The organism is Acinetobacter sp. AS5, from assembly GCF_048957595.1.
GTDB lineage: Bacteria > Pseudomonadota > Gammaproteobacteria > Pseudomonadales > Moraxellaceae > Acinetobacter.
In genome coordinates this window covers 1-48,506 of the sequence record NZ_JARDAL010000033.1, presented here as the reverse complement: position 1 = coordinate 48,506, position 48,506 = coordinate 1, and the positions used below count along the sequence as shown (strand labels likewise).

The 48,506-nt window shown below is 41.8% G+C and carries 44 protein-coding genes, 3 tRNA genes and 2 pseudogenes; 22 read left to right on the top strand and 27 right to left on the bottom strand.

Translation table 11 applies throughout. The annotated features are described in order from the left end of the window. Positions 1-382 precede the first annotated feature (382 nt). Positions 383-1,009: a CatB-related O-acetyltransferase gene (locus PV763_RS11500; protein ID WP_420937866.1), complete on the bottom strand. Its 627-nt coding sequence runs from the start codon at positions 1,007-1,009 to the stop codon at positions 383-385. A gap of 101 nt (positions 1,010-1,110) precedes the next feature. Then, positions 1,111-1,515: a RidA family protein gene (locus PV763_RS11495; RefSeq protein WP_004280579.1), complete on the bottom strand. Its 405-nt coding sequence runs from the start codon at positions 1,513-1,515 to the stop codon at positions 1,111-1,113. 136 nt (positions 1,516-1,651) lie between these two features. Here PV763_RS11495 and PV763_RS11490 point away from each other — a divergent pair, with 136 nt between their 5' ends. Further along, positions 1,652-2,245 (top strand): TetR/AcrR family transcriptional regulator, encoded by a 594-nt coding sequence (locus tag PV763_RS11490; protein WP_420937865.1) that lies wholly within the window; start codon positions 1,652-1,654, stop codon positions 2,243-2,245. A 75-nt stretch (positions 2,246-2,320) separates the two neighbouring features. On the opposite strand, the gene greA is transcribed toward PV763_RS11490, so the two are convergent. The 3 genes from greA to carA form a co-directional block, all read right to left on the bottom strand. Continuing rightward, positions 2,321-2,797, bottom strand: a complete 477-nt coding sequence (greA, locus tag PV763_RS11485; protein ID WP_005103954.1) for a transcription elongation factor GreA — start codon at positions 2,795-2,797, stop codon at positions 2,321-2,323. Positions 2,798-2,888: 91 nt separating this feature from the next. Next, positions 2,889-6,119, bottom strand: a complete 3,231-nt coding sequence (gene carB, locus PV763_RS11480) for a carbamoyl-phosphate synthase large subunit (RefSeq protein ID WP_184412366.1) — start codon at positions 6,117-6,119, stop codon at positions 2,889-2,891. A gap of 13 nt (positions 6,120-6,132) precedes the next feature. Further along, on the bottom strand, positions 6,133-7,272 hold the full coding sequence (carA, locus tag PV763_RS11475; RefSeq protein WP_004280574.1) for a glutamine-hydrolyzing carbamoyl-phosphate synthase small subunit: 1,140 nt from the start codon (positions 7,270-7,272) through the stop codon (positions 6,133-6,135). Between the two features lie 308 nt (positions 7,273-7,580). On the opposite strand from carA, the gene PV763_RS11470 reads away from it, so the two are divergent. Beyond that, a complete protein-coding gene (locus tag PV763_RS11470) occupies positions 7,581-8,069 on the top strand; it encodes a hypothetical protein (RefSeq protein WP_129716258.1) in 489 nt (162 codons plus the stop codon). A gap of 104 nt (positions 8,070-8,173) precedes the next feature. Further along, on the top strand, positions 8,174-8,395 hold the full coding sequence (locus PV763_RS11465) for a hypothetical protein (RefSeq protein WP_004280572.1): 222 nt from the start codon (positions 8,174-8,176) through the stop codon (positions 8,393-8,395). A 148-nt stretch (positions 8,396-8,543) separates the two neighbouring features. Here the strand turns inward: PV763_RS11465 and PV763_RS11460 are convergent, their stop codons facing one another. Both PV763_RS11460 and yhbY read right to left on the bottom strand, forming a co-directional pair. Then, entirely contained in the window at positions 8,544-9,083 is a 540-nt protein-coding gene (locus PV763_RS11460) for a DOMON-like domain-containing protein (RefSeq protein WP_004280571.1), read from the bottom strand. Positions 9,084-9,094: 11 nt separating this feature from the next. Beyond that, positions 9,095-9,418: a ribosome assembly RNA-binding protein YhbY gene (gene yhbY / locus PV763_RS11455; protein ID WP_004645757.1), complete on the bottom strand. Its 324-nt coding sequence runs from the start codon at positions 9,416-9,418 to the stop codon at positions 9,095-9,097. Between the two features lie 195 nt (positions 9,419-9,613). Here yhbY and rlmE point away from each other — a divergent pair, with 195 nt between their 5' ends. The 5 genes from rlmE (at position 9,614) to PV763_RS11430 (ending at position 14,367) form a co-directional block, all read left to right on the top strand. Beyond that, positions 9,614-10,264: a 23S rRNA (uridine(2552)-2'-O)-methyltransferase RlmE gene (gene rlmE, locus PV763_RS11450; protein WP_004645756.1), complete on the top strand. Its 651-nt coding sequence runs from the start codon at positions 9,614-9,616 to the stop codon at positions 10,262-10,264. Positions 10,265-10,396: 132 nt separating this feature from the next. Next, positions 10,397-12,292: an ATP-dependent zinc metalloprotease FtsH gene (ftsH, locus tag PV763_RS11445; RefSeq protein ID WP_420937864.1), complete on the top strand. Its 1,896-nt coding sequence runs from the start codon at positions 10,397-10,399 to the stop codon at positions 12,290-12,292. Between the two features lie 107 nt (positions 12,293-12,399). Then, on the top strand, positions 12,400-13,014 hold the full coding sequence (locus PV763_RS11440; protein WP_420937863.1) for a GNAT family N-acetyltransferase: 615 nt from the start codon (positions 12,400-12,402) through the stop codon (positions 13,012-13,014). Between the two features lie 78 nt (positions 13,015-13,092). After that, complete coding sequence (folP, locus tag PV763_RS11435) at positions 13,093-13,944, top strand: dihydropteroate synthase (protein WP_420937862.1); 852 nt, start codon at positions 13,093-13,095, stop codon at positions 13,942-13,944. Between the two features lie 108 nt (positions 13,945-14,052). Continuing rightward, a complete protein-coding gene (locus PV763_RS11430) occupies positions 14,053-14,367 on the top strand; it encodes a DUF5713 family protein (protein ID WP_004280560.1) in 315 nt (104 codons plus the stop codon). Between the two features lie 30 nt (positions 14,368-14,397). On the opposite strand, the gene PV763_RS11425 is transcribed toward PV763_RS11430, so the two are convergent. From PV763_RS11425 to PV763_RS11410, 4 genes and pseudogenes are all read right to left on the bottom strand, one after another. Next, positions 14,398-15,084, bottom strand: coding sequence for a hypothetical protein (locus PV763_RS11425; RefSeq protein WP_420937861.1), 687 nt, complete (start codon positions 15,082-15,084; stop codon positions 14,398-14,400). 93 nt (positions 15,085-15,177) lie between these two features. Then, positions 15,178-15,263: transfer RNA gene (locus PV763_RS11420), tRNA-Leu, on the bottom strand. Positions 15,264-15,309: 46 nt separating this feature from the next. Beyond that, positions 15,310-15,462, bottom strand: coding sequence for a hypothetical protein (locus tag PV763_RS11415; protein ID WP_420937867.1), 153 nt, complete (start codon positions 15,460-15,462; stop codon positions 15,310-15,312). Then, positions 15,431-16,157 (bottom strand): annotated as a pseudogene (locus tag PV763_RS11410) (hypothetical protein). The gene PV763_RS11415 and the pseudogene PV763_RS11410 overlap by 32 nt, the downstream one beginning before the upstream one ends. Before the next feature lie 174 nt (positions 16,158-16,331). On the opposite strand from PV763_RS11410, the gene PV763_RS11405 reads away from it, so the two are divergent. Continuing rightward, complete coding sequence (locus PV763_RS11405; RefSeq protein ID WP_005097708.1) at positions 16,332-16,838, top strand: hypothetical protein; 507 nt, start codon at positions 16,332-16,334, stop codon at positions 16,836-16,838. Positions 16,839-16,890: 52 nt separating this feature from the next. Here PV763_RS11405 and PV763_RS11400 read toward each other — a convergent pair whose 3' ends face one another. From PV763_RS11400 to PV763_RS11390, 3 genes are all read right to left on the bottom strand, one after another. Continuing rightward, entirely contained in the window at positions 16,891-17,172 is a 282-nt protein-coding gene (locus tag PV763_RS11400) for a hypothetical protein (protein WP_005097706.1), read from the bottom strand. Between the two features lie 46 nt (positions 17,173-17,218). Further along, positions 17,219-18,541 (bottom strand): hemolysin family protein, encoded by a 1,323-nt coding sequence (locus tag PV763_RS11395; RefSeq protein ID WP_005097704.1) that lies wholly within the window; start codon positions 18,539-18,541, stop codon positions 17,219-17,221. A gap of 127 nt (positions 18,542-18,668) precedes the next feature. Next, positions 18,669-19,658, bottom strand: a complete 990-nt coding sequence (locus PV763_RS11390; protein ID WP_005097703.1) for a LysR family transcriptional regulator — start codon at positions 19,656-19,658, stop codon at positions 18,669-18,671. A 662-nt stretch (positions 19,659-20,320) separates the two neighbouring features. Between PV763_RS11390 and PV763_RS11385 the strand changes: the two genes are divergently transcribed. The 4 genes from PV763_RS11385 to PV763_RS11370 all read left to right on the top strand — a co-directional run bounded on the left by PV763_RS11385 (position 20,321) and on the right by PV763_RS11370 (position 27,466). Then, entirely contained in the window at positions 20,321-21,922 is a 1,602-nt protein-coding gene (locus PV763_RS11385) for an isocitrate lyase (protein WP_004280550.1), read from the top strand. A 258-nt stretch (positions 21,923-22,180) separates the two neighbouring features. Continuing rightward, complete coding sequence (locus PV763_RS11380; protein WP_420937860.1) at positions 22,181-25,279, top strand: multidrug efflux RND transporter permease subunit; 3,099 nt, start codon at positions 22,181-22,183, stop codon at positions 25,277-25,279. Between the two features lie 190 nt (positions 25,280-25,469). After that, positions 25,470-26,810 carry a magnesium transporter gene (mgtE, locus tag PV763_RS11375; protein WP_129716739.1) on the top strand — a complete coding sequence of 447 codons (1,341 nt, stop codon included), beginning with the start codon at positions 25,470-25,472 and terminating at the stop codon, positions 26,808-26,810. Positions 26,811-26,884: 74 nt separating this feature from the next. Continuing rightward, positions 26,885-27,466 carry a DUF4112 domain-containing protein gene (locus tag PV763_RS11370; protein ID WP_129716737.1) on the top strand — a complete coding sequence of 194 codons (582 nt, stop codon included), beginning with the start codon at positions 26,885-26,887 and terminating at the stop codon, positions 27,464-27,466. Positions 27,467-27,547: 81 nt separating this feature from the next. Here PV763_RS11370 and htpX read toward each other — a convergent pair whose 3' ends face one another. Then, on the bottom strand, positions 27,548-28,453 hold the full coding sequence (gene htpX, locus PV763_RS11365; RefSeq protein WP_004280540.1) for a protease HtpX: 906 nt from the start codon (positions 28,451-28,453) through the stop codon (positions 27,548-27,550). Between the two features lie 176 nt (positions 28,454-28,629). Then, positions 28,630-29,502 (bottom strand): lytic transglycosylase domain-containing protein, encoded by an 873-nt coding sequence (locus tag PV763_RS11360; protein ID WP_180037120.1) that lies wholly within the window; start codon positions 29,500-29,502, stop codon positions 28,630-28,632. Between the two features lie 499 nt (positions 29,503-30,001). On the opposite strand from PV763_RS11360, the gene ttcA reads away from it, so the two are divergent. Both ttcA and PV763_RS11350 read left to right on the top strand, forming a co-directional pair. Then, positions 30,002-30,928: a tRNA 2-thiocytidine(32) synthetase TtcA gene (gene ttcA, locus PV763_RS11355; RefSeq protein WP_004280538.1), complete on the top strand. Its 927-nt coding sequence runs from the start codon at positions 30,002-30,004 to the stop codon at positions 30,926-30,928. Between the two features lie 206 nt (positions 30,929-31,134). Then, positions 31,135-31,521 (top strand): SCP2 sterol-binding domain-containing protein, encoded by a 387-nt coding sequence (locus tag PV763_RS11350; protein WP_004280536.1) that lies wholly within the window; start codon positions 31,135-31,137, stop codon positions 31,519-31,521. 93 nt (positions 31,522-31,614) lie between these two features. Here PV763_RS11350 and PV763_RS11345 read toward each other — a convergent pair whose 3' ends face one another. Continuing rightward, the gene (locus PV763_RS11345; protein WP_004280534.1) at positions 31,615-32,730 is read right to left on the bottom strand and encodes a transglycosylase SLT domain-containing protein; all 1,116 of its coding nucleotides are present in this window, start codon (positions 32,728-32,730) and stop codon (positions 31,615-31,617) included. Between the two features lie 362 nt (positions 32,731-33,092). On the opposite strand from PV763_RS11345, the gene greB reads away from it, so the two are divergent. The 4 genes from greB (at position 33,093) to PV763_RS11325 (ending at position 35,345) form a co-directional block, all read left to right on the top strand. Continuing rightward, the gene (greB, locus tag PV763_RS11340) at positions 33,093-33,587 is read left to right on the top strand and encodes a transcription elongation factor GreB (RefSeq protein WP_224215616.1); all 495 of its coding nucleotides are present in this window, start codon (positions 33,093-33,095) and stop codon (positions 33,585-33,587) included. 88 nt (positions 33,588-33,675) lie between these two features. Continuing rightward, a tRNA-Ser gene (locus PV763_RS11335) sits at positions 33,676-33,765 on the top strand. 178 nt (positions 33,766-33,943) lie between these two features. Then, a complete protein-coding gene (locus PV763_RS11330; RefSeq protein WP_151813681.1) occupies positions 33,944-34,405 on the top strand; it encodes a hypothetical protein in 462 nt (153 codons plus the stop codon). A gap of 19 nt (positions 34,406-34,424) precedes the next feature. Next, positions 34,425-35,345 carry a hypothetical protein gene (locus PV763_RS11325; protein WP_255031916.1) on the top strand — a complete coding sequence of 307 codons (921 nt, stop codon included), beginning with the start codon at positions 34,425-34,427 and terminating at the stop codon, positions 35,343-35,345. Here the strand turns inward: PV763_RS11325 and PV763_RS11320 are convergent. The 7 genes from PV763_RS11320 to PV763_RS11290 form a co-directional block, all read right to left on the bottom strand. Next, entirely contained in the window at positions 35,342-35,518 is a 177-nt protein-coding gene (locus PV763_RS11320) for a hypothetical protein (protein ID WP_004987258.1), read from the bottom strand. The genes PV763_RS11325 and PV763_RS11320 overlap by 4 nt on opposite strands. Next, the gene (locus PV763_RS11315; protein WP_086264178.1) at positions 35,511-35,831 is read right to left on the bottom strand and encodes a hypothetical protein; all 321 of its coding nucleotides are present in this window, start codon (positions 35,829-35,831) and stop codon (positions 35,511-35,513) included. The genes PV763_RS11320 and PV763_RS11315 overlap by 8 nt, the downstream gene beginning before the upstream one ends. Further along, complete coding sequence (locus PV763_RS11310) at positions 35,831-36,208, bottom strand: DUF5681 domain-containing protein (protein WP_420937859.1); 378 nt, start codon at positions 36,206-36,208, stop codon at positions 35,831-35,833. The genes PV763_RS11315 and PV763_RS11310 overlap by 1 nt, the downstream gene beginning before the upstream one ends. An 89-nt stretch (positions 36,209-36,297) precedes the next feature. Further along, positions 36,298-37,014, bottom strand: a complete 717-nt coding sequence (locus PV763_RS11305) for a hypothetical protein (RefSeq protein ID WP_420937858.1) — start codon at positions 37,012-37,014, stop codon at positions 36,298-36,300. Between the two features lie 627 nt (positions 37,015-37,641). Next, a complete protein-coding gene (locus PV763_RS11300; RefSeq protein ID WP_420937857.1) occupies positions 37,642-39,636 on the bottom strand; it encodes an AAA family ATPase in 1,995 nt (664 codons plus the stop codon). 138 nt (positions 39,637-39,774) lie between these two features. Continuing rightward, positions 39,775-40,017 carry a helix-turn-helix transcriptional regulator gene (locus tag PV763_RS11295; RefSeq protein ID WP_178319577.1) on the bottom strand — a complete coding sequence of 81 codons (243 nt, stop codon included), beginning with the start codon at positions 40,015-40,017 and terminating at the stop codon, positions 39,775-39,777. 200 nt (positions 40,018-40,217) lie between these two features. Beyond that, positions 40,218-41,426: a tyrosine-type recombinase/integrase gene (locus PV763_RS11290; RefSeq protein WP_420937856.1), complete on the bottom strand. Its 1,209-nt coding sequence runs from the start codon at positions 41,424-41,426 to the stop codon at positions 40,218-40,220. A gap of 598 nt (positions 41,427-42,024) precedes the next feature. On the opposite strand from PV763_RS11290, the gene PV763_RS11285 reads away from it, so the two are divergent. The 3 genes from PV763_RS11285 (at position 42,025) to epmA (ending at position 44,334) form a co-directional block, all read left to right on the top strand. Continuing rightward, positions 42,025-42,114: transfer RNA gene (locus PV763_RS11285), tRNA-Ser, on the top strand. Between the two features lie 181 nt (positions 42,115-42,295). Beyond that, positions 42,296-43,363 carry a 4-phosphoerythronate dehydrogenase gene (locus PV763_RS11280; protein ID WP_420937855.1) on the top strand — a complete coding sequence of 356 codons (1,068 nt, stop codon included), beginning with the start codon at positions 42,296-42,298 and terminating at the stop codon, positions 43,361-43,363. Beyond that, a complete protein-coding gene (gene epmA, locus PV763_RS11275) occupies positions 43,360-44,334 on the top strand; it encodes an EF-P lysine aminoacylase EpmA (RefSeq protein ID WP_420937854.1) in 975 nt (324 codons plus the stop codon). Before PV763_RS11280 ends, epmA begins: the two co-directional genes overlap by 4 nt. Positions 44,335-44,417: 83 nt before the next feature. On the opposite strand, the gene PV763_RS11270 is transcribed toward epmA, so the two are convergent. The 3 genes and pseudogenes from PV763_RS11270 to PV763_RS11260 all read right to left on the bottom strand — a co-directional run. Further along, complete coding sequence (locus PV763_RS11270; RefSeq protein ID WP_420937853.1) at positions 44,418-45,653, bottom strand: multifunctional CCA addition/repair protein; 1,236 nt, start codon at positions 45,651-45,653, stop codon at positions 44,418-44,420. A gap of 94 nt (positions 45,654-45,747) precedes the next feature. Further along, entirely contained in the window at positions 45,748-48,027 is a 2,280-nt protein-coding gene (locus PV763_RS11265; RefSeq protein ID WP_004280528.1) for an NADP-dependent malic enzyme, read from the bottom strand. 140 nt (positions 48,028-48,167) lie between these two features. Continuing rightward, a pseudogene (locus PV763_RS11260) lies at positions 48,168-48,428 on the bottom strand (EAL domain-containing protein); the annotation flags it as partial. Positions 48,429-48,506: the final 78 nt, after the last annotated feature.

Here is a 48,506-nt window from a genome sequence, read left to right as displayed (position 1 = left end):
AGAAGCACTGCTTCGCAAGGCTAAATGAGTTTTACTATGATCAGCTACCCCAACAAAACAAGGTGGCTTAACTAGAGCGGAATATCACTTATAAATACGCTTTTAGTTGTTCAAACAAGTGGGACCACCTCTTAAGTTTTTAATACATATATCTAATTTTGGTGTGCCATTTATTTGAGAAAGTCGTAGATCTGTGTACATCCATCTAGATGGAAAACCTTGCCCATATACATCTTGATAATCGAACATACCAAAAAAATCGATAATTTTTGGCCCTGATCGGTATTCGGTGATTTCATTGATTAAGTCACGAAGTTTTTCAAGTGTCTTAGTTGATAGATGCATATTTATTCAAAATAATGGTTTGAATTAAATATAATGTTTAGATCAAACTTTGTACATAATTAAGCAGTGATTTCACATCATCCGTTTGCAATTGCTCACGCATTTTTAAAAACTGCTTTTCATCTATATCGTAAATTTTAAGTGAAAGCAGTTTTTCGATATCTTCTTGCGGGAAACGGTATTTAATGATTTTTGCAGGTACGCCGCCCACAACTGCATAAGGTGGCACATCTTCAGTCACAACAGCACCTGTTGCGACCACAGCACCTTCACCAAGCTTTACACCGGGCATAATCATGGCACGAGAACCAATCCAGCAACCATCACCAATAATCGTGTCACCCGCAAGTTCAAAACCCCGTGTATCGAACGGAAATGCTGAAATCCAGTCGGTACGGTGTAATTGGTTGCTGCCCATCATAATCACGCATTCTGCGCCAAAACAGACGAAATTGCCGATATAGAGCTGATCAATCGGCTTCTCAGGCGTTGCAGGCTTATCATGTAAATAACGCACCACACAACGCTCAAAACCCTGATCCCAATAAGCTGAGTAGTATGAGTAATTCCCTTTAATGTGAATATTCGGATTTTTCACCGTTTTCGAAATAAACTCGAACTCACACCAATGCTTTACAGGAGAATTAATTAACTTTTCAGACATAAGGGAGATACAAAAAATAGTGAATAAGAAATTATACCTAATCGGGGTTTAAACTTGCTGAATAATATCTAAAAGACATTCGCGCACGCATAAAACAATGATTAAGCTGTGGTCGATGCTGGAGGAATACGAGCAATCACCTTAATTTCAAAATCAAAACCTGCTAACCACGTGACACCTACAGCTGTCCAATTAGGATAAGGCTTTTGTGTAAACACCTGATTTTTAACTTTCATGATGCTTTCGAACTGCTGTTCTGGATCAGTGTGAAAGGTGGTGACATCAACAATATCATCGAAAGTACAACCAGCCGCTGCCAAAGTTGCAGCTAAGTTTTTAAAAGCCTGTTCTACCTGTTTCTCGAAATCTGGTTCAGGAGAGCCATCTTCACGGCTACCGACCTGACCCGATACAAAGAGTAAATCTTCCGATTTGATCGCAGCAGAATAACCATGCTGTTCATACAGGGCATGGCGGTCTTGGGGAAATATCGCAGTTCTAGTCATGTCTATTCTCATTCAATATCTAATTTATCAGTGAGTGAAAGCAATTTAACTTTCACATACGCCTCGTATGTAAACATAATTGACATACGGTCCGTATGTCAATTAAAATTTTTATGATGATGAGGTAAAGTAATTCATGTCTGTTCGTGAACAAAAGATGGCGGAAACCCGCAAGAAACTGATAGAAGTGGCACGCCGTGCGTTTGCGGAATATGGTTATGCTGGCACTTCAATGGATAAGCTCACGGCAGAAGCAGGGCTGACTCGTGGTGCGCTGTATCATCATTTTGGTGATAAAAAAGGCTTATTTGCTGCAGTGGTCGACCAGATCGATTCGGAAATGGCTTCATCTGCGCAGCAACATCTGGAGCAGCCTGATGATCTGTGGGAAGGATTGATGCTGGAAGGGCGGAACTATATTCAAAATGCCCTGAATCCAGAATTCCAGCGCATTGTGTTACGTGATGGGCCGGCTGTGCTAGGTGATCCTGCACATTGGCCAAGCCAAAACAGATGTTTGCAGTCCACGCGTGAATGTGTTGAACAATTATTGGTAGCAGACCGAATTAAAACAGTTGATCCGGAAGCTGCTGCGGTATTTTTAAATGGTGCAGCGATGAATGCAGCACTCTGGGTGGCTTCTAGCGAACATCCTGAGCAGGTACTCCCTGAGGCCTTATATGCATTTAATTTATTTGCATCAGGGTTTTTAAAAGAAGCACAGAGCTAATTCGTTTGTAGGAAGAGAATTAAAGGTAAAAAACCCCTCAATCGAGGGGTTCATGCAAGCTTAAATATCTAAAATTTAGATATATTCAACTTTCACAATTTCGTATTCAACTTCACCGTTTGGTGTATTGATTTTCACATCGTCGCCTTCGTTTTTACCTAAAAGACCACGTGCGATCGGCGAGTTTACAGAGATCTTGTTAATCTTAAAGTCTGCTTCGTCATCGCCTACAATTTTATAGGTTTTCTGTTCTTCAGTATCCAGATTTTCAATCGTGACCGTTACACCAAAAACCACACGACCATTCTGTTCAAGTTCTTTTACGTCGATCACCTGAGCTGCACCCAGTTTGCCTTCGATGTCCTGAATACGACCTTCACAGAAGCCTTGCTGTTCACGTGCTGCATGGTATTCTGCATTTTCTTTTAAGTCGCCGTGTTCACGCGCTTCTGCAATTGAAGCTGTAATACGTGGGCGATCCACTGTTTTCAGTTGGTGTAATTCTTTCTCTAAGGCAATTTTGCCTTCAGGTGTCATAGGATAACGTTGCATGTTGTCCCTCAAAAGTCAGTTGAAAGATATAAAATCTATAAATAAAAAAAAGCCCGCCACCAAGAAGGTGGCGGGACTTCTTGGAAGTGAATTAACCTTTAGTTAGGTCTTGCAAACGATATACATCCATCGGCAATTTAATTGCTAAAGCTTGGCATACTGCATCCGCACCATTCAATGTAGTTGTGTTATACACTTTACCTTGAAGTGCTGAACGACGGATCGAGAATGAGTCTTCTTGTGCCTTTTTGCCTTCAGTCGTGTTAATCACAAGGTGGATTTCGCCGTTTTTAATACGGTCCACAATGTTAGGACGACCTTCAGTTACTTTATTGACACGTTCACATTCAAGACCAGCATCGCTAATCACTTTAAATGTACCATCAGTTGCAAGAATCTTGAAGCCTAGGTCAATCAATTGTTTTGCGATACCAGCCGCACGTGGTTTATCAGAATCACGTACAGAGATAAATGCGTGTTTCACTTCACCTTCAGTTGGAAGACCTGGTAAACGCTCATTTGCACCTAAAACAGCTTTATAGAACGCTTCACCAAATGTTTTACCAACGCCCATCACTTCGCCAGTCGATTTCATCTCAGGGCCAAGGATCGGGTCAACACCAGGGAATTTGTTGAACGGGAACACTGCTTCTTTGACAGAGAAGTGCTCAGGAATAATCTCAGTTGTGAAGCCTTGCGACTCAAGAGATTGACCAGCCATGCAACGTGCAGCAACTTTCGCTAAAGATTCGCCGATACACTTAGAAACGAATGGCACAGTACGAGACGCACGTGGGTTCACTTCCAAGATGTAAACATCTTCACCTTTGACAGCAAACTGAACGTTCATCAAACCGATTACGCCAAGCTCTTTTGCCATAGCCACGGTTTGACGACGCATTTCGTCCTGAATCTCTTTAGATAGAGAGTAAGGAGGAATCGAACATGCCGAGTCACCTGAGTGAATACCCGCTTGTTCAATGTGCTGCATGATGCCGCCAATCACAACGTCTTTACCGTCAGATACGCAGTCCACGTCAACTTCGATCGCATCATCTAAGAAACGGTCAAGAAGAACAGGCGCTTCGTTAGATGCTTGAACCGCATCACGTAAGTAGCGTTTGAGTTCTTCGTCGTTGTACACGATTTCCATCGCACGACCACCAAGGACGTAAGAAGGACGTACTACAAGCGGGTAGCCGACTTTAGATGCTTCAGCCATACCTTCTTCAGCAGATTTTACAATGCTGTTGTTCGGTTGACGAAGTTGCAGACGTTGAATCATTTGCTGGAAACGTTCACGGTCTTCTGCACGGTCAATCGCGTCAGGTGATGTACCGATAATTGGTGCACCAGCTTCTTCTAAAGCGCGCGCCAATTTAAGCGGAGTTTGACCACCGTACTGTACGATAATGCCTTTAGGCTTCTCGATACGTACGATTTCTAAAACGTCTTCTAAAGTGATTGGTTCGAAGTACAAACGATCAGATGTATCATAGTCAGTAGAAACTGTTTCAGGGTTACAGTTCACCATGATGGTTTCATAGCCGTCTTCACGCATTGCAAGAGCAGCGTGTACACAGCAGTAATCGAATTCGATACCTTGACCAATACGGTTAGGACCGCCACCGATCACCATGATCTTGTCTTTCGCAGACGGATTGGCTTCACACTCTTCATCGTAAGTTGAGTACATGTAGGCTGTATCAGATTCGAATTCTGCAGCACATGTATCGACACGTTTGTAAACTGGCGTTACGCCCAGGTTCCAACGGTGTTTACGGAATTGTTTTTGTGAAATGCCCATCAAGTCCGCAATGCGAAGATCTGATAAACCTTTACGTTTGAACGAACGGATGTTGTCCGCGTTCAAATCACCAAAACCTAAAGTTTTAATTTGGTTTTCAGTTTTAATGATGTCTTCGATTTGAATCAAGAACCAGCGGTCAATGTTCGTTGCAGCGAATACTTCGTCTAAAGTAAAGCCGTGACGGAATGCATCGCCCACATACCAGATACGCTCTGGACCTGGCACTTTAAGTTCTTGCAAGATCTTGTCGCGCGCGCCTTCAGCACCCACTTCAACCTTTTCGTCAAAACCAGAAGCGCCCACTTCAAGACCACGAAGGGCTTTTTGTACAGATTCCTGGAAGTTACGGCCAATCGCCATCACTTCACCGACAGATTTCATCTGAGTCGTCAGTGTCGCATCAGCTTGTGGGAATTTTTCGAAGTTGAAACGAGGAATCTTGGTTACAACGTAGTCGATTGCAGGTTCGAACGATGCAGGCGTTGTACCGCCAGTAATGTCGTTTTTCAACTCATCAAGGGTATAACCTACAGCCAGTTTCGCTGCGATTTTTGCAATCGGGAAACCAGTTGCTTTAGAAGCAAGTGCAGATGAACGTGATACACGTGGGTTCATCTCGATCACGACCATACGACCAGTATTTGGACAAATACCGAACTGTACGTTAGAACCACCTGTTTCAACACCAATTTCACGAAGAACTGCTAGAGAAGCGTTACGTAGTAACTGGAATTCTTTATCTGTAAGCGTTTGAGCAGGGGCAACAGTGATTGAGTCACCAGTGTGTACGCCCATTGGATCAAAGTTTTCAATGGTACATACAATGATACAGTTGTCGTTTTTGTCACGAACAACTTCCATCTCGTATTCTTTCCAGCCAATTAAAGATTCATCAATCAATAATTGTTTAGTCGGAGAAAGATCGAAACCACGTTCACAAATCTCGATAAATTCTTCTTTGTTGTATGCGATACCGCCACCAGAACCACCCATGGTGAATGATGGACGGATAATTACTGGGAAGCCGAAACGTGCTTGAATTTCTAAAGCATGTTCCATTGACTCAGCAACGTCAGCTTTTGGACATTCAAGACCAATTTTACGCATTGCCTGGTCGAACAGTTTACGGTCTTCAGCTTTTTCAATCGCTTCTTTGGTTGCACCGATCAATTCAACATTGAATTTCTCTAAAATGCCGTGCTCATCGAGGGCAAGGGCACAGTTCAATGCCGTTTGACCCCCCATGGTTGGAAGAACAGCATCTGGACGTTCTTTCTCAATGATCGCTGCAACAGTTTGCCAAGTAATTGGCTCAATGTAAGTTGCATCCGCCATGGTTGGGTCGGTCATGATGGTCGCTGGGTTCGAGTTGACCAAAATAACGCGGTAACCTTCTTCACGAAGGGCTTTACATGCTTGAGCACCTGAGTAGTCAAACTCACATGCTTGACCGATGACAATCGGACCAGCACCAATAATCAAGATGCTTTTAATGTCAGTACGTTTAGCCATGATGCTTCCTTAATTACTTCTTAGATGCTTCGATAAGTTCGATGAAATGATCGAACAATGGTGCGCAGTCATGTGGACCCGGGCTGGCTTCAGGGTGACCCTGGAAGCTGAACGCAGGTTTGTCTGTACGATGGATACCTTGGTTGGTGCCATCAAACAGCGAGCGATGCGTTACACGCAACACATCAGGCAGATTGCTTTCATCGACTGCGAAGCCATGGTTTTGAGAAGTAATCATCACTGTACCGTTATCAAGATTTTGTACAGGATGGTTCGCACCGTGGTGGCCGTGAGGCATTTTTAAGGTTTTAGCACCACTTGCAAGCGCAAGGATCTGGTGACCCAGGCAGATACCAAATACTGGAATTTCAGTGGTTTCTACAATTGTTTTTACAGCTTCAATTGCGTAGTCACATGCAGCCGGATCACCAGGACCGTTCGAAAGGAACACGCCATCTGGATTCAGTGCAAGTACATCAGCAGCAGGAGTTTGCGCCGGCACAACAGTCAGTTTACAACCGCGGTCTGCGAGCATACGTAAGATGTTGGTTTTGACACCGTAATCGTATGCAACAACATGGAATTTAGCTTCTGGTTGAGAGAAACCTTTGCCTAATGTCCAAGAGCCTTCAGTCCATTCAAAACCTTCAGGGTCGCAACATTCTTTTGCCAGGTCTAAACCGTTTAAACCACCAAATGCACGTGCTTTTTCAAGCGCTTCAGCTTCAGTGATATTTTCGCCAGCAAGGATACAGCCATTTTGCGCACCTTTGTCACGTAAGATACGTGTCAATTTACGCGTGTCGATATCCGCAATTGCCACAACATTGTGTTGTACCAAATATTCAGCTAATGATTGGGTTGAACGGAAGTTACTGTGCAGTAAAGGCAGGTCACGAATGATCAATCCGTTCGCCCAAACCTTATGAATACGACCTGATTCAGCGTCTTCTTCATTACAGCCTGTGTTACCGATATGTGGGTAAGTCAGTGTCACAAGTTGCTGTGCATAACTCGGGTCAGTCAAAATTTCTTGATAGCCAGTCATGGCAGTGTTGAAAACGACTTCACCAGTCGTACTACCCGATGCGCCAATCGAAGTACCTTTAAAGATAGTTCCGTCGGCAAGGGCTAAAATTGCTGGGGTGCTCAAACCAAAGCTCCTGAAATTTAGGCTGTAAAAAAGCGAGAAGACGAAAAAAAAGGAAGGCTATTTTTTAAACCTACCCTCCTATGTCTGCTCGCTTGAACTTAACACGGCATTATACGCAGAATGACCCCTAAAGTCCAACGGCTTTGCAGCGAAAGTATGAGATAAATGGCTTGCTTTTTGCATGGAAGTCTGTTTTGTAAGCAATGTGAAAAAATGTAAGCAATTAATAATTGTCAGACAAATCAAATCTTAACTTTTATCAAATCTACTAATATAGCTTAGTCGATATAACAATAGGAACAAGACAAATGGCTACAGCACCTAAATCTACTACATCTAAAAAAATCACTCCGAGCGTGGTGACTGAAACTGCCGAGAAGCTTGAAAAAGTAGCAGTCGAGGCTAAAGATCAGGCAATTGGAACCATCGAGGAAAGTAAGGAAAAGCTTGAAGTTGAAGCCAAGCAGTTAAGCGACACTGTGCAGGAACAATTGCGTCAATTTAAGCAGGAGGTGTTACAGCGTATTGATACTTTGAAGGAGCAGATTTTCGGTTCACAGAAAGAATTAACCGAATTAAAAAGCTTTATCAAGACAGAATTCAACGCTGTCGTCGAAGACTTATCCAATCTGGGTAAAGAACTGAAAGAAGATGTCAGCCAGATTTCGACCAAACATAAGGAACATCTGACCGATACTTTTAAACGTTCTAAGGACAGTACCATTGAAGTACTAAAAAAAGTCAAACCCGTGGTGAAAACAGAGAGCTCAGACAAAAGTCCTGAGCTGAAAAGTTAGGCTGCGCTGAAAGGCCGCTAGTTAAAAAAAGGAGAACAATCAAATGTTCTCCTTTGTCTTTATGCAGCAAAACGGACTCACAATAACAATTAAAGGGGGTCACGATGCAACAGCATTTTGTAGGTGTACTTATTTTACTGATATTGATCATGCTACTGAATCTGGAAAGCGGATTGGGGCGCATACTTTATCTAGGTGTAATCGTATTATGTCTGGGAGTACTGGGACTGGTGTTTGGGACCATTCTTCTGATGATCATTACTTTTGCTTTTATTCTTTATGCTGCTGTGAAATCCATTCAGGAACAGCATCATCTGCATCATTAAAATATGAACGTTGAAAACGATAAAAAATCTAAAATAATTACATAGAGGATCAATCATTGTTGAGCAATAAACAAAAACGTGAGACTTTAAGTCTCACGTTTTATTCGCCTATTACACTTTAAATAGCTGATGCACAGCGTTAATCTATTTAAAACACATGCAACCAGTCACGTTTATTATGAAAATCTGCCTGAGGACTACTATGCTGCATGGCATAGTATTGATCACCTTGCGAGGTTTTTAAAACAGCAGATAAACCCAGGAACAAGTTTTCCCATTTCAGTTTATGTGTTGCCATAAAATCAGTCAGATCCACACTGACATTGAGACCATAATGCGTACGTTTGAGCTGATTCAGCTCAATATCATCCGCAGCTTGCGGTGGCATATCTTCAGGATAACGGTATTCTTCGAATTGATAAGCCTGCCAGGCCTGAGAAGGGGAAAGATTAATCTCACGATAAAAATCCTCGCCCTGAACCCCAATAAAAATTTCAAAGCAGGTCTGTTCCCACAGGAAATCCTGACGGGGATGTGCCGTCACCATGTCGGGCCATAAGATGTACTGATTGGGATCACGGATCCAGAAGCCCACATTTAAATTGCATGGGCCTTGCTGTTCGATGGCGGCAACCAGAGAGATGGCCTGAAAACGGCGATCAAATGCGCTAAGTTCGTAACTTGCCATAAGTCCTGTACTTAGTTAGACAAATGAGCGAAACGGACAAGGTTGGACAATTTTTGGTTCTGTTTTGCCGCTTTCTTATAAAGCAGTGCAATTTTACCAATAGTTTGAACCACTTCAGCACCAGTCGCTTCTGAAATTTCAACAATCAGTGCTGCACGCGCTTCACGATCTTCAGCTACGATTTTTACTTTAATCAGTTCGTGATCGTTTAAAGCACGCGCCAATTCTTCGATGACATTTTCAGTCAGGCCTTTGTCACCCAGCATAACGACCGGGTTTAAAGCATGTCCGATTTGACGTAAACGCTTACGTTCCTGAATAGATAAAGACGCCATGAGAGATAACCTGAATTTTAAAACGGCTTAGTATAGCAAAAGCAAAAAACAAACGCTTTAAATTATCAGGAAATAATCATTTCCAATATCTCTTCATAACGAGCAAAACTCCTAGATTTAGATACACATGTATACTGCAAAATATGTCTTTTTCACGTACAATTAATAATTGGACGTTTTTTTATTTAGAGAGTTATGGCTACACGCATTACCAACCAAAAGTTATCTAAAAGTAGTCGTGATTGGATGAGAGAGCATTTAGACGATCCTTATGTGAAAAAGGCACAAAAGGACGGATATCGTGCGCGTGCAGCATATAAGCTCTTAGAGATGCAAGAAAAGTACAAAATCATCAAACCCGGCATGACCGTGGTCGACTTGGGTGCAGCCCCCGGCAGTTGGTCACAAATCGCAGGTAAATTGGTCGGCGACAAAGGTTTATTGATTGCATCTGACATTTTACCAATGGATGCATTACCTGATGTGACTTTCTTGCAAGGCGACTTTCGCGAAGAAGAAGTCTTCCAGCAATTGTTAGAAATTTTAGATGGTCGTACTGTAGACGTTGTAATTTCAGATATGGCCCCCAATACATCAGGTAATAAGGCTGTAGATCAACCGCGTCAGATTTACTTGTGTGAACTTGCACTGGATTTTGCCAATAAGGTGCTAGGCCCTAAAGGTCAATTTGTGGTAAAAGTTTTCCAAGGCTCAGGGTTTGACGAATTCCGTAAGCAAGTGGTTGATAGTTTTGATGTTCTGAAAACATCTAAACCTCTGGCATCACGTGCTCGTTCCAAGGAAGTTTTCCTGATCGGGCAGGGACGTAAGAAGGCTTTAAAATAAGTCTACTTGCCAAGTCGTTAAAAATTGTGCATTTTGTACGTTTTCAGATAATTGTAAGTTGATTTACAGCTTAAGTATTAAGGTCACCCTGAACAGGGCATGATCAAATTAGATTGGAATGGGAATAAAGCTTTGAGCGATCTTTTTAAGAATGCCGTATTGTGGCTCGTGATACTGGGTGTGCTGGTGTTAATCTTCAGCAACGTCAGTGACCGCAATCAACCGACTACAATGAACTACTCAGAGTTTGTTGCCGCGGTCAATGCTGGCCAAATTAAACAAGTTGTGATTGACGGCGAAAGAATCCGTGGCGAAAAATCAAACGGTTCAGAGTTTGAAAGTATTCGTCCGGCAGTTCAGGATCCTGAACTGATGCCAAGCCTGATTAAAAATAATGTTGTGGTTGAAGGTGAAGCACCACAACGTCAAGGCTTGCTCATGCAGTTGCTTATTGCAAGTTTCCCTGTACTTTTAATCATTTTGTTATTCATGTTCTTTATGCGCAACATGGGTGGCGGTGCAGGTGGTAAAAACGGCCCAATGAGTTTTGGTAAATCTAAAGCCAAAATGCTGTCTGAAGACCAGATTAAAGTCACTTTCACTGATGTTGCTGGTTGTGACGAAGCCAAGCAAGAAGTCGTTGAAATCGTAGATTTCCTGAAAGATCCAACCAAATTTAAACGTCTGGGTGCGAGTATTCCACGCGGTGTGTTAATGGTCGGTCCTCCAGGTACGGGTAAAACCCTACTTGCCAAAGCCATTGCCGGTGAAGCGAAAGTTCCATTCTTTAGTATTTCAGGTTCTGACTTCGTTGAGATGTTTGTCGGTGTCGGTGCATCCCGTGTTCGTGACATGTTCGAACAGGCGAAACGTCATGCGCCATGTATCATCTTTATTGATGAGATTGATGCAGTCGGTCGTCATCGTGGTTCAGGTACTGGTGGTGGTCACGATGAACGTGAACAGACACTGAACCAGATGCTGGTTGAAATGGACGGCTTTGAGGGCAATGAAGGCATTATCGTGATTGCTGCAACCAACCGTGCAGATGTACTGGATAAAGCACTTCTTCGTCCAGGCCGTTTTGACCGTCAAGTTGTGGTTGGTTTGCCAGACATTAAAGGTCGTGAACAAATCCTGAATGTACATTTGAAAAAATTGCCTTCAGTGACAGGTGTGGATGTTAAAGTTCTTGCACGTGGTACACCGGGCTTCTCGGGTGCGCAATTAGCAAACCTGGTGAATGAAGCTGCTTTATTTGCTGCACGCCGTAACAAGAACACCGTCGATATGCATGACTTTGAAGATGCAAAAGACAAGCTGTATATGGGTCCTGAGCGTAAATCGATGGTACTTCGTGATGAAGAGCGTCGTGCGACGGCTTATCATGAAGCAGGTCATGCGATTGTTGCTGAAAGCTTGCCAGGTACAGATCCTGTGCATAAGGTGACAATCATGCCACGTGGCTGGGCTTTAGGTGTTACCTGGCAGCTGCCTGAATTTGACCAGACCAGCCATTACAAAGACAAAATGTTGAATGAACTTTCGATTTTGTTTGGTGGCCGTATTGCTGAAGAAGTCTTCATTAACCAGATGTCGACCGGCGCTTCAAATGACTTCGAACGTGCAACCAAAATGGCACGTGCGATGGTGACCAAATATGGTATGTCGGACAAACTCGGTGTCATGGTCTATGAAGAAGATGCACAGCAATCTTTCATGGGCAGTATCGGTAGCCGCAGTATTTCGGAAACCACACAACTAGAAGTCGATCGTGAAATTCGTCGAATTCTGGATGAGCAATATAAAATCGCACGCGATATCCTGGAAAGCAAAAAAGATATTGCCCATGCGATGGTGAAAGCCTTGATGGAATGGGAAACTATTGATCGTGATCAAATCCGTGACATCATGGAAGGTCGTGAGCCTCAGCCACCAAAAGTCTATGTTGCAGACAATCCTGTGATTGATGTAACCCCAGATCCAGATGATGGTCCGTTGACTCCTCCACCATTGCCAGCGAACTAAGCTCAATAAAAAAACCACCTTCGGGTGGTTTTTTTTATGCTTGTCATTTTTGTCATATCTTTTTGAGTGTTATATTGAGCGATTAAAAATGAATAAGAAAAACAAAAATGAATATGCCTGTTCTGGAATCCAGTGTTTACCAGCTTCGTCTTGAACCGTTGAGCTGGGAACATTTTTCTGATTTAGTGGTTGCATGCACCGAAGAAAATTTAGGTGAGGTTTTATATAACTCGGTGCCTTATCTGCATAACTTAAAAAAATATTTTTCTCAGGCTTTTGAACAGCAAGCTCAAGGTGGAAGGATGGCTTTTGCCGTCATCGATTTAAACTCCGGCCAAGCAATTGGAACCACCAGTTATCATGATATTAAGGCAGAAATTCCACGTTTTGAAATTGGTTATACCTGGTATGCCAAGCGCTATCACAGAACCTATGTAAATCGCGTCTGTAAATATCTTTTGTTAAGACATGCTTTTGAAAATTTAAATGCTCAGGTCGTCGGCTTTCGGACTGATCATCTTAATGTCACGAGCCAGAAAGCGATTGAAGGAATAGGTGCCAAGCGAGATGGCATCATTAGGTGTCATATGCTACGTAAAGATGGACAGACTATTCGAGATAGCTATATCTATAGTATTTTAGAAAGTGAATGGGCAGATGTGAAAGCATTATTACAAACTAAACTGATGCAATATTCCCGAAACAATTACTTCGAAATCTAGGTCCTGGCCTTATTCAGCTTTGCTTTATTTAATTATCCATAAGACAATATGGGAGTTATTTTGAGTGAGTATTAAATCATGCAGCTGATGCCTTTGTTACCACATGTATGGAGATTTGGTGATTTAAAATTGGATTTATCCCAGCCGCATGTGATGGGGATTCTCAATGTCACCCCAGACTCTTTTAGTGATGGTGGTCGGCATAATCAAAAAGAAGACGCAGTTGCCCGTGCACTGGAAATGATGGCAGAAGGCGCCACGGTAATTGATATTGGCGGTGAATCGACCCGTCCAGGTGCCGCAGTGGTAGAAGTGGAAGAAGAAATTCGCCGCGTAGTGCCTGTGGTGGAAGAACTGGCTAAACATAAGGTCATTCTCTCGATTGATACGTCGCAACCTGAAGTCATACGCGCAGCGGTTCGGGCCGGAGCACATATCTGGAATGATGTCCGTGCTTTGACTCGGCCGAATGCATTGCAGACCGCAGCAGAACTCAATATTCCAGTGATCATCATGCATATGCGCGGTGAGCCGACCACCATGAACAATCTGGATCAATATGAGGATGTCACTAAAGATGTGATACGCGAGTTATCCCAACGTGTTCAGGATGCTTTAGATGTTGGAGTAAAAGCGGAAAATATCATGATTGATCCAGGTTTTGGTTTCGCTAAAAATGCCCAGCAAAATTTAAAGCTGTTGCAAGAGTTTTATAAATTGACAGAAATGGGCTATCCGATTTTGTCTGCTTTATCACGTAAACGCTTTATCGGAGCAGTTTTGGATGGGGCAGAACCACAAGAGCGTGCAGTGGGTTCAGCAACAGCGCATTTGTTGAGTATTCAGCAGGGTGCATGTATGGTACGGGCACATGATGTTAAAGTCACAGCCGATGCGATTAAAGTCTGGCAAGCTATGCAAATGGTTTAAAAATCGAGGCTGGGAAATCCCTACATTGGCAATGTTGTTTGGCTTTTAAGCAACAATATGCTATATAGGCACGCTTAGATTAGATAGTCATCCTTTAGAGTGCCTGTAATGTTTGCAGATTTACTTCTCCCCATGTTCGATGATGAGTATTATCCCGATATTCTGGTTGCTGAAATCAAGCAGCACATCGAACGTTTTGCCCAAAAAGTCGCTAAATCAGGTTTGTCAGATCAAGAAATTTACCAGCTTGCCAATCTGACTGTGGCTGATATCAATATCATGAAACCTCAGTTCGAAGATCTGGATTCGTCTCTGGATGATACTGCCGCGGATTATATTGCCGAAGCCATGATGATGGTGGTGCAAGAGCACGGCCTGTTCGAGATTGAAATGGAAGAACTGATTACCAATCGTGAATGGTGATTTAAGAAAACCCTGCAGATGCAGGGTTTTTTATTGTCTGTTCAAATAATCTTTAAAGCTATTAAAGCAAATTGAGCCGAGTAATTGTTGCTCTTCATTCATGCATTGCTGATAAAGGTTTTGGTAATAAGCGTGCAGATTTGACTGACCCTGAATCTGTTGTGGTGTTTTGGATTTAGACTGTTGATAAGCCCAAAAAGCCAGTTGCCGGAGTTTCTGCAACCTGATCTGATCAATTGCGCTACAGGAACTTTTAAATAAAGGTTCCAGGATGACCACCCCAAAGGAGGAAATCGCTAAAAAGATCATGCTGATAATGATCAGCACATCCGAATGAATCAGATAAAGGTTAAGCAGCAAACATAGAAAAATTGGAATTTGCAGATAGAGACAGTTTTGCAAACGCTGACTATAGGCTTTGGAACTAAATTGTGCCTGATATTGCGCATACCAGATATAGGGATACAGTAGTGCCATCAGCATAATTAAGGTGACATTAAAGGCAATCGTAGCATTTTTGAAAAAATAATATTCCAGAAATACCGAGCTGATACTACAGGCTACACAGACCAGAAGGGACAGTAAATTAATCGCGATAACGAACTGGATATTTTGCAGGGCATTAAATTTAAAGCGGCTATAATGCAACTTTAGGAAAAAAGCATCTGGATGACGTAATTGTAATGTGGCGAGATCGAAGTGTTTTAATTCTGACATGGGGGATTTCGCGCTAAAAAATATAAAATTCAGGCACAAAAAAACCAGCACAATGCTGGATTTTTTATTACACCATTTTAATAAAAATTAAAATGGTGCCCGAGGCCAGACTCGAACTGGCACGCTTTGTGGGCGGGGGATTTTAAATCCCCTGTGTCTACCGATTTCACCACTCGGGCATGTGCGCAATAATAGAGGACGAAATAAAGCTTGGCAAGCAAATTTCTAAATGATCGCTTTCTTTTCAAGCAATTCCGTGGCTTCTATTCTAAAAATCAGCAAATCAACGTTTTTAAAAGTTAATATTTGCAGATCTTTAAGACGGCCAATGGAAAGTGATAAAGAACTATGAGTTTTCATCCAGATAGCTGTCGACATCCAGATGCTTGATCGTTTTACAATATTGATGCTCATATTTCAGTAGCCGCGTATATAACCCGGCAAAGTGATTTAATTGCTGTTTTAGTTCGGCATGCCGAGGATCATGGCTTGAATAAAAACGTAATTTTAGTCGGACCAGACAGGTCTGTATAAGCCCAAAAACAGATTTTACGTAATTGTTGTAGCTGATAGTGCTCAGTATTTTTACTATTTTCCTTGAATAAATTTTCCCGATAAAAGCGCACAAAGCCAAAGCTCACGCCAAAGAAGAATAAGCTCCACATCAGCAAACTGCTTTGTATAAAGACCAGATTTAAGGCTTGCAATAGAATCACAATAGCCATCTTGATCGGGGTATGACGCAATAACTGATACAGCGAATAAGAAGAATGCTGAATCTGGTACAGAATCAAGGTGAGACTCAACATCAGGAACAGTAGAATGGCCAAAATGGCATAACTCTGTGCCTGAAATTCACTGATTTGCACAAAAGATTGCTGTACGAGATCTCCTAACATCAAACTGATGGGAACAAAAATCATGGCGGCCGAGGCCCAAGGAATTAAAAGCTTGGCTTTATCCCAGATTCCACGGATTTTAATCTGACTGTAAAACAGGTAATTTCCTTTAAATGCAGTCGGATATTGGCGCTTAAGTTGCTGCAGCAACAAAGTCACTTGCGTAGTGGGCATCATCCAGAGATTGATTCAGAAATAGACACAGGCACTATAGTCGATTTGACGCAGAATCACAGGACAAATCCATTTTCAGCGCTTATCATTGCTTTAATCACGAAGATTTTAGTTTTTTAGCCACGAATTATGCGAAAATAGCCGATTCAAGATTTATTTTTTTAAGGACAGTTTATGACTGATCAATCTCCTGAGGCGTTAAGCGACATCGAAATTTTAGACATCCTGCAAAGCATGAAAAAGGATGAGCTAAATACTGAGGCGAAAGAAGTGATTCGTCAGGGTGGTAAAGCTGGTCGTCAGGAAGCGCATAAAGAAGCGTTAGTGGCATTGAATCAGTCATTTGAAGACAAATTTGTCGAAGCGGTATCTTTGGCTTTGGGCCTGAATACGGCACAAATCAAAAAAATCCGTTATAAAAAAGACCGCGTCCGTATTTTAAAAGCGCGCGGAATCGACTATATGGCGATTGATGGCGCTGAAACGGCACAAGTGCTGTCCCAGATTGCACAAGCGATTCTGCGTGAAGATGCGATTGTTACCCATGATCTGCATAATATTTTTCCATTCTGGAAAGAAGGCTGGCCTATGGTGCAGTTCGACAATGCTTACAAGATTCTAGAAGATGATATCCAGATTCACTATCAAGCTGTTTTAGATGCATTGTTAACAAAGATCTAAGCACCTCAATAGATGTAAAAAAGCACCGTTAGGTGCTTTTTTATGATTGAATTTACTGGTTTGAATAAAACAAACTTAAAATAAAACTGATAGGAACGATAAATAGTCGTCCCCATAAAATCAAAGGTATGGCCAAATACTGTCCCCAACTCATGGTTCGGTCATAATGGCCACGGTGACGCTGGTAACCATAAGGGGTAATGATGCAAGCAAAAATCAATAAAATGATCGCTAAAAACAAGAACAGCGGATTTTGTTGTTGAGCAAAAAAGAAATAGATTAAATACAGTCCTGAATAAAAACTAAAACAAGCCAACAGCGCAGAAATGGACATCACTCTATCCTTATGATTTTTATTTTAAAATAGAGGAAGAATCAGATTATTCTGATTCTTCCTGAATTAATGGATTGATTTCAATGATCCGAGTCACCAGCAACTGGTCAATCTTGAAATGATCGACATCGACGACTTCAAATTTATAACCGGCATGAATGACGGTATCGGCAGGACGCGGAATTTTACGCAGCTTGAACATCATAAAACCAGCCAGTGTTTCGTAATTTTCCTCATCTGGCATTGAGTCGATTTCAAGCGCATGTTTCATGTCTTCAATTGGCGTGCTGCCTTCAATCAACCAGGAATTATTGTCACGCTTAATAATTTGCTGATCGGCTTCAATTGGTGTCACCCAGTCGCCCATTACAGTAATCATAATGTCGGAGAGGGTAATCACCCCAACCACCAGCGCATATTCATTAATGACGACGGCAAATTTTTCCTTGGTCGAGCGAAAACGGTCCAGAACTTCCGATAAAGTTAAAGTATCCGGAATGGTCAGGACATTACGGATGGTATTTTCATTTAACTGTAGCAGCGACTGGTTATTCAGAATCCGCACCAGAATATCTTTGGCATCGACATAGCCAATCACACTGTCGATGTCATTGCTACACACCAGAAACTTGGAATAGGGATATTCCGCCAGCTTTTGCCGAATACTTTCTTCTGGTTCATTTAAGGTAAAGAACACCACATTCTCACGGGTAGTCATACTCGAAGGTACATTACGCTCTTCCAGCTCGAATACATTTTCAATGAAATGATGTTCCTGTTTTTGCAGTACGCCAGCTTGTGCACCTGCATCCATCACTGCGGAAATATCATCAAAGGTAATATTATCATCACGAATGGTATTCACTTTAAACAGACGGAACAGCATGTTGGCAATAACATTAATGAGCCAGGCCAAAGGCTTACAGACTTTAATGAAAATCTGAATGGGTTCAATGACCGAGACTGCGATCTTTTCTGGCGCAATCATGGCCAGACGTTTCGGCATCAAGTCTGCAAATAAAATAAATAAAGAAGTGACGACAGTGAAGGAAAGTGCAAAGCTAATGTTTTCAGCCCACGGACCCTGGTAAAAGCGGGAAACAAAATTAAAAATATAAGGACGGAAGGCTCCTTCACCTAAAATACCGCCAAGAATGGCGACTGCATTTAAACCGATTTGAGAGGCTGCAAAGAAGTCAGCAGAATTTTCTTGTAGATCTAAAACTTTTTGAGCGCGATGTTCACCCGATTCAGCCAGAATTTTCAGTTTGACTTTACGGGCACCTGCGAGGGCGATTTCTGTTAAAGATAAAAAACCGGCCCCCGCGATGAGTATTAAGATAATCACGATATTTTGTAAGAGGCTCACAAATCCACCTGTGGATGAATAGTATCTTGGGATATTTTTAACACAAAAAAAGGCTTGAGGTGTAAAAACTACCTCTCAAGCCTTCAAAGTATAATCTTAAAAAATAAGAATTTAGAAGAATTTGAGTTTAATAGTGTGAAAATTGAGAGTTATTGCTCAGGAATTCACGATTTTCTTCTTCAATCATTTGACGCGCAACATACAAAATCAGCTGACGTAACCAGCGATGTGCAGGGTGATGATGCAATAGAGGGCACCATGCCATTTTGAGTTCAAATTCGGGAATATAAAATGGTGGATCTTTCAGAATTAAATTATGATTCTTGGCTTGCAGGCGTGCGATCCGTGAAGGCAGGGTTGCCACCAGATCGACATTGGAGGCCAATAAACCTGGCATTTGATAATGACGGGTAAAGACCGAGATTTTACGTTTCTGGCCAATACGTTCCAAAGCCTGATCGATCCAGCCTAAACCGGCCTGTTTCTCCGGGTTGACCCCGAAGCCCACACCCATACCGGTTTTAGAGACCCAGATATGCTGTGCATCCAGATAGCTTTTTAAGTTCAGGTTGGTTGCAGCCGGATGTTTATTGTTTAATAAACAGGAAAAACTGTCACGCCAGACCAGAACCTGATGAAAACTTTGCGGTATTTCATTAAAACGGTTAATCGCCAGATCAACTTTGCCTTGTTCCATGTCGCGATATGACACGTCACTTGGGGTTAGGAAGTCTAATACTACATTCGGTGCTTCTGAACGTAAGGCTTTGACCAGACGCGGAACCAGCGTTGCTTCCGCATAATCCGAAGTCATGATCCGGAACACACGATTTGAGGTATAAGGACGGAACTCGGTACGTGGTTCCAGAATCATCGACAAGTCAGCCAGTGCATCCCGAATACGTGGTTGTAATTCTAAGGCACGTTCGGTTGGGGTCATGCCTTCAGAAGAACGGATCAGGAGGGGATCATTAAATAAATTGCGTAAGCGACGTAAAATGTTGCTCATGGCAGGTTGGGTAACACCCAATTGTTCTGCTGCACGTGTGACATTTTTTTCGCGAAGAAGTACATCAAGATAAATTAATAGATTGAGATCGACCCGCTCCAGATTCATAAAAGAAATACCGAGAATAAATACAAGAAATTATGATGATTATGCCATAATTGCCGGGCCTTGTGTAAAGCGCCGATGAAAAAAAGCCATGTGCTCACTGATAAAGTTTACAGAATTAACACAGGCTTAGACTCTATTATTTACAGTGTACATAAGAAAAAAGATGCACGTTAAATGGACCATCATTTAGCCTTTTTTATAGATTGGGATGAAAGCCCTCTTTTCGCTTTAAAAGAAAATCATAAAAGCTATTCTTGCATTCAAGATTTGAGTGAAAAGTAAACTAAATCAAGAATTCCTTGAGTTGAATAAATCATCAAAGATCAGCATTTTTTAAAAATAAAAGGACATAAAATCCATATCCAGACTTAAGTCTAATGAATTATTTTTAAGCAACATGCGGAAATTTTATTAATTTTTATTTTTAAATAAATATATATAAAACAGCGATTTAATTTAATTAATTAAGATTGTACTAAGACTTTGATCTACTCATTTTTTAAATAAATACTGAAGATTCTTGCAGACTATTGGATTAATTTTCATAAGCCCACTAATCTTTAGCTATCCCAACGGATCGTCGAAAATCTGAACAAGTCATTGAGGGTGTGATTTGAGCGGTTCGTTGCAGAAAAATCCTAATATTATTACAGGAATATATCATGACTACATACCAAACAGCGATTGATGCAATCCGCGAATTAAAAGCGAAATTCGGTAACACTTGGGCAGACATCAGTCCTGAAGATGCTGCGCGTATGCAACTTCAAAACCGTTTCAAAACTGGTTTAGACATTGCGAAATATACAGCGGCAATTATGCGTCGTGATATGGCTGCTTATGATGCAGACTCTAGCAAATACACTCAATCACTAGGTTGCTGGCACGGTTTCATCGCGCAACAAAAAATGATTGCGAACAAAAAATACTTCGGTACAACTGAACGTCGCTACATCTACCTTTCTGGTTGGATGGTTGCAGCGCTTCGTTCAGAATTCGGTCCACTTCCTGACCAATCTATGCACGAAAAAACGTCTGTTCCTGCATTGATCGAAGAAATCTACACATTCTTACGTCAAGCTGACGCGAAAGAATTAAACGACTTGTTCCGTGCACTTAAAAAAGCACAAGAAGCGGGCGACACTGCTAAAGCAGCTGAAATCACTTCACAAATCGACAACTTCCAAACTCACGTTGTGCCAATTATTGCGGACATCGACGCTGGTTTTGGTAACGAAGAAGCGACTTACTTACTTGCTAAGAAAATGATCGAAGCGGGTGCTTGTGCACTACAAATCGAAAACCAGGTTTCTGATGCGAAACAATGTGGTCACCAAGCTGGTAAAGTAACAGTTCCACACGAAGACTTCATCGCGAAAATCCACGCTCTTCGCTATGCATTCCTGGAAATGGGTCTTGACGACGGTATCATCGTTGCACGTACTGACTCTGAAGGCGCTGACTTGACTCAAAAAATCCCAGTGGTTAAAGAGCCAGGCGACATCGCTTCTCAATACATCAGCTACTTAGATACAACTGAAATCGACATTTCAGAAGCTCAAGAAGACGAAATCCTGATCAAGCGTGATGGTAAACTTCACCGTCCTAAACGTCTTGCTTCTGGTCTATACCAGTTCCGTGAAGGCACGCAAATCGACCGCGTTGTACTTGACTGTGTAACTAGCCTACAAAATGGTGCTGACTTGCTTTGGATCGAAACTGCGACTCCAAACGTTGCTGAAATCGCTCACATGGTTAACCGTGTACGTGAAACAGTTCCAAATGCGAAACTTGTTTATAACAACTCGCCTTCGTTCAACTGGACTTTAAACTTCCGTCAACAAGCATATGACCGTTGGGTTGCTGAAGGTAAAGACGTTTCTGCTTACGACCGTGCTAAGTTAATGAGCGCTGAGTACGATGCAACTGAACTGGCTGCTGAAGCTGACGAAAAAGTTCGTACCTTCCAAGCTGATGCTGCTCGTGAAGCGGGTGTGTTCCATCACTTGATCACACTTCCGACTTACCACACAGCTGCGCTTTCTACTCATGAGCTTGCTCAAGGTTACTTCGGTACTGAAGGTATGTTGGCTTATGTTGCTGGCGTACAACGTAAAGAAATCCGCGGCGGTATCGCATGTGTTAAACACCAAGCAATGGCTGGTTCTGACATCGGTGATGACCACAAAGAAATCTTCGCTGGTGACAATGCATTGAAAGCTGGTGATGATTCTAAAAACACAATGAACCAGTTCAGCGCTTAATCCGCTCAATTGATTCACCAAAAAACCCTGCATCTGCAGGGTTTTTTGTTTGGAAAAATGCTATTAATAAATAGGGAAGAGCAATCTCAAGAATGTGCTCAAAAGGGATTATCCATAATTTCTCCATGATTGGTTTTTTATCGCAGCTTTTATGTGTTTAATTCTTGCATTCTAGCGCTATGTCACTGAATATTTGGATATAGCATGCTTATGTTCTGCATCAATTTACCCCTATTTAATTAAAAGTGACCCGGACTTATGCTGTCTAAATTTTTTATCCACCGCCCGATCTTTGCTGGGGTGCTGGCGATTGTTGTCATGGCAATCGGCTTGTTCGCAGTGATGAACCTGCCAGTGGAACGTTATCCGGACATTGCCCCGCCAAGGATAACGGTGGCAGCAACTTATAGCGGCGCTTCTGCGGAAACTGTGGAAGAAAGCGTGACTCAAGTGCTGGAACAGCAAATCAAAGGCATTGACCATCTGCTGTATTTCAGTTCGAGTAGTGATTCTTCAGGACGCAGCCGGGTCAGCATTAGCTTTGAAAATGGCACCGACCCAGATACTGCACAGGTTCAGGTACAAAATGCGATTAATGGGGTACTAAACCGATTACCGGAAGATGTACAACGCCAAGGCGTTAATGTCTTCAAATCGCTCGGCGATACCCATATGGTGATCAGCCTGTATGATGAGTCGGGGCGCAGCAACAATATTGAACTTTCCGACTATCTGATGACCCATCTGGAACAGGACATTTCCCGGATTGAAGGCATTGGTGAAGTCGATGTTTTTGGTTCACAATATGCGATGCGGATCTGGCTGAATCCGGCAAAATTAAAACAATATAACCTGATGCCAAGCGATGTGCGTGCTGCGATTGAAGCCCAGAATACCCAAGTCGCTGCTGGTGCGATTGGTGATTTGCCCGCTATAGATGAGCAATACCTGAATGCCAAAGTTACTTCGGGTTCACGGCTAAAAACCGTGGAAGAATTCCAGAATATTATTGTCAAATCGGATCGTGCCGGCAGCTTTATTTATTTGAAAGATATTGCGCGGGTGGAACTGGGTGCTGAAAATTATCAATCCTATAGTACTAATAATGGTTATCCATCGGCTGGTCTGGGTATTTCGCTGGCCTCAGGTGCCAATGCCATTGCCACCTCTAATCTGATTAAAGCTGAAATTGCCCGCATTTCCCAGCAATTGCCTGAAGGCTATAAAATTGCTTACCCGCGTGACAATACGCCTTTTGTACAAGAATCAATTAAAGAAGTGGTCAAAACCCTGATCGAAGCCGTGATCTTGGTCATCATTGTGATGTTCATTTTCTTGCAGAACTGGCGTGCCACTTTGATTCCTACCGTGACTGTTCCAGTGGTGATTTTGGGTACGATGGCGGTGCTGTATGCACTGGGTATGAGTATCAACACCTTAACCTTATTTGCGCTGGTTCTGGCGATCGGCCTGTTGGTGGATGATGCGATTGTTGTGGTGGAAAACGTCGAACGGTTGATGCATGAAAAGCAACTGTCTGCCAAGGAAGCGGCCCTGGAATCCATGCAGGAAATTAGTGGAGCACTGATCGGGATTACTTTGGTTTTGACCGCAGTCTTTATTCCGATGGCTTTCTTTGGTGGTTCGACTGGCGTGATCTATCGCCAATTTTCTATCACTTTGGTTGCGGCCATGTCGCTGTCCTTAATGGTGGCATTGATTCTAACCCCAGCATTGTGCGCGCTTATTCTAAAACCGAATCCTAAACCGGCAAAATGGGCATCCTGGTTTAACCAGAAACTGGATCATTTAAAACATCGTTATCTGAATTTGTCTAAACTCACGGTCCAGCGTCAGGCAATCTGTTTGCTGCTGTTTGCCGGATTGATCGGTGTGTTTGCGCTGTTCTATCATGCCTTGCCGACCAGTTTCTTACCGAATGAGGATCAGGGGATCTTAAGCTTGCAAATCAAATTGCAGGAAGGCGCTCCGATGAAAAATACCATTCAGATCGGTGAAGAAGTCCGTAAGTATTTTCTGGATCAGGAACAAGCTAATGTCAATCTGGTGATGATCCGTTATGGGCGAAATTTCTCTGGAACTGGTCAGAACCTCGCGACCGGTTTTGTAGCGTTGAAACATTGGGATGAGCGTTCCGGTCAGGACAATACTGCACAAGCGATTCGTGAACGGGCTTTGAAGCATTTCCAGAGTAATCGCAATGCACAAATTAATGTGTCCATGCCAGCTTCAGTCAATGGTCTGGGACAAACCGATGGTCTGGATTTCTGGATTCGAGACATCAATGGCAATGGCCGGCAATATCTGGAACAGCAATTTAAAGCGCTGGAAGCTCGGGCGGGCAACTATACAAGCTTTGAAAATCTGGGCAAGCGTTCTAATCCTGACAAAGCAGAACTACGTGTCAATATTGATCAGAAACAGGCCATGGCCAACGGCCTGACTCAATCGGCAATCAACAGTACTTTATCCAGTGCTTGGGGCGGCAGTTATATCAATGACTTTATTGATCGTGGTCGGATTAAACGGGTGATTATGCAGGGTGATGCTGAATTCCGCTCTAAGCCGGAAGATCTGGCACAGTGGCATGTACGAAATGACCAAAATCAGATGGTGCCTTTCAGTAACTTCTCGCAAGTGGGCTGGAGTGGTGGTCCTGAAGTGGTCAACCGCTTTATGGGGTATACCGCATTGCAAATGGAAGCCGATCGGGCCAAAGACAGCAGTTCCGGTCAGGCCATGCAGGATGTGGAAGCTTTGATTGCTGAACAGGAGGGAGTCGATGTGGTCTGGAGCGGTCTTTCCTTTGAGGAAAAACAGTCCAATAATCAGGCGATCTGGCTGTATCTGATTTCAATTGGCTTTATTTTTCTGTGTCTGGCGGCTTTATATGAAAGCTGGAGCATTCCAACCGCCGTGATGTCGGCAATTCCACTGGGGATTGGCGGCAATATTATTTTTAGTTATCTGGCTGGTTTCCCGAATGATATCTATTTCCAGATTGCCTTGCTGACCACCATCGGTCTGTCCTGTAAGAATGCTATTTTGATTGTAGAATTTGCTTCATTAGCGCAGCAACAAGGCAAATCGGTAGTAGAAGCGGCACTAGAAGGTGCCTCTTTACGCCTACGTCCAATTTTGATGACTTCTTTGGCCTTTGGCGCAGGGATTTTACCGTTGGTCTTTGCTACAGGGGCAGGTGCGGTGAGTCGTCAGGAAATTGGGGTGAGTGTATTTGGTGGTGTTATTTTTGGAACTGTGCTGGTGCTGATTTTTATTCCATTTATGTATGTTTTGATTCGTCGCTTGATAAAGAAAAAACCAATTATTGAATAAATTTATGGTTTTTTTATAAAAAGCCTGACTCAGTCAGGCTTTTTTCTGGCTAAATATCGAGGATTTGATTAATACAAAAAATATCGTCATATTGCAGCATGATCATTAAAATTATTCACATGAAAAATTAGGATACATAGGGATCAGGACAAACATCTCTTGAATGCCAGACTTTTATGATGAGCTGCTTATGCCGACAATTTCAGAAAAAATCCAGCATATCCAACAACAATTACATTCTGAAAATCACGACATCGCTGTAGGTTTACTCAGTCAGCTGAATGTCGCCGATCAGGCGCGCATTTTAAGTCGTTTAGATGCTCGGCAACAGGCCCGAATTTTAAGGGAACTGAATGAACCAAGCTTGGTCTATGCTTTTATGCCCCTAGGGCAGCAGTTAAACGTGGCACAGCACTTATCTATTTCAGAACTTGTTCCCATTCTGGATGCAATGCCTTCTGATGATTTTGTCGATATTTATAAGCAGTTTTCGCCGCCGCTACAGCTGCAATTGATGAGCGCATTATCTGAAGAATCCCAGCAGACACTCAAAGATCTGGCCATCTATCCGGAAGGCACGGCTGGGGCCATGATGAGCTCAAGTTTTGTGACGCTATCACCTGATTTAACCATGGATGAAGCGATACAGGCTTTACGTGTGGTGGCCGCCGGGCAGGAAACCCTGTATCTGATTTATATTGTCGATGCAGAAAAACGGCTGATCGGTGTGATTTCCCTAAGGCAGATCATTCAGGCCTTACCTGAGCTGAGCATTGCCGAGGTGATGCAACGTGACGTCATTTCTGCCCAAGTAACAGATGATCAGGAAATTGTAGCTCGAGCCTTGGCCTATTATGATTTTATTGCTCTGCCTGTAGTTGATGCACAGCAAAAACTCTTAGGAATTGTCACCTATGACGATGCAATGGACATTGTCGAAGCCGAAACTACTGAAGATATTTTAAAGTCGGGTGCAGTGACGCCGTTGACTGAATTGAGCCTTAAAACTGCCCCGATTTTGACCTTGTATCAGAAGCGGGTCTTCTGGCTGGTCATTCTGGTTTTTGGCAGTCTGCTCTCTGGAATTGGCATTGCACACTTTGAAGAGATCATTGCCGCGCATATCGTGTTGGTATTTTTCTTACCACTTTTGGTGGGGAGTGGCGGAAATGCCGGTTCGCAATCCGCCACCTTGATGGTGCGTGCCTTGGCCACAGGCGATGTCGAATTTAAGGACTGGTTTAATTTGCTCAGTCGCGAATCTCTGGTGGCGCTGTGCTTAGGCGGCACCATGGCGATTGCGGTATCCATTCTGGGTTATATTCGGGGAGATATTATGGTAGCTGTGGTGCTGGCCATCAGCATGCTCGGGATTGTGTTGATGGGCTGCCTGATCGGCATGAGTCTGCCTTTTATTTTAAATAAACTCAAACTTGATCCTGCCAGTGCTTCGGCGCCGTTGGTGACTTCCATCTGCGATGCTACTGGTGTGATTCTGTATTTATTTGTGGCTTCCAAATTATTGTTTTAATTCACAGATTGATACATCAGCGTATAAAAAATACTTTATGCTCATGAAAATCAGCATTATTTCTGGAATAACCTATGCCTGAGTCTGGACAAAAACCAAAACTAAGCCAACAAGAGGTGATACGTCTGGAACGTGATCTGGCCAAGTTTGCCAATATAATGGATTCCGTAGTACGTATTCCGTTTACCAAGCAAGGAGTGGGGGCAGATGCTGCTTTGAGTACGATTCCGGTTGCGGGAGATATTGCCGGTTTTGTATTGACCTGTTATGCCATTCATAAGGCCAAACAGATCGGGGTTCCGAGTGCCAAACTCAATCCAGTGATGAAGATGGCGGCGATCGATGCGGTAGTAGGATTTATTCCGGTGGCGGGCACGGTCTTTGATATTTTTATTCGGCCCAGTCGCAAGGCGCTCGATGTCGTGCATCGGCATATTCGCGAGGAATATCAGATTAGCAGCGACCGGCATGTGGTACACCCATTTTTGCATGAAAGTCTGGAACGCAAACAACAGCAATCTGCATTCTGGCGCAATCCCGTGGTGGCCTGGATCTGGATTCACATCCCCGATATTTTAGGTACTTTATTCCTGATTGTATTTGTCTTCGCGATCGGGTGGGGTGCTATGGCGCTGTATCAATGGTTCAGCCAATGATAGGTCAGCTAAAGAATAATTGAATCCAATAAAAAAAGCCTGCAATTGCAGGCTTTTTTTGAATCAAAAATAAAGTTTTACTTAAGCACAATCAAGTTGTTGCAATGCAGCGACACGTTGTTCGATGCTTGGATGCGTCTGGAACAATGCAGCAAGGCTAAAGCCTTCTTCTTTACCCGCAGAAATCGCAAATGCTTTCATTTCTTTCGGCATGGCATCTGGCATTTCAGATTCTGCCTGTAAGCGCAGTAATGCTGAAATCATGGCTTGTTTACCTGCCAGACGTGCACCTGCTTCATCAGCACGGTATTCACGGTGACGAGAGAACCACATCACAATCGACGATGCCAAGATACCGAACACGATATCCAGCACAATAGTAATCACGAAATAGGCAATACCCGGGGCTTCACCTTCTTCACGACCAAAGACATTGCGGTCAATAAAATCACCTGCGACACGTGCGAAGAACATCACGAAGGCGTTCACAACACCTTGGATTAGTGCCAGAGTGACCATGTCACCATTGGCGACATGACCAATCTCATGCGCTAATACTGCACGAAGTTCGTCTTTGTTCATACGCTCAAGCAAGCCAGTTGATACCGCAACGAGAGCATCATTTTTGTTCCAGCCGGTGGCAAAGGCATTCGACTGGTAAGAGGGGAAAATACCCACTTCCGGCATTTTAATGCCTGCACGCTGAGAAAGTTGTGCAACTTCTTGGAGCAACCAGGCTTCAGCTTGGTTACGAGGTGCATTCGGGTCAATCAGTTCAGTACCCGTGGTCTTTTTCGCCATCCATTTAGACATGAACAGGGAAATCATTGAGCCGACCATACCGAACACAAAACAGATGACCAACAGGTTGCCTAGATTCAAGCCACCTGCGCCATGGTAACTACCGACACCGAAGAGTGACAAGATAATGCCAGCTACAACCAGTACCGCGAGGTTGGTTAGCAAGAACAAACCAATCCGCATCATTGAGAAATCCTCTTATTACAGAAAAATAATCTGATTATTAAATGTAAATCATTGAAATCAATATGCGGTGAAATCGAGAAGAATTCAAGGAAAAAATAGCATTTGGCTACAAAAAACACAGGATATTTTTTGTACAAATAAAAACATAGGTCTTTAAAAACAAAGCTGTTTAGGAATTATTCACTTAAATATATTTTTGCAGATGCTGACGCATTGGCGGTGGCATAAGAGCCTGCCGGTGCATCGGTGAAACTGCCATCCGCTTGAGCAATGATCTGACGCTGATACTTGGCAGCCTGAATATTGGAAGCTGTGGTGGTTTCAATCGAATAATTGTCAGAACTGGCAATCACACGGCCAGTACCAGAAGATGCTGTATAGGTAGAACTAGTATTGCCAATTCCCTGAGCATATAAGTTCTGATAACGGCTGCTGACACGACGGACATAGTCCTGAGTTTCACGAAACGGTGGCACGCCCTTATATTTGGCAACATTACCTTCACCGGCATTATAGCCTGCCAGTGCCAAGGTGGTATTGCCATTAAAGCGTTTCAATAACCAGGCCAGATATTTGGCGCCTGCCATAATATTCTGCTGCGGGTCATAAGCGTTGCTGACATTAAAACGACGGGCAGTCGCCGGCATGAGTTGCATTAAGCCTTGTGCACCGACTGGAGAACGTGCCTGTACATTGAAACCGGATTCGGTATGCATCACAGCTTTAATCAAGCCTTCAGATACACCATAGGTTTGTGCTGCCTGACGAATAATCGAGTCATAGGCATTTTTATTTTTACTATAGCTAGGCAACACGGAAGCTTCACTCGAGCCCCAGTTGCTATAACTGTGAATATTGCTGTCTGGATAATAAGTTTTCTTTTCGACCTGCAGGTGATTATAGCGACTTTTCTTATTGGTCAGTAAAGTACTACCATTACTGTCGCGTAACTGATAGATCGTTTGACCGGCATAAGCAAAGTGACAACAACTTGCCAATAGCAAACCACTGATCCCATAACGCCCCAAAACATGCACATTTATTTTCATTGTTTATATTAAGTAAACACAAGCGAGATAAATTTAATAAAGAGTTTAACAAAAAATTACGGAATGAAAAGACTTGTGCGATGCATTTATAAACGAGTTTGTAAATGCAAGTCATTTTTTACATTTTAGCAGTAGAAAAAAAAATATGATTTAATTTAAAACCTTATGCTTGACAGGTTTAAGTGTTTGATTTTTATAAATAATTAAATTGATCAAAAAATGATCAATTTAAAGAAAAGCCTTATCTTTTGAGCCGGACAAGTTGTCAAGTCTGTTTCAATCCACAAAGTTATCCACAGCTTTTGTGGACAACTGTGGAAAAGTCCAAAAGATAAGCATCTTGACTAAAAAATGAACGCAATCGTTCAATATATCAATCTAAATAAAACATGAAAATGAAACTAATAAGACATTTTCATGAAAATAAATTCTTTTGATGCGATAGCGGTCCGAATCGGCTAAAATTGCGCGGTATTTTTTTTATGGGTTAATCTCGTCTATGTACTCGCCAGTTGAGTCCGAACAAGGATTTAATTTCAAACCTGAACTGCCAACAAGCTCAGCCTACTACCGTTTGTTGAAGAAGCTTCGCCGACAGGTCGGACATGCCATTCGTGACTTCAAGATGATTGAAGAAGGCGATAAGGTCATGGTGTGTATTTCTGGTGGTAAAGACAGTTATACCCTGTTGGATATCCTGCTACAGTTCAAGCGCATCGCACCGATCAATTTCGATGTAGTGGCTGTGAATCTGGACCAGAAACAGCCAGGCTTCCCGGAAGATGTATTACCTCGTTATTTAGAAGAAAATAACATTCCGTATTACATTTTGGAAAAAGACACCTACAGCATCACCAAAAAGTTGACGCCTGAAGGTAAAACCTACTGTGCAGTCTGTTCGCGTTTGCGTCGTGGTTCTTTATACGGTTTTGCGCAGGAAATTGGTGCGACCAAGGTTGCCTTAGGCCATCATCGTGATGATATCTTGGCGACTTTCTTCCTGAACCTGTTCCATGGCGGCAGCTTGAAAGCCATGCCACCAAAACTGTTGTCTTCAGACAAAAAGAACATTCTGATTCGTCCACTGGCCTATGTGGAAGAAAAAGACATCATTAAATATGCAGAAATGCGTCAATTTCCAATTATTCCATGTAATTTATGTGGCTCTCAGGACAACCTGCAGCGCGCAATTATCAATGACATGTTACGTGATTGGGATAAAGCACATCCAAAACGTCTGCACAGCATTTTTGGCGCATTGCAAAATGTTTCGCCATCGCAGCTGGTCGATCGTGAATTATTTGATTTTGAAGTGCTGGACAGCCAGCGTGAATTCGACTTCAAAGGCGGTGATTCAACTGAAGAAGCTGTGGAAGGCGAGAACCGCCGGATCAATATGGTCAATCTGGGCTTTGCTGCAGACTAATTTTAGAACGTGTAGACATCAGCCTGCGGGTTGATGTCTGCTTATAAACATAAATAAAAATAGAACTACAAAAATTGAACGGCGCGTACAAAATTCGTTAGCCTTTGCGCTAATGATCATGATATAACAAAGCACAAGCATAATAGCTTCAACATGATGTCGTCTGGATAGTCGACACAAATGAACAAATAATTTGAGGAAAGATCATGCCTGCTTTTTTAACTGATGATTGGTTTTCAACTGTAGAAACTCTAACTGCGCAAGCTGGCGATTTGAATTTGCCACCAGCTTTGGCGAACCTTGCGATTAATTTGGTTGTAGCGGACACTACAGGTAATACTGAACTATCTTTAGATGGTGGGGCAATCAAAAAAGGTTTGTCTTCAAATGCCAAAACCACGCTGAATATGGATGGCGAAACTCTACGTAAAGTTTTCCTAGAGTTTGATATGGCTGCTGCGATGCAGGCATTTATGACAGGTAAAATCAAAGTACAGGGTGATATGTCACAATTGATGGCACTTCAGACTGCAAAACCAAGTCAGGAACAAAAAGATTTGTTCAAGAAAGTACTTGAAAATACCACGGCTTAATTCTACTAAGACATTAGCCTGAATAAAGACGAAAAAAGCTTACCCTGAGGTAAGCTTTTTTTATGTCATTTTGATTAATGCTAAGGTTTTAGCTTAGATATTCACCAATTGTGGTGTGGTCTTGATATGTTCCAAATAAGCACGAATGCGGGTCACATATTGTACCGCTTGACGGTAGCGACCATTATTGGCTTTATTCTGATCCAGATAGGCATATAAGTTCACCCAGTTATTCGGGTTCTTGCCTTGCGACTGAATGCGCTTTTGCAACTGATTCACTGCACCTGGGCCCATATTATAAGCTACCAGTGCAAACCAGTTCCGATCTGGAAAAGGAATATGATCATAGCGACTAAGCATTTGATCATAATACTTGGCACCACCCTGAATGCTTTGAGCAGGATCGGTACGGTTACTCACGCCCATGGCTTTTGCTGTACTGTTGGTCAGCATCATCAAACCACGCACACCCGTCGGAGAAACTGAATTCGGTTTCAGATAAGATTCCTGATAACCAATGGCCGCCAGTAAATGCCAATCCAGGTCATACTGCTGCGCTGTCTGTTTAAAACTCGCTTCATAGATCGGCAGACGGTTGTTCAAATCACGTTGAATGGTGGTCCAAGATTCCTCTTTCACGACATTCTGATTATAAAATGAAGCAAGCTGCTTGATGGCACCACTTTGTTTGCCTTTGCAGACAAAAGCACTGGCCGTCTGGCTCAAAGGATCTGTAGCAGATTTAAACACCAGATTTAAATTGGTATTCAAGCCATTACTCGACAGAATCGATTCATCGCCACAAGTGGCTGAGAATGACGTCAAACGCTTGTTTTCAATGGTGCGTATATCGGTAGTCGTCATGGCCAGATTGGCTTTACCCTGAGCAACCCATTGTAGGGCAGTCTGATTATCAGGAACGATTTTAAAATCGAGCTTTACATTCAGATTGTTGGCATAGTTACGAACCAGATCATAACCGAAGCCATGTAGATGTTGTCCATCCTGGAATACGGTAGTCGGATTTTCAACCGCAACCACGGTCAACTTATTGCTATTGACCACATGATCAAACTGAAGTGTGGTCTTACTTGCATTGATACTGTGTAGGGGAATAAATGCAGTGCTCAGTACAAGTGCTTTCAAAGGGAGAGAAGAAATTACAGATCTTAGGCAAAGCCTCGACCCAGTGGATGAACTACTGTGCATGTTGTCTCCGCTACAAGTAATTTATGCCCTAAAAATCACAGCCAACAAAGCCAGAAATTTTAACAGTTTGATAAATTCAATAAGGGTTGGGCAGTCATGACGTCATTCAAAATGACAAGAGATTTAAAGATAATTATGTAGAAAAACTACATAGATTAAAAAGTAAGCATTTCCGGAAGTTGCTGGCATATTAATGATCTAAAAAACGATTGTCAAATTTTGTACACAAATTATTTTTAAAAATAATTTTAAGATACTGAAATATAAAGTTAATTTTTTTGGAATTTTGCCATTGTGTTAAAATGGTAAATAAAATAAGCTGTTTGTAAGTTAAAACACTGAAAATATGATCAGCAAGACGTATGAAATCCAACTTAATTACCCGTGCTGGACACGATAAATTGGTGGCAGAACTTAAGAATCTCTGGCATGAAGAGCGTCCTGAAATTACCAAAAAAGTGAACTGGGCAGCCAGTCTCGGCGACCGTTCTGAAAACGCAGACTACCAATATAACAAGCAAATTTTGCGTAAAATTGATCGACGGGTCAGGTATCTCGGCAAGCGCCTCGAAGAACTGAAAATCATCGATTTTTCCCCCGAGCAAGAGGGCAAGGTCTATTTTGGTGCCTGGGTGGACATTGAAAATGAAGAAGGTGAACAAAAAACTTTACGTATTGTCGGTGTAGATGAAATTTATGATCATCATCCGCAGCATATTTCGATCAGTTCACCGATGGCACGCGCGTTATTAGGCAAGCAGGTCAATGATGAAGCCGAGGTATTGACCCCCTCCGGCAAGAAACTTTGGTTCATCAACTCAATTCGTTATGAAAAGCCAGAAAATTCAGCAGATTAATGTAATTGATTTTATTTTGTGCAGTTGATGCAGTGAAAGCATAAAAATATTTGCCAAGCATGATTTTTGTTTATATCATGTCGGCCATGGAAGCGTGGCAGAGCGGTTTAATGCACCGGTCTTGAAAACCGACGAGGGTGTGAGTCCTCCGTGAGTTCGAATCTCACCGCTTCCGCCAAATATCAATGACTTAGCCCCGATAATCGGGGCTTTGTTGTTTTTGGGGTTTATGCAACGTAAGCCTGTAGTAAGCAAAAAACAAAATTAAAAAATAAATATCTTTCATTAAATCAGTGTATTGAAGTTCTTCTCTGTGGTAATTTACTGTGTATATTTCTTAGACTAAAGAAAATGATATGAAAAAAATAATTGTGAGTATTTTAGCTTTTTCCATTTCGACTTTATCAATGGCTTATAAACCACCAGTAGGTGAGAGTAAGAGTGTTTCGGTGGGAGTAGAGGCAACTAAAGAAGAAATATTTAAAGCTTCTAAACGTGCTTTGGCTTTAGAAGGATACCAGATAACAAGTTCAGACTTGGATGCAGGTGTGATAACCACAGCTTCTAAGGACTATAGAATAGATCCAAGTTATGCTGATTGTGGTAAGGTAATGGGTATTGATTACCTTAAAGATAAGCGAACAAAAACCACAGTAGCACAGAATATTATTATTGATGACAATTCTTTAAGTATTAAAAGTAATATTCAAGGTGAATATAAAGTTGGAAGCACAACATTTGATGTGACGCTAACTTGCTTGTCAAAAGGTTTAATTGAAGCAGATTTAGCAGACAAGATTAAAAGTAATTTGAAATAAATTTCAACTAGGGGGACTTATGAAGTCAAAATTTTTGCTAACTTTTTTATTTTCCACAGTAACGAGCATAGTATATGCAGGAAACGATTGTGGCTATTCAGAACTAACTGGTACGGAATATCAAATTACAGATCAATTTAAGAAGTATGTTACTAATAGTTTTGATGCTTTTCCAAAGAAGAATGATTACAGCCAAGGTTCAATAAGAGATTATCAATCTTTGAACGAAAATAGTTTTAAAATCCTCAACACTGGAATTAGAACATTACCAAGTGAAAGATATTTACAGAGTTACTTATCCTCTTATAGATTTAGAAATATTGATTTAGATGGCACTGCATATAATTTAGATAAATCTTTTAATACCGAAGTAATTACTTCTGACTGTAAGAAGTTTTATTTGGACCCAGGATTAACATTAAAAGATATTGAATATCAAATTAAACGAACTGATGGTCAACCTATTGGCAAAAAAGACTATTTTGATTTATTAGGGGCAGCTATTGAGAAAAAGACCATAGGTGTTTCTTCTCAATATGACAAATTTGAAAAAAGAGTTGAAATTAAAACAGAGTATTTCGATAAATATTTAATACGTGGTTATTATGATCCAAGTGTGAAAAAAGTTGACTTCATACAAATTTATACAGACCTAACATTTATTGGAGATTGGGGTAATATTTCATCTTCTAAAGATACTGATTCACAAGTCCACAAAGTAACTAGAATTGATACAAATGTTGATTGTAAATCTAAAGTTTTGGGTTGTGTTCTAACAGAAACAATTGGAGTGGATGTAACTGAGCAATTCTTAAAAAACCATAAGAAAGGTTTTGAAATTAAATTAATGGGTAAACAGTCAAAAGTTTTATCAATTAATGGTGATGTTGTTACTGCCTTTCTTGAGGAGTTAAATAGAGTGAAAACTAAAACATATTAATTCCTAGTATCATCAACTAATTGTTGTTGATGTGGTACAGCAATAGCTTCCCACTCATCATAAGATAAAATAGGTGGAAAAGCGGCTACTAATTTAATAGTAGTCGCTTTGTTCTTTCTGTGGGTTTCGACTTTAGCTAAACGCTTTTGAAAGTCTTTTAATACCTTAGCCATTATCGGTATGACCACAATTAGGGTTAGGGTATTGTGCCCACGGTTGCCCCTGTAGCATGGTTTTAACCGTTACGGGTACTGTAGGGGGTACATAGTCGCTAAAGGGGTGTAATGGGCTATTTAGCTTTTCTTCAAGCTTTGCAAATAAAGGCTTAATAAACACTTCTTCAAGTTCATCGCTAGAAGCATATAAAGCCATGATGTGCATTAGATTATGCATTGCAACCAAACGTTCACTTGGTGAACCATGTGCAATATCCTGTGTAAATTTAAAACGTAAAAATTCATATTCTTCTCGGGTTGGCAGGTTCATTAGTGTTTCTCCAAAGCATTAATACGTTGTTCTAATTCATCAATTTGACGAATACCATTTAAAGCATTAATCGCTTCAATAATTTGTTTACCCACATCAGGCGCAACATTGCCGTCTGCAATAGCCTGTAAAACAGATTGTGCTTGTTCGGTTACACTTGCTGTGGCATCTAATTCAAACTGGACTGTTTCAGTCTGAGCTTTAAGAGTTGGTGCAATACGGGAAAGGACTAAGCTAGCCGCTTGCATATCGCCTGAAAGAGCAGATTGAATCACTACTTTGGCAATATCATCAGCATCAGCTAGTAGGGATTGATTTACTTTCATTCGTTTATCAATAATCCCTTTTGGACGACCTTGTGGGTTAGGGGAGTTCATCCCCTTGCGCCAATTGGGATTTCCTGCTGTTTTAGTCTTTGAATTTGTGGTCATTACAATTCCTTGATCTAAACTATTAATTATCAATTTCAAAGATCGACACGTTTGTCATTTAAAATGAATGCTTGTTCTGCTTCGTTTTTCGCTTTGCGAAGTTTTTGAATAACGTGTGATGGTTTACCCACTGCTTTTTCTACTTCTCTAAATACCAAGCCACCACGTTCACCTAGTAACGTTGCTGCATTCTTCATTACTTTTAATCGCTTAGCTAAGGAAGGATTTTGAATTTCATGGAGCTGACGTGTGTAATGTTGAACTTCAATATCAGTTAAGCCTGAGAGGTATGATGGAGCACCTAAAAGGGCTTGAAGTGTTTGCAAGTCTTTTTTCTGCTGTGCTTCTTCAATGAATTTGCGACGCTTGCTGTTATTCATATTTTTAACATGCGAACGTATTTCATTAGCCACAGGGTCATTAGCACCTGCTGTCAAAGGTGTGGTTAGTTCCTTTTCAATATGTGCAATGCTTTTACTTAGATTTGCATTTGCAGAATCAATAGATTTAGTAATTTTAAGAAGCTTCTTATTTGCAAAATCATCAGTTTGGATTAATTGAGCTGCTTCATTCCAAACTGGATTTCGCTTACTTGCTTCACGTGCTTTATGAATATCATTGATACCTTCGTAGGCTTCACTCAATGCTTGTGCAGCAATGTGAACATAAGAAGCAGTTTCTTCATCATAGCCTTGAAGATGCTTGATATTGTCTGGATGTAGTGATGGTGTAATTAGAGGATATATAGACATTTTGAACTCGCATATTGGTTGCATAATTACTTATTGCTTACAACATACGAAAAACAAATTAAAATGGCGACGAAATCAAATAGATACAAATTATTTACAGCAAATAGCAAATTATATGGGGGTATAAACAAGCATTTTTGTAGTGCGAAAAACAGCCGTTTTAAGTGGGTTTTTAGGGTAGCCAGTACCCTTGTACCAACCGAGTGCTTAAAGAGGCTATTTACCCCCGAAAGTCGTGCTAATTTCGCTATGTTTAAACCTGTATTTAGGGGGTAAAGGGGTTAATAATTTAATTAGCAGTAAGTATTCGTATTTTTAACCACAGTATTAATAATTATTGCTTTAAGCATGTAATCTATTGAGCTAAGAAATAGTTATACAAATGAACGAAATTATATAAATAGTAGAATTTGAGTTTAAAGAGTTGTTGTGGTTAGTGCGAGTTGTATTTTTCCTTGCCCCCTTAAAGGGGGGGCAAGGGTACAACTTTTAAATTGGTTGTATAAAAAAGTTGTATTACAACTTTTGTAATATTAATGACTTAGGTGGAAAGTTGTATATTATGTTGTATGAAAAAGTTGTAAGTTTTATACAACTTTTTCATACAACTTGCCGTATAAATTGTGGTTATTTATTTAGGCGTTTTATATGTTCTTTACCGGATGAAGTTAGTAATTTATCTTTAATATATCCTATTTCCTTTAGGTCGCTGATGTGTTTTGACATATTTCCTTTTTCTATATCTAGAAGTCGTGATAATTCTATTTGAGTAAATGTGGGGTTCTCGCTAATTGCCATAAGAACTCTATCGATGTTTTGTACCCTAGTTTTAGAAGTAGGTATATCAATAATAGGTTCAGGATTTACTGCTAAGGAGGTAATAAGTTCTCCATCTTCATCGTAGCCTAAATTAATAACAGACATTTTGAATTTATACCCTTTATCACTTTCACTATCTTTAGATTTTGCTATTTTGAATTGTGCTGATAAATTGCCATGTGCGGTGCATTCTAAAGCAAAGTCTAAAGAAGCATATAAACTGGAGTGTCCTCGCATCCCTTTAGTTTCATCTTTACCTGTGTGGTGAACAACTAATACAATGCCTCCAAGCTCTTGTTGGATATATTGGAAAGTTTTAATCATATTCCCCATATCTTTGCTGCTGTTTTCATCCATGTCGCCCCCTGCTTGGGCAAGAGTATCAATACAGATGACACCGCCATCTAATCTAGCATCTTTAATTTTTTCAATTAGATATTCAATATTATTTTTATCCTTAAAATTAATATTTTCAAAAATACTTAATATTTGATCATTAGAATGATTATGTACTCTCCAAGCTTCAATTCGCTTGCTAATCCCACTTTTACCCTCTAAAGGAATATAGATTACAGGTTTCTGCTTAGTATTATTTCCAAACCATGCTCTTCCATTTGCTATGTGAGCTAATAAATCAATAGTAAGAAAAGATTTGTATGTGCCCGATTTGCCATAAATGATACCAAAACCAGTTTCAGGGATAACATTTTTGATTAACCAAGTTGGGGGAGAAAGTTTTTTCAAATCCGCACTTGTCAGAAAAAATGATAATTTAGGTTTATTGAATTGTTGAATGAAAGCATCCGTATCTTTCTTTTCTTTATTCTGTCTTGATCTAATAGTTCGCAATGTGTAATCCAAATAGCGATTATCCTTAACAGCCTTTTCACGTTTGCCCAGTTCAGACATGCGGAATAAACTTCTACATTGTTCGTTACTTTCACTATAAAAACAAAACATAGACATTAATGCCAAATCAGCTTCACTTTGACTTGGGTAATCATACTCTTGCCATTTTCCGCTACATAAATTATTAAATTTTTCGGCATTGGATTGTCGCATTAATTTTTCAACAATTACATTATCCTCTTCGACTTTTTCTTTTTCTACTAGCTCAATGTTACTTGATGGCTCTAATGATGATAATTGCGTCACCATATTATTCAATAACTCAGAACGTTCGTTGATAGGTTCACTTTTAAAAGTATTACCTGTACAAACAATAAAACGTTCTTGACTGTAAACTTCAACACCCTCACGTCGTCGGCCTTCGCCAATATTTCCTTTAACCCATATATGGAAGCCTTTACCACTTCGAGAATATTCAGTATAGCTATTGAAAGTCTTAATAATGCTATCGAAACGTTCATATTGGTCTGGTGTAGTCCATTGGGATGCGTCTGTGCAGTTACTTGCATCCTTAACGTCAAGGTCAATACATGTAAAAGGATCTTCTGCGCTAAGCATATATCCAATACTGTAACCCTGCTGCTTTACTTCAATACCATGTTTATCTACATGTGTGGTAATAAGTTCGCGATTATCACAAGCTAATTTACAAGCATCATTAAAACTCATCCATGTTGCAGGGTCTGTTGACTTAGCTCCTATTACTTTCTCATTTTTTAAATAAAGGGGGGCTTTACTTGCTCCACTTACAACCCATTGAGGACGCTCTTTTAATTCGTCGGGAATATTAGCCCACAGATTTGAATTATTAATAATAGAGGTTTGCTGTGGGGCTTGGCTGCCTTGTATAGGGGCGTATGTTAAAATATCGTTGTTAGGTTTTAAGCTACTCATGCCAGTTTATTCCTATCAAAAAGACTGCTTCGGCAGTCTTTTTTTGATTGTATGTTTACGATAGGCTTAGGTCGGGAGAGGTGTTGAGCACAGGTTTCAATAAGCGCAATACGTTTAAGGTTTAGAACAGAAAATTAATTATTTGTCGGAGGTTTGAATTGAATACGAAGACGTACTTGAATGCGCTTGTGCTTCAAGCCATGCCATTAAGGTTGAACGTAAATAGCGGACACGTGACTGGGTATCTGATCCCACTTTAATAAATTGTGGTCCTTTACCTTTAGTACGCCATATTTCAAGGGTATTCTTTTTAAAGCCAAGTAATGAAGCGGCTTCTTTAGTCGTCAGTAAATCTTTATGATTGTTTGCTGAAATAGTCATGTCAAAAGTTCCTTTAGTAATGAGCTATCTGACATGCAATAAAAAAGGGACAGATAGCTCAAGTTTAAATTAACCTTGAAGCCTCTATCCCATGATAGATACAAGCTTAATAATGTAACCCATGTTACGTGAATATTAAGCGAGGTGTTTGCAGTTAAAAACAACTATATTATGTTTTATGTTAATACACAAATGATTTTTTATGATTTGCTTTTATCAATCCAATCAGCTACTTGCTGAACTTCGGGGCGTAAATATTGCAAGTGCGTAGTTTCTAAATAATGAATTGCTGTAACCCCTTTAGGCACATGGTTTGTCAGCAATTCAACCTTGTTTAAATCAATACCACAATGCGCCACTCCTATTGTGGTAAACGTCCGTCTAAGGTCATGTGCTGTAATTGGTGTTCCAGCAACTTCACTCATACGTTTCAATGAATCTCTAGGGTCAATAATGTGTCCTGACTTTGACCATGAAGCAAAAACAAAAGGTGAGCCGTCTGTTCTAGGTCTAGCTTTGAGCAGCTCTATCGCTTGAGTTGATAAGGGTAAATAGACTGGATTGTGGTTTTTAGGGTCGGGTATATGCCACCATGCTTCCTCCAAATTAACCCTATCCCAAGTTAAAGAACGAGCTTCGCCTAATCGTGCGCCTGTAAGCATTAAGAAAATGATTAAATCAATGCTTGCTAGAGTTTCACGGTTAAAAGCAGTTTCCCTTGTTGACCACAGGTATTTCCAAACATCATTTACCTTAGAATCAGGAATACGACTGGTACGAGGTTTTAATTTCACCATTTTCTTTTTAAGAATATTAACTGGGTTCTCTTGAATTAATGGTGTGCCATCTTCCTTTCTATATTCGTCCATTGCGTAATTAATTAATGCTCGCAATACGCTGAATGCTTGATTAGCTTGGGCAGGTGCAGGGGCATTACCACGTAAACCATGTTCTTTAAGTTGGTTGTAGCGTTTATTCACATCCTCACGGTTAATTGCTGCAATAGGAGTATCCTGCCATGCTTCAAAACTTGTGGTCACATGTCTGCGAATTTCACTTTGTGAACTTTCTTTAAGCGATCTGTCTTTAATGTAAGAGTCGCAAACTTCGCGTAACGTAATAGACATTAATGCATGTGCTTTTGCCTGCGCTGTTGGGCTTGTACCCATGCGCATTGTGCGTAAATGCTCGCGGGCAATGTCACGTGCTTGGTCAGGGGCAAAGACACCATACTGCCCGATAGTAATACGTTCCGAGCGACCATTAACACGGTTTTGCACAATAAAGCTAACACGACCTTTAGGGGTAACTCGAATACCGAAACCTTTTAATTCAGTATCCCATTCAAATTTATCTTTGCTGATTGGTGCAGGGTATTTGTCGATGAAGCTCTTAGTCAACTTAGGCATGATAGAACTCCTCACCGACATTGTAGTTGGCGATAAATGTAGTATGATTCATTTGTTGATTCCTAGTAGGGATATAACCACAGGCAAGGGCTATTGGCGTAGTCGCTTGCCTTTTTTGCACTGTAACTCGTAAGCAATTTGTAAGCGATACAGGGAAAGCATAAACAAGCTACATAAAACAAAATATAGCTTCAAGGCATTGTTTTGTAAAGGAATGTATGGCTTACTAAATGTTAATAAAGCCCAGTAAAGTGTAAGTCCCAATAACTTGAAAACCGACGAGGGTGTGAGTCCTCCGTGAGTTCGAATCTCACCGCTTCCGCCAAATTTTAAAAACCCAGTCAATTTGACTGGGTTTTTTTATGTCTGAATATTTTTTCAGTTGTTGATCCGCTTGATGCTGAATGTGGTTATTTCTCTCATTATTCTCTACTGAGTTAAATACAACTCAAGATCATTTCAAGATTCAAATCTTTGAATGAAAATGCCCAGGTTGGCTTTGATTTCGGATGATTTTTAGCTGAATAAGCCGCTTTTTATAGAAGTTTCGCTAAATTTTATTGCCAAAAATCTAATTTATTTATATGATGGCGGCCAAGGAAGCGTGGCAGAGCGGTTTAATGCACCGGTCTTGAAAACCGACGAGGGTGTGAGTCCTCCGTGAGTTCGAATCTCACCGCTTCCGCCAAATTTTAAAAACCCCAGTCGAAAGATTGGGGTTTTGCTTTTTGAGGCTGCAGATCTTGAATATTAAATTCTTCAGTCCTGAACTTAATTCATAAAATCTTGAAAAATGGACGTATCGGCCAAATATAGAGTCAGAGGCGTCAACGCGCTATCATACGCCCAAGCATCATATGGATCTCATTATGAAAATTGTCGCAGATGAAAATCTGGCATTTACCGATTATTTCTTTTCCGAATTTGGTGACATTCAACATTGTGCAGGGCGAACCTTAAGCGCAGATGATGTCAAAGATGCCGATAGCTTGCTGGTACGTTCAGTGACTCAGGTCAATGAAGTACTGCTACAGAATAGTTCGATCAAATTTGTGGGCAGTGCCACCATTGGTACAGATCATTTGGATATTGCTGCATTAGAACAACATGGGATTCAGTGGAGTAATGCAGCCGGCTGTAATGCGCAAGCAGTGGCTGAATATGTCATTACCGCATTATTGCAGGTACGTCCTGAATTACTCGATGCCAATGCGACATTTACCTTGGGTATTGTCGGTTTGGGTAATGTTGGAATCCGATTGGCCTACATGGCGAAGCTCTTGGGCTGGCGCGTGATTGGCTATGATCCTTTGGTGCAAAGAGAGCAGGTTGATCAAGTTGAATTTCATGAATTATTGCAGCAGGCGGAGGCAATTTCAATTCATGTCCCTTTAACCAAAACAGGTATATATCCAACCTATCATTTATTTAATGCTACTGCGTTGGCAAAAATGCAGCCTGACGCGATCCTGATTAACTCAGCGCGTGGGCCAGTGATTGAAGAAACTGCCTTAATTCAAGATATTAAAGCGACACAACGCCCCGTAATTTTGGATGTTTTTGAACACGAACCGCTGATTTCAGCAGAACTTCTGGATCTGGTGACTTTGGTGACTCCGCATATTGCCGGCTATAGCCTGGAAGGCAAGGCACGTGGTACCCAGATGATTTACGAAGCTTTTTGTCAAACTTTCGGTTTTGCAGCCAATAAACAGTTTGAATCCCAGCTGCCTATCTGTGAGCAGTTTTTTCAGGGGCAGGATTTAAAAATGGCATTGCAACAGCATTTATCCCAAATTTATGACATTGCTCGTGATGATGCCAATCTACGTGCCTGTCTCAAAGAAGGCAAAATCGATCAGCAGGCATTTGATCATTTACGTAAAACCTATCCGCTGCGTCGTGAGTGGGCAGCACATGGTGGGCCGAAGGCATGACGATGACGTATCAACCCACTTGTGACCTTCAAGCCATGCGTGCACGGGCGACCTTATATCGTCAAATCCGTCAATTTTTCGCTGAGCGGGATGTATTAGAGGTGGAAACACCGATTTTGTCTCAAGCCGGTGTGACCGATGTGCATTTAGCCTCGGTACAGGCACAGCGCCATGTGCTGGGTAAACTGAATACGCATTATTTGCAGACCTCACCCGAATTTGCTATGAAGCGCTTATTGGCCAGTGGTAGTGGACCCATTTACCAAATCTGTAAGGTCTTCCGCAATGATGAGCATGGATGCAAGCACAATAGCGAATTCACCATGCTGGAATGGTATCGCCCGGGATTTAGCTTAAAAGATCTGATGTTTGAAGTATCGGATTTGCTGAATGTGACTTTGAAAGCACGTTTTGGCGAAATCCGTCCGACCATTCTAAGCTATAAACATGCTTTCATGGATCGTCTGGATCTCAATCCACTTCAAGCCACTTTACAGGAACTGAAAGATTGCTGCCGCCGCGTTGGACTCAATCTGGATTTAGGCGAGGATCGTCTCGGTTATATCGACCTGTTATTTTCACATATGGTTGAACCTAGTCTGGGTTTTGATACTGCAGTATTCCTGACTGATTTCCCCCCTGAAATGGCATCACTGGCCAAAACCCGAACCGATGAAGATGGTGAACTGGTCGCCGCACGTTTTGAATTGTATATCGAAGGTTTAGAATTGGCCAATGCCTATGATGAGCTGATTGATGCCGACGTATTGCGTTCGCGCTTTGAGGCGGATAATGCAGAACGGGCCAAGCTGGGCTTGCATGTCATGCCGATCGATAAATATCTATTGGCAGCTTTACCGAATATGCCGGAATGTTCTGGAATTGCCCTTGGAATTGACCGTTTGTTGATGATTGCAACCAATCAAATGAAACTGGAGCAAGTGATTACTTTTCCGGCAGATATTTCCTGATGGTACTGATCCAATATTTCTTAATTCCTTTTGTGATAAAGAGAAATTAAGCTATTAAAAAAGCACCCGAGGGTGCTTTTTTATTATTCAATCGCTACGGTTTGTTGTGCTTTGAGTTCACCGAGTGCCTGAATCCGTCGTTCAATCAGCATTTCACCAATATCCGGACCCTGAATATCGGCAGGCAGGTCTTGTGCCTTGATGGCGCGTACGGTTTGCATGGCATCGAGGACATATTGTGCTTGTGGATAAGCACGATCTTCCAGACCTAGACGGCCACGTGAATCACATTCACACGCCTGGACGAAAGCTTCGACACGTTCAGGGCGACGTAACACATCCAGACGTTGCAATAATCGCCATAAGGTTCCCGGCTTAAGATTGAAGGCCTGATGGCATTTCAGATGCTCTTTGCACACCGCCAAAGCCAGCTGCTTGGTATACGTCGGCACTTTTAAACGGTCACACAGTTCATTCACTGGCTTGATGCCACGCTCTTCATGCATGATATGTCGCGGTAATTCTTCAACCGGCGTTAAAGCTTTTCCTAAGTCATGCACTAAAACGGCAAAACGTACATCCAGACTATAATTTTGACGACACGCCTGCTGCAAGGACATCATCGTGTGAATGCCGCAGTCAATTTCCGGATGATATTCTGGGCGTTGTGGAATGCCATATAAGGCATCAATCTCAGGGAATAGCACCTTTAAAGCACCACATTGACGTAATACTTCAAAATACACATCAGCATGACGTTCGGATAATGCACGGGAAGTCTCTTTCCAGACGCGTTCTGGTGTCAATGCATTTAATTCACCGGTTTCAGTCAAGCGTTGCATTAATGCCAAGGTTTCATCGGCAATCACAAAGCCTGCACTGGTATAACGGGCAGCAAAACGGGCTATTCGCAGTACGCGCAATGGATCTTCGATAAAGGCATCGGAAACATGACGTAGAATCCGGTTTTCCAGATCCTGTTGACCGCCATAGGGATCATAAACCTGGCCGGCATCATCCATGGCCATGGCATTAATGGTCAGATCGCGACGAATCAGGTCCTGTTCCAGCGTAACGCTGACATCGGTATGAAACTCAAAACCATGATAACCGGTACCAGATTTACGTTCGGTACGCGCCAGTGCGTATTCTTCTTTTGTTTGGGGATGTAGAAAAACAGGGAAATCTTTGCCTACGGGCTGATAGCCTAAGTCAAGCATTTGCGCGGGGGTTGCACCAACGACCACATAATCTTTTTCGTGATAGGGGTGTCCGAGCAAATGATCTCGAACTGCGCCGCCTACTAAATAAACTTGCATGAAAAAACCTCTATTCTTACAAGCATCATGCTACAGAATAGAGGTTTTCTCAAGTTAAGAAACGAGGCTGATGCGTCGTTATCTTGTCATTGGCTTAAAGTGCATCTTGTTCCGCTTGCTGGATTTCTGCAACAGTCAGTGCAGTCATGTTGATCACACGGCGCGTGGTCGCAGTCGGCGTCAAAATGTGGACAGGTTTCGCAGCACCTAGAAGAATTGGACCAATCGTTACGTTGTTGCCTGAAGTTGCCTTTAACAGGTTAAACGAGATATTGGCAGCATCCAGATTCGGCATGATCAGCAAGTTTGCAGAGCCTTTGAAACGTGAATTCGGGAATGCAAACTGACGAATGTTCTCATCCAGTGCAGCATCACCGTGCATTTCACCTTCAACTTCCAGCTCAGGCGCGATTTCAGACAAGATGTCATATACCTTACGCATTTTTTGCGCGCTGGCATCATGCTGGTCTGAACCGAAGCTTGAGTGAGAAAGCAGGGCAATACGTGGCGTCATACCAAAACGGCGAACTTCTTCAGCAGCTAGAATCGTCATTTCAGCTAGCTGCTCAGCCGTTGGATTGGTGTTGACATAGGTATCGGCAATGAACAGGTTACGGTCTTCAAGCATCAAGGCATTCAGGGTAAAGAAGGTATTATGACCATCTTTCTTGCCAATGATGTTGCTGACGAAGTCCAGGTGAATGTCATAGCTTGAATATGTACCACACAGCATACCGTCTGCCATACCATGTTTCACAAGCATCGCTGCGATCAGGGTAGAGCGGCGACGTGCTTCACGCTGTGCATATTCAGGTGTTACACCCTTACGCTGCATGATATTGTAGTAATCATCCGCAAACATTTCATAGTTGGGGTTCTTTTCCTGATCAACAATCGTGATATTCACGCCATCTTCAAGACGTAGACCCAATTTTTTGATGTTGGCTTCAATGACAGCTGGGCGACCCACCAGAATCGGAATTGCCAAACCGTCATCTACCGCGATTTGAACTGCGCGAAGTACACGCAGGTCTTCACCTTCTGCATAAGCAATACGTTTAGGATCAGATTTAGCCTGTTCAAAGATTGGTTTCATCATGAATGCAGAGTTGTAGACAAACTCAGACAAACGTTGACGATAATGCGAGAAATCCGTGATTGGACGTGTTGCCACGCCAGAATCCATTGCTGCTTGTGCAACAGCAGGTGCGATTTCTAGGATCAAGCGTTGATCCAGCGGGCCCGGAATCAGGTATTCACGGCCAAATGATGCCGATTTTTCACCATAAGTTGCTGCATCAGCTTCAACATGTGCCATACGTGCAATTGCATGGACACAGGCAATTTTCATTTCTTCGTTAATAGTGGTTGCACCAACGTCCAGCGCACCACGGAAGATGTACGGGAAGCACAGTGCGTTATTCACCTGGTTCGGATAGTCAGAACGGCCGGTTGCCATGATCACGTCATCACGGACTTCATGTGCATGTTCAGGCAGAATTTCTGGATCCGGGTTCGCCAAGGCAAAGATGATCGGATCTTCAGCCATGACCTTGACCATTTCTTTGGTCAGAATGCCCGCAGCAGACAGACCGAGGAACATGTCTGCGCCTGCAATTACGTCACCAAGCTGAGTAGCTTCGATGTCTTGTACATAGGCTTTCTTAGATTCATCCAGACCTTCGCGATGTGTAGTCAGCAGACCACGTGAATCGGCAACGATGATGTTCTCTTTTTTAGCACCCAGAGCGCAAAGCAGATTTAAACAAGACAGTGCAGCAGCACCCGCGCCTGAAGCCACGATCTTGATGTCTTCAATTTTTTTACCGTTGATTTGTAACGCGTTGAGGAGCGCAGAACCGACAATAATCGAAGTACCGTGCTGATCATCATGGAATACTGGAATATTCATGCGTTCACGCAATTTTTGCTCGATATAGAAACACTCTGGCGCCTTGATATCTTCAAGGTTAATCCCGCCAAAAGTCGGTTCTAATGCAGCGACAATATCCACAATTTTGTCTGGATCATTTTCAGCAATTTCGATATCGAATACATCAACGCCAGCGAATTTTTTGAATAATACGCCTTTACCTTCCATCACTGGTTTAGAAGCCAAAGGACCAATATTACCCAAGCCAAGCACGGCAGTACCGTTGGTCACTACAGCAACCAGGTTGCCACGAGCCGTATACAATGCAGCAGTTGAAGGATCGCGTTCAATCTCAAGACATGGTGCAGCTACGCCAGGCGAATAAGCAAGGGCCAAGTCACGTTGGTTGACCAATTGTTTGCTTGGTGTAACGCTGATTTTTCCCGGGGTAGGAAATTCGTGATAGTAAAGGGCCTGTTGCTTTAAAGATTGTTCGTCCATCAGTCTCTCGATCGTTGTAAAGATTACCCGGTCAGCGGGCAAAGAATTTATTTATGTTCCTGAATATACCATTTGTTAGCCAGTTCGGACAGACAAAGACGGCCGTTTTTCCAACAAACTTATTGTGGTGGGGTATGGACTTAGACTTGAGATATATAAGTCTGATGTGTCTTGTCTCGCACTAAATAAGCGGTTGCATCCTGCTCAGGAAGCGGTTTGGAAAATAAGTAACCTTGGGCAATATCACAGTCTAAATCACGTAGATATTCTAGCTGCTCTTCAGTCTCGATGCCTTCAGCGACCACGGTCATGCCCATGGCTTTACCCATCGCCACCATGGCACTGACAATGGTTGCCTGCTTGTTTTCACCAATCTTGCAAACAAAACTGCGATCAATTTTTGGTGGTGTATCAAAAAGTATGCTAAAAAAAAGCAGGTTGAATTTTGATAAAATAGAGAAATGCAAATAACTCTAGAA

Bases quoted from the DNA above. Each gene is read 5' to 3' on its own strand.
- PV763_RS11500 (WP_420937866.1), bottom strand. From the start codon at position 1,009: ATGTCTGAAAAGTTAATTAATTCTCCTGTAAAGCATTGGTGTGAGTTC.
- PV763_RS11495 (WP_004280579.1), bottom strand. From the start codon at position 1,515: ATGACTAGAACTGCGATATTTCCCCAAGACCGCCATGCCCTGTATGAA.
- PV763_RS11490 (WP_420937865.1), top strand. From the start codon at position 1,652: ATGTCTGTTCGTGAACAAAAGATGGCGGAAACCCGCAAGAAACTGATA.
- greA (WP_005103954.1), bottom strand. From the start codon at position 2,797: ATGCAACGTTATCCTATGACACCTGAAGGCAAAATTGCCTTAGAGAAA.
- carB (WP_184412366.1), bottom strand. From the start codon at position 6,119: ATGGCTAAACGTACTGACATTAAAAGCATCTTGATTATTGGTGCTGGT.
- PV763_RS11470 (WP_129716258.1), top strand. From the start codon at position 7,581: ATGGCTACAGCACCTAAATCTACTACATCTAAAAAAATCACTCCGAGC.
- PV763_RS11465 (WP_004280572.1), top strand. From the start codon at position 8,174: ATGCAACAGCATTTTGTAGGTGTACTTATTTTACTGATATTGATCATG.
- PV763_RS11460 (WP_004280571.1), bottom strand. From the start codon at position 9,083: ATGGCAAGTTACGAACTTAGCGCATTTGATCGCCGTTTTCAGGCCATC.
- yhbY (WP_004645757.1), bottom strand. From the start codon at position 9,418: ATGGCGTCTTTATCTATTCAGGAACGTAAGCGTTTACGTCAAATCGGA.
- rlmE (WP_004645756.1), top strand. From the start codon at position 9,614: ATGGCTACACGCATTACCAACCAAAAGTTATCTAAAAGTAGTCGTGAT.
- PV763_RS11440 (WP_420937863.1), top strand. From the start codon at position 12,400: ATGAATATGCCTGTTCTGGAATCCAGTGTTTACCAGCTTCGTCTTGAA.
- folP (WP_420937862.1), top strand. From the start codon at position 13,093: ATGCAGCTGATGCCTTTGTTACCACATGTATGGAGATTTGGTGATTTA.
- PV763_RS11430 (WP_004280560.1), top strand. From the start codon at position 14,053: ATGTTTGCAGATTTACTTCTCCCCATGTTCGATGATGAGTATTATCCC.
- PV763_RS11425 (WP_420937861.1), bottom strand. From the start codon at position 15,084: ATGTCAGAATTAAAACACTTCGATCTCGCCACATTACAATTACGTCAT.
- PV763_RS11415 (WP_420937867.1), bottom strand. From the start codon at position 15,462: ATGTCGACAGCTATCTGGATGAAAACTCATAGTTCTTTATCACTTTCC.
- PV763_RS11405 (WP_005097708.1), top strand. From the start codon at position 16,332: ATGACTGATCAATCTCCTGAGGCGTTAAGCGACATCGAAATTTTAGAC.
- PV763_RS11400 (WP_005097706.1), bottom strand. From the start codon at position 17,172: ATGTCCATTTCTGCGCTGTTGGCTTGTTTTAGTTTTTATTCAGGACTG.
- PV763_RS11390 (WP_005097703.1), bottom strand. From the start codon at position 19,658: ATGAATCTGGAGCGGGTCGATCTCAATCTATTAATTTATCTTGATGTA.
- PV763_RS11385 (WP_004280550.1), top strand. From the start codon at position 20,321: ATGACTACATACCAAACAGCGATTGATGCAATCCGCGAATTAAAAGCG.
- PV763_RS11380 (WP_420937860.1), top strand. From the start codon at position 22,181: ATGCTGTCTAAATTTTTTATCCACCGCCCGATCTTTGCTGGGGTGCTG.
- mgtE (WP_129716739.1), top strand. From the start codon at position 25,470: ATGCCGACAATTTCAGAAAAAATCCAGCATATCCAACAACAATTACAT.
- PV763_RS11370 (WP_129716737.1), top strand. From the start codon at position 26,885: ATGCCTGAGTCTGGACAAAAACCAAAACTAAGCCAACAAGAGGTGATA.
- htpX (WP_004280540.1), bottom strand. From the start codon at position 28,453: ATGATGCGGATTGGTTTGTTCTTGCTAACCAACCTCGCGGTACTGGTT.
- PV763_RS11360 (WP_180037120.1), bottom strand. From the start codon at position 29,502: ATGAAAATAAATGTGCATGTTTTGGGGCGTTATGGGATCAGTGGTTTG.
- ttcA (WP_004280538.1), top strand. From the start codon at position 30,002: ATGTACTCGCCAGTTGAGTCCGAACAAGGATTTAATTTCAAACCTGAA.
- PV763_RS11350 (WP_004280536.1), top strand. From the start codon at position 31,135: ATGCCTGCTTTTTTAACTGATGATTGGTTTTCAACTGTAGAAACTCTA.
- PV763_RS11345 (WP_004280534.1), bottom strand. From the start codon at position 32,730: ATGCACAGTAGTTCATCCACTGGGTCGAGGCTTTGCCTAAGATCTGTA.
- greB (WP_224215616.1), top strand. From the start codon at position 33,093: ATGAAATCCAACTTAATTACCCGTGCTGGACACGATAAATTGGTGGCA.
- PV763_RS11330 (WP_151813681.1), top strand. From the start codon at position 33,944: ATGAAAAAAATAATTGTGAGTATTTTAGCTTTTTCCATTTCGACTTTA.
- PV763_RS11325 (WP_255031916.1), top strand. From the start codon at position 34,425: ATGAAGTCAAAATTTTTGCTAACTTTTTTATTTTCCACAGTAACGAGC.
- PV763_RS11320 (WP_004987258.1), bottom strand. From the start codon at position 35,518: ATGGCTAAGGTATTAAAAGACTTTCAAAAGCGTTTAGCTAAAGTCGAA.
- PV763_RS11315 (WP_086264178.1), bottom strand. From the start codon at position 35,831: ATGAACCTGCCAACCCGAGAAGAATATGAATTTTTACGTTTTAAATTT.
- PV763_RS11310 (WP_420937859.1), bottom strand. From the start codon at position 36,208: ATGAACTCCCCTAACCCACAAGGTCGTCCAAAAGGGATTATTGATAAA.
- PV763_RS11305 (WP_420937858.1), bottom strand. From the start codon at position 37,014: ATGTCTATATATCCTCTAATTACACCATCACTACATCCAGACAATATC.
- PV763_RS11300 (WP_420937857.1), bottom strand. From the start codon at position 39,636: ATGAGTAGCTTAAAACCTAACAACGATATTTTAACATACGCCCCTATA.
- PV763_RS11295 (WP_178319577.1), bottom strand. From the start codon at position 40,017: ATGACTATTTCAGCAAACAATCATAAAGATTTACTGACGACTAAAGAA.
- PV763_RS11290 (WP_420937856.1), bottom strand. From the start codon at position 41,426: ATGCCTAAGTTGACTAAGAGCTTCATCGACAAATACCCTGCACCAATC.
- PV763_RS11280 (WP_420937855.1), top strand. From the start codon at position 42,296: ATGAAAATTGTCGCAGATGAAAATCTGGCATTTACCGATTATTTCTTT.
- epmA (WP_420937854.1), top strand. From the start codon at position 43,360: ATGACGATGACGTATCAACCCACTTGTGACCTTCAAGCCATGCGTGCA.
- PV763_RS11270 (WP_420937853.1), bottom strand. From the start codon at position 45,653: ATGCAAGTTTATTTAGTAGGCGGCGCAGTTCGAGATCATTTGCTCGGA.
- PV763_RS11265 (WP_004280528.1), bottom strand. From the start codon at position 48,027: ATGGACGAACAATCTTTAAAGCAACAGGCCCTTTACTATCACGAATTT.